Source organism: Klebsiella sp. GG_Kp146, from assembly GCF_040061975.1.
Taxonomy (GTDB): Bacteria; Pseudomonadota; Gammaproteobacteria; order Enterobacterales; family Enterobacteriaceae; genus Klebsiella; species Klebsiella quasipneumoniae.
In genome coordinates this window covers 57544-112600 of record NZ_JBEAHA010000009.1, presented here as the reverse complement: position 1 = coordinate 112600, position 55057 = coordinate 57544, and the positions used below count along the sequence as shown (strand labels likewise).

At 45.9% G+C, this 55057-nt stretch carries 69 protein-coding genes, 1 pseudogene and 1 CRISPR repeat array (2 of these 71 running past the window's edge); of the genes and pseudogenes, 57 read left to right on the top strand and 13 right to left on the bottom strand.

The features are described 5' to 3' along the window. From ABLU95_RS11115 to ABLU95_RS10920, 40 genes and pseudogenes are all read left to right on the top strand, one after another. Nucleotides 1-200: the 3' portion of a hypothetical protein gene (locus ABLU95_RS11115; protein WP_009654220.1), read on the top strand. It extends 4 nt beyond the left edge of the window; the window shows 200 of its 204 coding nt (coding positions 5-204); its start codon lies off the left edge, out of view; it ends in the stop codon at nucleotides 198-200. Nucleotides 201-282: 82 nt separating this feature from the next. Then, complete coding sequence (locus ABLU95_RS11110; RefSeq protein ID WP_348879538.1) at nucleotides 283-807, top strand: hypothetical protein; 525 nt, start codon at nucleotides 283-285, stop codon at nucleotides 805-807. A gap of 110 nt (nucleotides 808-917) precedes the next feature. Beyond that, on the top strand, nucleotides 918-1385 hold the full coding sequence (locus ABLU95_RS11105; protein WP_069476703.1) for a hypothetical protein: 468 nt from the start codon (nucleotides 918-920) through the stop codon (nucleotides 1383-1385). Between the two features lie 38 nt (nucleotides 1386-1423). Continuing rightward, nucleotides 1424-1795, top strand: coding sequence for a hypothetical protein (locus ABLU95_RS11100; protein WP_348879536.1), 372 nt, complete (start codon nucleotides 1424-1426; stop codon nucleotides 1793-1795). A 52-nt stretch (nucleotides 1796-1847) separates the two neighbouring features. Then, the gene (locus ABLU95_RS11095; protein ID WP_200795703.1) at nucleotides 1848-2429 is read left to right on the top strand and encodes a hypothetical protein; all 582 of its coding nucleotides are present in this window, start codon (nucleotides 1848-1850) and stop codon (nucleotides 2427-2429) included. 16 nt (nucleotides 2430-2445) lie between these two features. Next, entirely contained in the window at nucleotides 2446-2739 is a 294-nt protein-coding gene (locus ABLU95_RS11090; RefSeq protein ID WP_042928358.1) for a hypothetical protein, read from the top strand. A 37-nt stretch (nucleotides 2740-2776) separates the two neighbouring features. Continuing rightward, nucleotides 2777-3358, top strand: a complete 582-nt coding sequence (locus ABLU95_RS11085; RefSeq protein WP_348879534.1) for a DUF6012 family protein — start codon at nucleotides 2777-2779, stop codon at nucleotides 3356-3358. Nucleotides 3359-3754: 396 nt separating this feature from the next. After that, the gene (locus ABLU95_RS11080; RefSeq protein WP_348879532.1) at nucleotides 3755-4624 is read left to right on the top strand and encodes a DUF4942 domain-containing protein; all 870 of its coding nucleotides are present in this window, start codon (nucleotides 3755-3757) and stop codon (nucleotides 4622-4624) included. 53 nt (nucleotides 4625-4677) lie between these two features. Continuing rightward, nucleotides 4678-4998 carry a hypothetical protein gene (locus tag ABLU95_RS11075; protein ID WP_348879530.1) on the top strand — a complete coding sequence of 107 codons (321 nt, stop codon included), beginning with the start codon at nucleotides 4678-4680 and terminating at the stop codon, nucleotides 4996-4998. 80 nt (nucleotides 4999-5078) lie between these two features. After that, nucleotides 5079-5393 carry a hypothetical protein gene (locus tag ABLU95_RS11070; RefSeq protein ID WP_348879528.1) on the top strand — a complete coding sequence of 105 codons (315 nt, stop codon included), beginning with the start codon at nucleotides 5079-5081 and terminating at the stop codon, nucleotides 5391-5393. Nucleotides 5394-5585: 192 nt separating this feature from the next. Further along, a complete protein-coding gene (locus tag ABLU95_RS11065) occupies nucleotides 5586-5837 on the top strand; it encodes a hypothetical protein (RefSeq protein ID WP_042928361.1) in 252 nt (83 codons plus the stop codon). A gap of 165 nt (nucleotides 5838-6002) precedes the next feature. Then, on the top strand, nucleotides 6003-6218 hold the full coding sequence (locus tag ABLU95_RS11060; protein WP_348879525.1) for a hypothetical protein: 216 nt from the start codon (nucleotides 6003-6005) through the stop codon (nucleotides 6216-6218). Between the two features lie 244 nt (nucleotides 6219-6462). After that, the gene (locus ABLU95_RS11055; protein ID WP_042928365.1) at nucleotides 6463-6684 is read left to right on the top strand and encodes a hypothetical protein; all 222 of its coding nucleotides are present in this window, start codon (nucleotides 6463-6465) and stop codon (nucleotides 6682-6684) included. After that, nucleotides 6681-6998, top strand: a pseudogene (locus ABLU95_RS11050) (hypothetical protein); the annotation flags it as partial. The gene ABLU95_RS11055 and the pseudogene ABLU95_RS11050, both read left to right, overlap by 4 nt. A 357-nt stretch (nucleotides 6999-7355) precedes the next feature. Next, nucleotides 7356-8090, top strand: a complete 735-nt coding sequence (locus ABLU95_RS11045) for a hypothetical protein (protein WP_348879523.1) — start codon at nucleotides 7356-7358, stop codon at nucleotides 8088-8090. A 265-nt stretch (nucleotides 8091-8355) separates the two neighbouring features. Continuing rightward, nucleotides 8356-8580, top strand: coding sequence for a hypothetical protein (locus ABLU95_RS11040; RefSeq protein WP_348879521.1), 225 nt, complete (start codon nucleotides 8356-8358; stop codon nucleotides 8578-8580). Between the two features lie 3 nt (nucleotides 8581-8583). Then, nucleotides 8584-9657: a hypothetical protein gene (locus ABLU95_RS11035; RefSeq protein WP_348879520.1), complete on the top strand. Its 1074-nt coding sequence runs from the start codon at nucleotides 8584-8586 to the stop codon at nucleotides 9655-9657. Then, a complete protein-coding gene (locus ABLU95_RS11030; RefSeq protein ID WP_348879518.1) occupies nucleotides 9658-9870 on the top strand; it encodes a hypothetical protein in 213 nt (70 codons plus the stop codon). Between the two features lie 185 nt (nucleotides 9871-10055). After that, nucleotides 10056-10340: a hypothetical protein gene (locus ABLU95_RS11025; protein WP_154974944.1), complete on the top strand. Its 285-nt coding sequence runs from the start codon at nucleotides 10056-10058 to the stop codon at nucleotides 10338-10340. 368 nt (nucleotides 10341-10708) lie between these two features. Continuing rightward, entirely contained in the window at nucleotides 10709-11041 is a 333-nt protein-coding gene (locus ABLU95_RS11020; RefSeq protein WP_348879515.1) for a hypothetical protein, read from the top strand. A 255-nt stretch (nucleotides 11042-11296) separates the two neighbouring features. Continuing rightward, the gene (locus tag ABLU95_RS11015) at nucleotides 11297-11929 is read left to right on the top strand and encodes a hypothetical protein (RefSeq protein ID WP_348879513.1); all 633 of its coding nucleotides are present in this window, start codon (nucleotides 11297-11299) and stop codon (nucleotides 11927-11929) included. Between the two features lie 39 nt (nucleotides 11930-11968). After that, complete coding sequence (locus tag ABLU95_RS11010; RefSeq protein WP_348879512.1) at nucleotides 11969-12490, top strand: DUF262 domain-containing protein; 522 nt, start codon at nucleotides 11969-11971, stop codon at nucleotides 12488-12490. A 92-nt stretch (nucleotides 12491-12582) separates the two neighbouring features. Beyond that, nucleotides 12583-12870 (top strand): hypothetical protein, encoded by a 288-nt coding sequence (locus tag ABLU95_RS11005; protein WP_348879511.1) that lies wholly within the window; start codon nucleotides 12583-12585, stop codon nucleotides 12868-12870. Next, the gene (locus ABLU95_RS11000) at nucleotides 12870-14003 is read left to right on the top strand and encodes a DUF550 domain-containing protein (RefSeq protein ID WP_348879510.1); all 1134 of its coding nucleotides are present in this window, start codon (nucleotides 12870-12872) and stop codon (nucleotides 14001-14003) included. The genes ABLU95_RS11005 and ABLU95_RS11000 overlap by 1 nt, the downstream gene beginning before the upstream one ends. 87 nt (nucleotides 14004-14090) lie before the next feature. Then, on the top strand, nucleotides 14091-14534 hold the full coding sequence (locus ABLU95_RS10995) for a phage tail protein (protein ID WP_348879508.1): 444 nt from the start codon (nucleotides 14091-14093) through the stop codon (nucleotides 14532-14534). Between the two features lie 75 nt (nucleotides 14535-14609). Continuing rightward, nucleotides 14610-15242: a hypothetical protein gene (locus ABLU95_RS10990; RefSeq protein ID WP_348879507.1), complete on the top strand. Its 633-nt coding sequence runs from the start codon at nucleotides 14610-14612 to the stop codon at nucleotides 15240-15242. A gap of 281 nt (nucleotides 15243-15523) precedes the next feature. After that, nucleotides 15524-15868, top strand: coding sequence for a DUF957 domain-containing protein (locus tag ABLU95_RS10985; protein ID WP_025999285.1), 345 nt, complete (start codon nucleotides 15524-15526; stop codon nucleotides 15866-15868). Next, a complete protein-coding gene (locus ABLU95_RS10980) occupies nucleotides 15865-16110 on the top strand; it encodes a hypothetical protein (protein ID WP_069476686.1) in 246 nt (81 codons plus the stop codon). The genes ABLU95_RS10985 and ABLU95_RS10980 overlap by 4 nt, the downstream gene beginning before the upstream one ends. Nucleotides 16111-16144: 34 nt before the next feature. Beyond that, entirely contained in the window at nucleotides 16145-16573 is a 429-nt protein-coding gene (locus ABLU95_RS10975; protein ID WP_348879504.1) for a hypothetical protein, read from the top strand. A gap of 88 nt (nucleotides 16574-16661) precedes the next feature. Next, nucleotides 16662-16826 carry a hypothetical protein gene (locus ABLU95_RS10970; protein WP_348879503.1) on the top strand — a complete coding sequence of 55 codons (165 nt, stop codon included), beginning with the start codon at nucleotides 16662-16664 and terminating at the stop codon, nucleotides 16824-16826. Between the two features lie 636 nt (nucleotides 16827-17462). Continuing rightward, the gene (locus tag ABLU95_RS10965) at nucleotides 17463-18704 is read left to right on the top strand and encodes a hypothetical protein (protein ID WP_348879501.1); all 1242 of its coding nucleotides are present in this window, start codon (nucleotides 17463-17465) and stop codon (nucleotides 18702-18704) included. A gap of 104 nt (nucleotides 18705-18808) precedes the next feature. Next, nucleotides 18809-19231 carry a hypothetical protein gene (locus tag ABLU95_RS10960; protein WP_348879499.1) on the top strand — a complete coding sequence of 141 codons (423 nt, stop codon included), beginning with the start codon at nucleotides 18809-18811 and terminating at the stop codon, nucleotides 19229-19231. Next, nucleotides 19224-19406: a hypothetical protein gene (locus tag ABLU95_RS10955; RefSeq protein ID WP_348879497.1), complete on the top strand. Its 183-nt coding sequence runs from the start codon at nucleotides 19224-19226 to the stop codon at nucleotides 19404-19406. The genes ABLU95_RS10960 and ABLU95_RS10955 overlap by 8 nt, the downstream gene beginning before the upstream one ends. Continuing rightward, nucleotides 19399-19818, top strand: a complete 420-nt coding sequence (locus tag ABLU95_RS10950) for a hypothetical protein (protein WP_348879496.1) — start codon at nucleotides 19399-19401, stop codon at nucleotides 19816-19818. The genes ABLU95_RS10955 and ABLU95_RS10950 overlap by 8 nt, the downstream gene beginning before the upstream one ends. Before the next feature lie 25 nt (nucleotides 19819-19843). After that, nucleotides 19844-20281, top strand: coding sequence for a hypothetical protein (locus tag ABLU95_RS10945; protein WP_348879495.1), 438 nt, complete (start codon nucleotides 19844-19846; stop codon nucleotides 20279-20281). 312 nt (nucleotides 20282-20593) lie between these two features. After that, nucleotides 20594-21328 carry a hypothetical protein gene (locus ABLU95_RS10940; RefSeq protein ID WP_348879493.1) on the top strand — a complete coding sequence of 245 codons (735 nt, stop codon included), beginning with the start codon at nucleotides 20594-20596 and terminating at the stop codon, nucleotides 21326-21328. 2 nt (nucleotides 21329-21330) lie between these two features. Further along, the gene (locus tag ABLU95_RS10935; RefSeq protein WP_348879491.1) at nucleotides 21331-21903 is read left to right on the top strand and encodes a type I-E CRISPR-associated protein Cas6/Cse3/CasE; all 573 of its coding nucleotides are present in this window, start codon (nucleotides 21331-21333) and stop codon (nucleotides 21901-21903) included. Next, nucleotides 21900-23780: a helicase C-terminal domain-containing protein gene (locus tag ABLU95_RS10930; protein WP_348879490.1), complete on the top strand. Its 1881-nt coding sequence runs from the start codon at nucleotides 21900-21902 to the stop codon at nucleotides 23778-23780. The genes ABLU95_RS10935 and ABLU95_RS10930 overlap by 4 nt, the downstream gene beginning before the upstream one ends. Nucleotides 23781-23803: 23 nt before the next feature. Next, the gene (locus ABLU95_RS10925) at nucleotides 23804-24481 is read left to right on the top strand and encodes a hypothetical protein (RefSeq protein ID WP_222616028.1); all 678 of its coding nucleotides are present in this window, start codon (nucleotides 23804-23806) and stop codon (nucleotides 24479-24481) included. A 5-nt stretch (nucleotides 24482-24486) separates the two neighbouring features. Next, nucleotides 24487-25518: a CRISPR-associated protein Csf2 gene (locus ABLU95_RS10920; protein WP_348879489.1), complete on the top strand. Its 1032-nt coding sequence runs from the start codon at nucleotides 24487-24489 to the stop codon at nucleotides 25516-25518. 65 nt (nucleotides 25519-25583) lie between these two features. After that, a CRISPR array of direct repeats spans nucleotides 25584-25973; the repeat unit is 24 nt; unit sequence GTGTATCCCCCGGTTGCGGGGGTT. A gap of 877 nt (nucleotides 25974-26850) precedes the next feature. Here ABLU95_RS10920 and ABLU95_RS10915 read toward each other — a convergent pair. After that, nucleotides 26851-27264, bottom strand: a complete 414-nt coding sequence (locus ABLU95_RS10915; RefSeq protein WP_348879488.1) for a hypothetical protein — start codon at nucleotides 27262-27264, stop codon at nucleotides 26851-26853. Nucleotides 27265-27569: 305 nt separating this feature from the next. On the opposite strand from ABLU95_RS10915, the gene umuD reads away from it, so the two are divergent. From umuD to ABLU95_RS10895, 4 genes are all read left to right on the top strand, one after another. Next, nucleotides 27570-27992 carry a translesion error-prone DNA polymerase V autoproteolytic subunit gene (gene umuD / locus ABLU95_RS10910; protein WP_348854392.1) on the top strand — a complete coding sequence of 141 codons (423 nt, stop codon included), beginning with the start codon at nucleotides 27570-27572 and terminating at the stop codon, nucleotides 27990-27992. Further along, complete coding sequence (gene umuC / locus ABLU95_RS10905; protein ID WP_348879485.1) at nucleotides 27992-29263, top strand: translesion error-prone DNA polymerase V subunit UmuC; 1272 nt, start codon at nucleotides 27992-27994, stop codon at nucleotides 29261-29263. Before umuD ends, umuC begins: the two co-directional genes overlap by 1 nt. Nucleotides 29264-29356: 93 nt before the next feature. Further along, nucleotides 29357-29644, top strand: coding sequence for a DUF1778 domain-containing protein (locus ABLU95_RS10900; RefSeq protein WP_182940146.1), 288 nt, complete (start codon nucleotides 29357-29359; stop codon nucleotides 29642-29644). Then, nucleotides 29632-30117, top strand: a complete 486-nt coding sequence (locus ABLU95_RS10895) for a GNAT family N-acetyltransferase (RefSeq protein ID WP_348879483.1) — start codon at nucleotides 29632-29634, stop codon at nucleotides 30115-30117. The genes ABLU95_RS10900 and ABLU95_RS10895 overlap by 13 nt, the downstream gene beginning before the upstream one ends. 90 nt (nucleotides 30118-30207) lie before the next feature. Here the strand turns inward: ABLU95_RS10895 and ABLU95_RS10890 are convergent, their stop codons facing one another. Both ABLU95_RS10890 and ABLU95_RS10885 read right to left on the bottom strand, forming a co-directional pair. Then, nucleotides 30208-30468 (bottom strand): hypothetical protein, encoded by a 261-nt coding sequence (locus tag ABLU95_RS10890; RefSeq protein ID WP_348879481.1) that lies wholly within the window; start codon nucleotides 30466-30468, stop codon nucleotides 30208-30210. Nucleotides 30469-30478: 10 nt separating this feature from the next. Further along, a complete protein-coding gene (locus tag ABLU95_RS10885; RefSeq protein ID WP_348879480.1) occupies nucleotides 30479-30808 on the bottom strand; it encodes a hypothetical protein in 330 nt (109 codons plus the stop codon). 397 nt (nucleotides 30809-31205) lie between these two features. Between ABLU95_RS10885 and ABLU95_RS10880 the strand changes: the two genes are divergently transcribed. From ABLU95_RS10880 to ABLU95_RS10865, 4 genes are all read left to right on the top strand, one after another. Continuing rightward, entirely contained in the window at nucleotides 31206-31427 is a 222-nt protein-coding gene (locus tag ABLU95_RS10880) for a type II toxin-antitoxin system Phd/YefM family antitoxin (RefSeq protein WP_182940149.1), read from the top strand. Next, on the top strand, nucleotides 31424-31801 hold the full coding sequence (locus ABLU95_RS10875) for a type II toxin-antitoxin system death-on-curing family toxin (protein ID WP_182940150.1): 378 nt from the start codon (nucleotides 31424-31426) through the stop codon (nucleotides 31799-31801). The genes ABLU95_RS10880 and ABLU95_RS10875 overlap by 4 nt, the downstream gene beginning before the upstream one ends. Nucleotides 31802-32275: 474 nt before the next feature. After that, nucleotides 32276-32527 (top strand): hypothetical protein, encoded by a 252-nt coding sequence (locus ABLU95_RS10870; RefSeq protein WP_348879477.1) that lies wholly within the window; start codon nucleotides 32276-32278, stop codon nucleotides 32525-32527. Between the two features lie 86 nt (nucleotides 32528-32613). Next, nucleotides 32614-33585 carry a Hok/Gef family protein gene (locus ABLU95_RS10865; protein ID WP_348879476.1) on the top strand — a complete coding sequence of 324 codons (972 nt, stop codon included), beginning with the start codon at nucleotides 32614-32616 and terminating at the stop codon, nucleotides 33583-33585. A gap of 191 nt (nucleotides 33586-33776) precedes the next feature. On the opposite strand, the gene ABLU95_RS10860 is transcribed toward ABLU95_RS10865, so the two are convergent. After that, on the bottom strand, nucleotides 33777-34154 hold the full coding sequence (locus ABLU95_RS10860) for a phosphonate ABC transporter substrate-binding protein (protein ID WP_348879475.1): 378 nt from the start codon (nucleotides 34152-34154) through the stop codon (nucleotides 33777-33779). Nucleotides 34155-34608: 454 nt separating this feature from the next. After that, nucleotides 34609-34938: a hypothetical protein gene (locus ABLU95_RS10855; RefSeq protein ID WP_348879473.1), complete on the bottom strand. Its 330-nt coding sequence runs from the start codon at nucleotides 34936-34938 to the stop codon at nucleotides 34609-34611. 1349 nt (nucleotides 34939-36287) lie between these two features. Here ABLU95_RS10855 and ABLU95_RS10850 point away from each other — a divergent pair. The 3 genes from ABLU95_RS10850 (at nucleotide 36288) to ABLU95_RS10840 (ending at nucleotide 38117) form a co-directional block, all read left to right on the top strand. After that, the gene (locus ABLU95_RS10850) at nucleotides 36288-36575 is read left to right on the top strand and encodes a hypothetical protein (RefSeq protein ID WP_348879471.1); all 288 of its coding nucleotides are present in this window, start codon (nucleotides 36288-36290) and stop codon (nucleotides 36573-36575) included. A 208-nt stretch (nucleotides 36576-36783) separates the two neighbouring features. Beyond that, nucleotides 36784-37131 carry a hypothetical protein gene (locus tag ABLU95_RS10845; protein WP_348879469.1) on the top strand — a complete coding sequence of 116 codons (348 nt, stop codon included), beginning with the start codon at nucleotides 36784-36786 and terminating at the stop codon, nucleotides 37129-37131. Nucleotides 37132-37838: 707 nt separating this feature from the next. Next, a complete protein-coding gene (locus tag ABLU95_RS10840; RefSeq protein ID WP_256681984.1) occupies nucleotides 37839-38117 on the top strand; it encodes a hypothetical protein in 279 nt (92 codons plus the stop codon). Nucleotides 38118-38167: 50 nt separating this feature from the next. On the opposite strand, the gene ABLU95_RS10835 is transcribed toward ABLU95_RS10840, so the two are convergent. The 8 genes from ABLU95_RS10835 to mobI are packed head-to-tail and all read right to left on the bottom strand — an operon-like array spanning nucleotide 38168 to nucleotide 48211. Continuing rightward, nucleotides 38168-38941 carry a nuclease-related domain-containing protein gene (locus ABLU95_RS10835; protein WP_348879466.1) on the bottom strand — a complete coding sequence of 258 codons (774 nt, stop codon included), beginning with the start codon at nucleotides 38939-38941 and terminating at the stop codon, nucleotides 38168-38170. Between the two features lie 2 nt (nucleotides 38942-38943). After that, a complete protein-coding gene (locus tag ABLU95_RS10830) occupies nucleotides 38944-40080 on the bottom strand; it encodes a S49 family peptidase (protein ID WP_348879464.1) in 1137 nt (378 codons plus the stop codon). A gap of 8 nt (nucleotides 40081-40088) precedes the next feature. Then, the gene (locus ABLU95_RS10825) at nucleotides 40089-40763 is read right to left on the bottom strand and encodes a DUF4400 domain-containing protein (RefSeq protein WP_009653243.1); all 675 of its coding nucleotides are present in this window, start codon (nucleotides 40761-40763) and stop codon (nucleotides 40089-40091) included. A gap of 23 nt (nucleotides 40764-40786) precedes the next feature. Then, a complete protein-coding gene (locus tag ABLU95_RS10820; protein ID WP_009653239.1) occupies nucleotides 40787-41875 on the bottom strand; it encodes a hypothetical protein in 1089 nt (362 codons plus the stop codon). A gap of 2 nt (nucleotides 41876-41877) precedes the next feature. After that, nucleotides 41878-44004, bottom strand: a complete 2127-nt coding sequence (gene traD, locus ABLU95_RS10815) for a conjugative transfer system coupling protein TraD (RefSeq protein WP_009653241.1) — start codon at nucleotides 44002-44004, stop codon at nucleotides 41878-41880. Then, entirely contained in the window at nucleotides 44001-46889 is a 2889-nt protein-coding gene (mobH, locus tag ABLU95_RS10810) for a MobH family relaxase (protein ID WP_348879461.1), read from the bottom strand. The genes traD and mobH overlap by 4 nt, the downstream gene beginning before the upstream one ends. Nucleotides 46890-46904: 15 nt before the next feature. Then, the gene (locus ABLU95_RS10805) at nucleotides 46905-47747 is read right to left on the bottom strand and encodes a hypothetical protein (protein WP_348879459.1); all 843 of its coding nucleotides are present in this window, start codon (nucleotides 47745-47747) and stop codon (nucleotides 46905-46907) included. Then, nucleotides 47747-48211, bottom strand: coding sequence for a conjugative transfer protein MobI(A/C) (gene mobI / locus ABLU95_RS10800; protein WP_009653245.1), 465 nt, complete (start codon nucleotides 48209-48211; stop codon nucleotides 47747-47749). The genes ABLU95_RS10805 and mobI overlap by 1 nt, the downstream gene beginning before the upstream one ends. 620 nt (nucleotides 48212-48831) lie before the next feature. On the opposite strand from mobI, the gene ABLU95_RS10795 reads away from it, so the two are divergent. The 6 genes from ABLU95_RS10795 to ABLU95_RS10770 form a co-directional block, all read left to right on the top strand. After that, entirely contained in the window at nucleotides 48832-49587 is a 756-nt protein-coding gene (locus tag ABLU95_RS10795; protein ID WP_042927819.1) for a hypothetical protein, read from the top strand. A gap of 192 nt (nucleotides 49588-49779) precedes the next feature. Continuing rightward, nucleotides 49780-50310 carry a hypothetical protein gene (locus ABLU95_RS10790; protein WP_042927821.1) on the top strand — a complete coding sequence of 177 codons (531 nt, stop codon included), beginning with the start codon at nucleotides 49780-49782 and terminating at the stop codon, nucleotides 50308-50310. Nucleotides 50311-50320: 10 nt separating this feature from the next. Next, nucleotides 50321-50854 carry a hypothetical protein gene (locus ABLU95_RS10785; RefSeq protein ID WP_071532276.1) on the top strand — a complete coding sequence of 178 codons (534 nt, stop codon included), beginning with the start codon at nucleotides 50321-50323 and terminating at the stop codon, nucleotides 50852-50854. Nucleotides 50855-51269: 415 nt separating this feature from the next. Continuing rightward, on the top strand, nucleotides 51270-52313 hold the full coding sequence (gene traF, locus ABLU95_RS10780; RefSeq protein ID WP_069476643.1) for a conjugal transfer protein TraF: 1044 nt from the start codon (nucleotides 51270-51272) through the stop codon (nucleotides 52311-52313). Then, entirely contained in the window at nucleotides 52297-53706 is a 1410-nt protein-coding gene (locus ABLU95_RS10775; RefSeq protein WP_042927830.1) for a conjugal transfer protein TraH, read from the top strand. The genes traF and ABLU95_RS10775 overlap by 17 nt, the downstream gene beginning before the upstream one ends. A gap of 1 nt (nucleotide 53707) precedes the next feature. Continuing rightward, nucleotides 53708-55057 carry the start of a conjugal transfer protein TraG N-terminal domain-containing protein gene (locus ABLU95_RS10770; RefSeq protein ID WP_348879456.1) on the top strand. Its footprint extends 2577 nt past the window's final position, so only the first 1350 of its 3927 coding nucleotides appear in the window; its start codon is at nucleotides 53708-53710; its stop codon lies beyond the right edge, outside the window.

Here is a 55057-nt window from a genome sequence, read left to right as displayed (position 1 = left end):
AGAACATTAAACGCGAAGCATTACTGGTGCCCATCATCGGCCTGCTGATTTTGTCTTATCATATGGGCTATTTCCTCTCGGATTGGGCGTTCTGGCAGGTATACGGGATCCTGGCTGTGGCCTATTTTATATGCCACATTGGACTGAAGAAAAAAGAAGCAAAAGATGCTGACCAAACGGGTGACGCAACCGGACAGTAAACAATTCCAGTGATGGCCTGGACTTTCATAATTCTGGGCCACACCATTTTGCTGATACACGTTAACTCAGAAAAGGAATCATATGGAAAGCATGACACTTTCGTTTTATAGCAAAAAACTATACGCAAATGAATCTAGTGCTATCAAGGCCAAGGGGCTAATTACTGTAGAAGTAGGTTGTAACCCCAGTTTGAATGCACTCGTTAATTTTATCGATGCTATCGGGGTTTGTGCCGGAACTGACACAATCAACGGTGTAGGAATCATTTTTAATAAAATTGAAAGGGAATTACCTCCGGCATTTTCATACACAAATGTGTTGTTGCAAAAGGTCGTGCCTTCAGAATTTCTGTCTAAATCATTAAATGTTGACGGGTTAACAAAAGTTGATTTTGAATGTAACGCCAGTCTCAACGATATCATTGTACTAATTGAAGCAATCTGTAAATGTGCCGATCTCGAAGGTGTTGTAAATGTTGCAGGTCCGATTAGCTGGACTATTGATCCCCCGGATTATAGAGATTTTGACACCCTGCGTGTCAAAAATGAGGTCCTTGATAGTTCTTTCTCAGGTGTTGAACTGAACGTATTCAGTTCTTTTCATTAAAAATTTAATCACCGCGAGTATCACCAAAAGGTACTTTTATTGATCCGTTATGTAACCGGGGCACAGTAAGATTTTAGCCCTAGCGATTCTCAATTTTTCGGAATGACATTATGAGCAGCATGACAGTTTCATTTTATAGTCAGAAACACTACCAAAACTCAACTGAAGCTATCAAGTCAAGGGCGACGGTATCAATTGAGATCTGTTGTAATCCCAGTCTGAACAAACTTATGGCTATCTCAGAGGCTATCTGCACGTGCGCAGGCATTGAGCCATCGGTTGGTATCATTGTCGATGATGCTCTCACAGAGGACATTAGTGAGGGTGAGAGTATCTGTGTGGCCTTCTATAACCACAACAAGTACAAAACTGCTGATGCGGCTATTCAAGCAGATGCTATCAGGCGCGTGAATCTGGATTTTTCCTTAACTCTTAATGATTTGCACATGATTATTGGTGCTGTAAGTCGATGTGCCGCTATTGATAATGTAATCGGTATTGCATTCCCTACGGCGACGGTTATTGATATTGGGCATTCCGGGCAATCTATGGACCAGAAAAGCATGCTGCATTCTTAAAACCCACTCGCAAAAGTTACTTTTGCATGGAGGTGCTTATGCTTTTTCGGAAATTGGTGCTGTTGGGTGGGGGCTGTATCTTACTTCTGGCCTATCACGGAGGCTATTTATTACGTGACTGGCCTTGGTTGTTCTATTACGGGATGATCGCATGGTTGTTTTCATTTAGCTGGTATCTTTTCATTACCCGTAACGCAACTTTTGAACCGGGAACGATAAAGAACGAAGAGAAATCATTACCCATCGTGGGTCAACCCCAGACTCATCGGTATAAACAGAATGATAGTAGTGATTCTTCACTGATTATATATTCATCAACAAGCAACAATCATGCGGAAAGCATCATTAACAATGGTGCCGATTGCAGTAATTCGGACACTTCAGATTCAGGATGCGGTGGGGGTGATTAACAGTCAAGGATGAATAATTAATTTCCCACAAATCAGTAGGTAAGGAGGAGATATGGTATACACAGGAATAACCGATCACGCCAGACTCAGACTTATGCAGCGTTCCCGACTTCCCCTGCATGTACTCACTGATATGATCGACAAAAGGGAATATGTCGATTTGGGTTCAAAGCCAGGAATATTAAAAAAACATATACTGATTTATAGTCGCTTGGATGAAGGTTGGTACGTACTAATCAGGGATATAACATCTGGATGTATCGTTACGGTATTACCGGAGAATTATCATGATTCTTCATTTATTAAAATCAAAGAGTCAGATAAGAAATCTGCATATGATTTAGCATTTAAAGTAAGAGCTTTGCGCCCAGAATTAATTAGTATAAACCTTTGTTATAATGATTTCGATGGTTACCGGCACTCGAAAAATATTTATTCCATACCGATTTCACAGGTGGAAGTGTCGCAAGAGTCATTTTTAAAGTCAAAGTTTATAAAACTGCTTAAAAGAAAGATAAGGGAAAATAATGCACGTGGACTTTTCTTTGATGAACACACCATAGAGCCAGGGTATACGCCGCTGTTCCTGAACGTGAGGTTCAGTCCGGATAAATACAAAATATTATATTTCTGATTACAGGAGCACATCAATGAATGACAGAGCGGTTTTTTTAAATATCCATGGAGAAGATAAGACCCCATTTATTACCGAGGTAGAAATGCTTATTGGGGGAGTTCCACGGCTCATGTATCCAGATGGCACCGAGCAATTCGCGGACGATGAAACCGAGACAGTCCTGATTTATTCACCTCGATTGACCGAACCAGAACTTGAAGCCTTTTGTAAATCGAATATTGAGCATTACCAGGCTTTTCACGAGGCTAATTTAAAGAAACTACTTAGGGGAGACCGAGTAGCGATAACCCAGTTTTGGCTTGAATAAACTAAGCTGCTAGATCTGCAACGTTTTGGAGGGAATCATGTATCTGCATCTTGTTCCAACGCTATACCACATTATTTCAAATAAATGCCAACTTGAATCAGTGACGATCCCGGAATTGGAATTCGAGATTAAAGGTGATGCGCTTTCATGCGGAAGACCGTATCCAAATAAACGGCTTAATGTTGGCATGCTAAAAAACCGGAAAGCCATGGTTGGGTTGCTTCTTGAATATGACAAGCAAATCACTCAATTTACAACGGAATATAAATGGGCTATTGAAAACATTGGTGTTGTTCAGCACAATATTAAAACGATTGTTCTGGACAATGAATTTGACCTTATTTCGCAATGCATAGGGTTAAATATTGGCCTGGATGAATGGAAACCAAGACTCCATCCCTCTTATCACAAAGTCGCACCCGTTAAAATACAACCTATGATGGAATCATACCGAACCGGCGAAGCGGTTAATAAATTGCAGCATGATGTATGGGCGAATAATGCTCTACTGTTCAGGACAGAGACATTGCTTTTACATACTTTGGAATCAGAAAGACTCTCTAAGTATAGTTTTTTCATCGACAGGCTTCCTCAATTAGGTTCTAAGATTTGCATCTGAATTAATTCAAAAAGCTCCGATTTTATTGAGGGGCTTTCCACCCCAAAGATACACCAATTTTAATTATACCCAATAAATCCACAATTCTACCTCGAAATACAATCAGAAAAAAATTCAAGATTGCAAATTGTATCGCAGGGTCTGTTAATACAACTTTAAGTAACACCATAATCACTGAGTGATTTTAGGTTTATTCTGCTCTCCAGTTTTTATATTTATCGTAAACACTGCGGCATCATAATCTCATGATTTTAGAATCTGATCGCTCACACTCCAAAAAAGTAACTTTTCTATTAAAATTTTAAAAATAGGGGGTTGATGAGGTGATAAAAAAAGGTATCCTGGTTTCATCGAACAACACTTTGAATACTAGCCTTATCTACCCGGGAGTTTTATATGTCCGTAGAAAATACACTGACTGCTGAGCTAAACACATCAGAGAATACAGGGGAAATTATTCCTTCTGTTGCTATTGATTTAATTATTGCTCAACGCACAGCTGGGATTGCGGCGTTTATGGAAGGTTTAGAGAAACTCAGAGAAGCGGAACAGCTGTTTGCCGCTGCGGCTGAAAAGGACTGGTTCTCGGGGCTGGATGAGATCGTTGCGACCGGCAGGCGTTGTCATAAAGAAAATGATATAGAGATTGTCCGAGGTCGGGTGGCTCGTTGCGTTGATAGCAGTATCTGGACACGCTTGATGACCCAGACTGGGATGTTTACGTTGATGAGCAGTGAGCAACATGACAAATGGAATGACCAGCTATACAGCGAAGAATGCCCTGAGGTCACCTTGGACAATGTCATCAGTACGTTTCAGCATCTTCATGCCTCGAAAAATGAGACTTTTGTTACTGGTATTATTGATGTTTTCCGTAATCTGTCCTGGGACTACAAAACAAATAATCCCTGCCGTCTGAGCAAGAAAATTATCCTAGAAGGTGTATTGTCCATTAATGTATCACGAACCCGATATGCTTCGGTCAGGTCTAATGCTCAGAACTGGATTAACGATCTCGCTCGTGCTTTTTGCCTGCTCGACAAGAAAAACGTGCCAGATTCCCGGGTTGCTGAAGGAAGCCAGTACAGGGATTTTATTAGCCTAAACAGCTATACGTTAGAAGGTGTATTTAGCTGTGAGTGGTTCACTATTAAATCCTTCTGGAAAGGTTCAGCTCATGTGACTTTCACACGCCCTGACCTCGTTGAAAAAATTAATGAGATTATGGCTAGTCGATACCCTGACGCTCTACCATCCAGAGTCTGAAAAATACACCCACTTATTTAAACATACAAGACTAATTGTTAAGGTAACCTGACATGACTATTGAAATTAAAGAAAGCTACACCACCGCTGTTATCAGCACCGCGCACATTGCTAAAGAAGATACCGAGTTATTAACGGATGCCAGTTATAATCCACGTACAGATAGTGGACGTAGCTGGATTCACGTAAACGAATATGGTTTTATTATTCGGACCAGCGTTGAAAATCCGGGGTGGAAACAGCTTTTACGTGATGATGGTATCTCATGGCCTACAATTGAAAATATCGAAAAAGTACTTAAAGCAGGGTACGAATGTGTTCATTTTGACCGTGACGCAGAAATCGTAGATGGTCTGCTGGCGTGGGACTGGTAACAACTCCTTACTAAGGACTCTCAACCTATCGGGCCGAGGTCTAAATGTTATGGGTAGTATAGAAAAACAAGGAGTCGGAAATGGGCAAAGAACACGGGTGTAATTCAGTTCAGCCGGATTTACCAGCCACCGATAATGGCGGTCGACATGAAGTTATTGTCACCGGCTGTGTTACAAAAATCGGTAGAGGGATTCATTTCTGTAATAATGAGCTTCTCAGTGGTGCTAATCATAATCTCTGGTTCCCGTTGAACTCTGACGACGACTGGTTTTCCGGAATTGAACGTGTGCTGGTAATTAATGGGGTGGCAGAGAATGTCGTTAAACTCAGTCCTCTTAATGACGGGAAAGACTATCACGACTGGAAAGTGATTTATAACTGCCGTGTCGTCTGACTAACTGGAAAGTAACTTTTTATATGTTTTTACCGGTTGCGCCAGGGAGTCATTGAATCTATTAATCTAGCGAAATTTTTTTGCCCCACCTTGCATGTGAATCTTATGTGCAGGGCCGATACCTGTTTTAGTGCAGGATAAATTTTTTCCGGAATGCCATCGTTGCTATCACACATACCGAGGATATTTTTAATGTTTAATCAAACTGAAAAGTCTATTGCCCAGATCGTGGAGTACATTCCCAGGGCCTGCCGTGATATGCAGTTAAAAGAGGCCAAGGCACGGCTTGCTACAAAAATTGCACTTTATATTGTTGACGGCAGTGATGCAGGGGTGCTCAACAATACCTTCGCTCGGGCACTCAACAGTCACACAAAGGAGGCATTCTTTGCAAACGTTGCTGCTCAGGTTGTTTATAATGACCCCTTATTACCATCAGAGTAAAAATATTCACGCTGTTACTGTTCTGATTATCATATTCTCGCTGTAGTTCTCCAGTGATTATGGATGGTATGACGTATAAAATATTAATAGGGGTTGATTTAAGACTCGAAATTGCTATCCTGGTGGTAACAATAATAAAATTCACGTAGTGAAAGGGACAGGCAAATGAGCGCTCATATTCGTAACTTTAGTTGGAACCGCGTTAAACTGTCTACACTCACTTACTACGAGTTAGACCAACTCAAAAAGAAAGTCGAAGAAGAACATGCCTGTAATAATGGGATCTACCTATATGACAAATCTGGGTTGAAAAAACTGGACGCTTTGAGTTGGGCTGTTTATCACAAAATGAAAGCAGAGAAAAAGGCAAAGCAGGGATAGTTAAGTTTACTGTCATAAATATAAATTCTCTTTTTGCTGCGCATAACCTGAAAATGCTCCCAACAGGCCGTTTTAAAAATGTTCTTCGTTTATACTATGACAAAAAGCTTCTTGGTTCTAACGCACAGATTGGTTACGTCAGGAAGCTCTGATTATAAATCGTGCACACAAAGAATTTACCTGCTTTTTGGGTCCAGTATCTTCAGGGTGCATTCTATATAACCAGGCAATAAGGATCCGCTTTATGTTAATAAAATGCATCAAAGACACTGAGGGTTGGTGGACCGAGGGCGAATATTACGAAGCCAGAGTTGTAAGTGGCGGTTTTGCGCTAGTTGGCGATGATGATGAACCAGACGGAGAAGGTTGGAGCGCAACGCCTATAGATAACAAGGACGACGGCTCGATAATTTACGCCTTAGGCGGTATCGATGGCGAAGTTCTATTTGAGGAAAGCGCAGTATGAAATTTGCGAAGTTCTGTGAACTGGTGACAACCATATGGGCAAACAAAATCAACCAGCGCCGCGATCCTGAAGTCACGATCCTAATCCACTCTCCGGGTAGTATCGGAGCAACACCATCAGTAGAAGTCGAGTCCATTCAGGCTGGATTCGACTGGGATGCCGGTCAGGTGTTGATTTACCCGGCACAGCCTTTGACCACGCTGACGCCAGAACAGGTAGCGGACATTACCACAAGCGTGCGCAAAGGCCAGTCCTGGCACGCCTATGAGGCTTACAAGAAGCATAAAGCCGCAATGGAAGCCGCCGCGATTGAGTATGCGAAGGTAGCAGGGCAACGTGATGAATTACTGACAGCCCTGGAAGGACTTTCCGCTGCTTGCGACACCGGCGAGCGCGACCTGGATGGAAAACAGCGTGGACTCGCCATTCCTGACAAACACTCTGTATGGGCAGCGCATGAGGCCATCGCCCGCGCAAAAGGTAGTCCAGCATGAAAACTGATATCACCGTACTGCCGCCTAAAATTAACAATGGCGTACTCCGACGTTGGAATGCTCAGCGTGGGCAAAGAAATGGCAGGGGGGGGAGATATAAACGCTTCCCTTCAGTTCACAACTTGAACAAGTGGATCGTTGATCGTTTGATCTCAGAAATTATCGGTGAGGACAGAGATGCCTGATATCACTGAACTGACACAAGATGAAATCAATGCTGCGTTGGCACAGCTGAAGCAGATCAGTGAATTCCCCACACCTTCTACTCAATACGCACGGGTCTTACGAAAATATATTGCAACGCTGGTGGAGGCACAGAAGAAGGCGCATTCAGTGATGAGTGGAGTCGTAACCGCAGCCTGTATCCGGGGAGTCAGACCATTTGATGGAATTGAGTGCGATCCCCCAACTCTGGAAGAAAATGCGGAAGCGTGTGGCGATGCCATGTCTGCTCGAATCAGAGAACTGGAATCTAACCCACCAAAACCTAAGGAATTAGCCGAAGCGCTTTTTCTGATTGCAACTTTACGTGAGCAAAGCGACGGTTGGGAGCGTAAAGCCATCAACAGTTTCGCTGAGCGTTCGCAGATGTTCCAGCGCATTGCCGAGTTGGAAAAGAGAAACCAAGAACTGAAGTCAGGGCTGTTAATTCCAGCCGAAGTTGAGCGACTGGACCGAGCATCTGGCATGAACGCTGAGGCAAGTTGTGTCGACAGGAACAAGCCTGGAATGATTGTGGCGGTGCACATTGATGCCGGTGACTTTGTTAATGTTAATGGTCTGATATTAAGGGTAATTGAAACCGATTTTGACGACCACGACGTAACTTTATATTTGGCTGGTGGTCAAGAGTTTAAATGTGCTGCTGGTTACCAGATAGAAGTGGTCCCTGTACCAGAGGATGAGGAGTAATGGCTAAGCACGATTTTATCCCTGCTGGCGCGACCTGCTGGCAGGGCGGTTGTTGTACTCACAAGGGGATTACCCGTCGCCATCGTTATGTTACCGGGGGCGATGGGAGGAAATTCGAATCGTGCTCCTATACTGACGACTGGTACGCACTTGGCGACACGATTGACTCTTATGGGAGACCATACCGGTATCGAATCACGGGTGAGAAGGCCACGGTTCTTACTCAGTTCTGCATACAGAATTTAAAGCCAGAGTAAAACAGACAATGAAAAAATATACCGAGTTTGACAGAAAAATCATGGAAAAAATCGGTGTTACCCCGATCACTTTTCACCTCTTGTTTTCCCATGACGACATCCCGGTCGAATGCAAAAAAATTGCCATGAAAGAAGGAAAAAGCGAGCCATTTCGCATCCTCGACCGTCGGCTTCAGGCACTACGTAAAGCCGGAGAAATCCGTAGCACCTCTAAAGGTTGGGTGAGGGCTTAACAAATGACCACTAAATTACCATTAACAGACGAACGCCTCTCCACCATCAGTGATTACTTTGTTGCGATGGAAGAACATTACAGTGACCCGGCAGACCGAGAGAATTTTGAAATCTTCAGTGATGCTAAAGCCTTTCTTTCAGAGCTACAGCAACGTCGCAAGGCAGCAACAGGTCGCGAACCGGTGGGCATTAAGCTTCCCCCTAAGATGTCGAATGATCGCATAAATGCGCATGAATTAAGCACAGGCGTTGACGTCTGGAACCGATGTATTGATGAAGTGGCAAAACTGAACGGCAAATGTATCCCGTCAGTTCCATCCGGGCTTCACCCGGATACGCAAAAGCTGGTGACCAACTTCTGCACAGCACTGGCTGAGAAACTGTATAAGGCGCAACTCAAGTACGGCCACTCAGATAACTGGTCATACGCAAATTGGGAAATTGAGTGCCAAACAGCTTTCCACGAGCATATCGCTAAAGGTGACCCGCGCGACGTTGCCGCGTACTGCGCATTTATGTGGTATCACGGCTGGAGAACCGAGGTCGAGCGGCGAGAACAGGTCGTGCCAGATGAGGTCGAGCATGTAGCCGCCGTACTAGAGCTTATCGGTGGTTTTGAGGCTGCTGATATCGATAGCGACACAGTAGATTTACGGTTTGAGATCGACGATGTGGACACTGGCTCTGACGTATCCATTACTGAATATGCCTCACGCGGTTCCGCTATTATCCGTATGCTGGCTGGCAATGCTCCGGTAAATCCAGACAGTTGCATTCTAGAGGCGCTGGAGAACATACAAACCGAGAATGAAGTGGCACGAGACCAGTTAGTCATTCTCCAGCTAAAGCTATTAAAGCAGCAGAGAAAGATTGCAGAGCTGGAGTCCCGCACCGTGAACCTGCCGAAACCTAAAGATTCTGGCCCGGGTTGGAAAATTGATCCGGAATTTATCAGCAAAGTTCAGAACGCGATAGGCTACGACGACAAATGCGAATGTTGGGAGGGCACTCCTTCCATGGAGGTAGTAGAGGCCGTTTTGCTAGCTGCTGCTGGCATCAAGGTGGAGACTGAGTAGATGGGCATAACTGAGGGATTTTGCGCAGATTTATATTGCGACTGTGAAGGTTGTCAGTCTGGGGACATTTATCCGCAAGGGCAGGCTGATTTTATTGGCCGGAATATGACCGATATTTCTCAGCAGGCGCGCGAAGCTGGCTGGCGGATCAGCAAAGACCGGCAACGCTGTTATGCTCCGGGCCATAAAATTTCACGAGGAACCAATCAGTGACCAATAACCAGTTAACAGATCGACGGATTTCAGAATTGTTGGAAAGTGCCGGATGCATTGATTAAAGCTGTAGATTTTTATGAACAGGTTAAACGTGAAAATCCGTCAGTAGAAACGGGAGCCTGGAAAGATGCCGTGGAGTGGGTACTGAAGGAAGCCTGCCTGGCTGCTAAAAAGGATGAGTCATGACACAGAAAATCAGATTAACAGACGCGCAAGTCTATACGCTGCGCCGAATGAAAAGCGGCACCAGATACTTTCTACAGGGCGATGGAAGGCGTGGAGATGAGGACAACGGTATGCGCAGAGTCAACTGCCCGTCGCTTCCCGTCCTCTTTAGAAATGGTCTCGTTGATTTTTGCAGTGATTGTGTAAAGCAGAATTACACCTGGTATAGCGTGAAGTTGACGCCTGAAGGAGCAAAAGCCGCAAATGGTTCTCAGACAAGGGAAGAGCGCGGTTTGCCCTGATGAGGGTTGCTAACAGTGCCATGATGCAATTGATCCCGGATACGTGTCAGCATAACAGTCAGAAAAAGTTACTTTCTTTTCTCCCCAGCAGTGATCATCCCCGGCACTATCGGGTGTTTTTAGATATTCTCCATGTTTACTTTTCATGCTTCTGGGAGAATATTTTAATTCATCGTTCATTATTTCTCAGTGTTTATGAAATCATCATGGTTTATTTTTTGTGGAGCGACCATTGGATGCCGTCAGAAAAAGTTACTTTCCTGGTGATATGCAATTAGGGGCTTGCGAAAACGATTCGAAATAGTATCCTGGTTTGAGGTCGAATAATTTTATCCAAGACTGGACACCACATTCCGGGAGCGATGAACATGAGCAAGGTACCTGAACAAAAAAAGCATGTAATTAATTTTGAATGCGATCATTGCGGACGCAGCTATGACGATACTGATGTTTGTACTTCTGACGATTGCCCTGATAATGAAATTGCTATGCCATACCTGCTGAATTACTGGACTGTTGATGAAGTGGCCGAATGTCTCGACGGCGTGGGTGATGATCTTTACAGAAAGCTATGGTCGTACATTACACCAGAGACTGATGGTAACCCGCCACTGGCTAAAGTTGCCTGGGAAGCTTTGACGCATGAAGAGAAGGCTGAACTGGTCCTGGCAGTGGAACAAGAGTTCCCTGACGGTGATTAAGTTCAGTAATGTGTGACAAATAAAGTGTCGTGCCGGTAATGGGTAAAGAACGGAAATAATACACAGCACACCCTATAAATATCTTCCACCAGCAACAATGGAAATTTACGCTTGTATCCATTCTGGAAGAGCAGGCCTCAGGCCTGCTTTAAAAAAGGGCCACTAAACAGCTGGTGGATTGGGATAATTTAATCAACATTAGTGCTATCTGAGGGGTAGCGCATATTGTCACTTCAATATTTCATGGTGAATTAAATGAAAGTATTAAACGAACTACAGTTACGCCAGATATCCGCATGCCCTGGGAACATTGAGTTACAGGATTGGTTGAAAATACTTGTTGCTGATAATGCAGCGCTAGTTCGATCTTTAACGGTCATCGCTAATTCAGATGAGCATCATGGTAAGACGATGGTCTGTGATTTTGATTCGCTGATTTCTGTAGCTACAGCTGGTCTGAAAGAGCATGAGCAACTCCTTAAAGGGAACACTTCACCTGATTGTGAACAAAAAGAAACAAACATCCCTATGTTCTACGTGGATGGAGATGCGGCAATACGACTTCTCAAGGGGCATACTCGTTTTGCAGCCATGACGACTGAACCAAAGTCTGGTAAGACGTTGCCGCTTTACATAAACGCTCAATCTGCGTCAGTCGTTCCGGCAGAAACAGAGCGAAAAGGTAAAAGGCTCCGCGTTGCAGAAGGGCGGTATGCTGCTTACTTCCCTCAAGAGCGACCGCTCGATGGGGCGCAGATCATCGCATGGGATGAGAACGGTAATTTGTTAGGCATTGGTTTTGGACGAGACACACGCGATACGGGAGTTGCTATCATCGTCAACGGAAAAAAATACGACTCAAACCATGTGATTCACTGGTGTAGTTAGCCATTCGAATGTGGCCGGTATGAAAGGAAGATGAGAATTATGACCAGTATCAACAGAGTTCGGGACGCTGAAATCTTTCGGGCCAGAACGGGGGAGTATCCGGTTGACATGTACATCAAGTGGCTGAAGGATGGCGCACTGGATTTCGATGCCGACTATCAACGTGACTATGTCTGGGGGCATGAGGAACAACAGGCTTTTTTACAGGGGCTGATATCCGGCTTTCCTCTGGGGTATGTGGCGCTAGCAAGAGCCCCCGATTGGGCATCCCGGGACGGTGCATATATTGAGGTTGTTGACGGCAAACAACGACTGACAACGTTATGGCTGTTTATCAACAACAAAATTCCGCTGGAACTGGCAGGTGTGCCGGTTTTCTGGCAGGACCTAACTCGTGGTGAGCAATTCGCCTTTGGAGCTCCCACGTTAACTGCCGTAGTGCTTGATGACGCCACGCCACAGGACCGTCTGGACTATTTTATAGCAGTTAACTTCACAGGTATGCCACAAAGTGATGAGCATAAACACCGGGTTCTCGCACTCAAAGGAACGACTCAGTAACGTTCAGTCAACCAGCCAGTTAACGAGAGCATGATGAGCCAATTGCTGGTATGTACCAGCCCCTTCAGGATGTGTATCGGGAGGTCTGTTCAATGGATCAAAATCAGGTTTTAGACGCAATTAACAATAGCGATGTTACCGCACATGAATTGTTGAGCGAAGCAATGCCAAACGCCGCCTCCCGTTTTTACCGGACGGCAAAAAATCTCTCCAGACTCCTAGATGAGATCCACGAGCATTTCCCGGATGCAACGTATTATGCCGCGTCCGGCACATTATGCTTATTGCTGGGGGAAAGCCACAGCAAGGCTGACGTGGCGCAGCAGGAGCTATTAGCCCATGCTGCGTCTGGTTTGAGGGTGGAAGGGGGGGACTGGTAGTGACGAATACCTTCGGTAAAGAGTGGCTGGAAAACGTCATTCAGGGCATGGAAGAGTGCCGTGATGAAATCCCGTTTGGACTGGATGAGGACGGGAACAACACGCTACAGGCTTTAAAAATTGCACTGAACTGTCTGAACGGACCGCACATGGTTGCCTCCGCTGGTGGATCTCTGTTATTTCCTCTGGAGGTACTTGCACTGAAACAGCTGGTTTCTGGGGCATCACAGGGACCCTGGCATCAGGAGTTTGAGCACGACTGCCCATGGAACATCGTTGATGAAAATGGTGTTCAGATCGCTATAACACAACAGCGTACTCCGGTTCGTGACAACCCTAAACAGACCGACCGCACTGCTAACGCTGCATTCATGGCTGCTGCCAGTCCAGCTACCGTCACCGCACTGTTTGAGCTTACTGAAGCGTTGCATCAGGAGAGAGAAAGCTGGCGCGTCAGTTATGAAAACGAGCGTACTCGTGCTGATAAACTTGCAGCACAGATTAGCCGGACTGATGGACTTCAGAAGCAGCCGCTTGATGAGTCTTTATCAAATATGCTCTGGTATGCGGAAGAGTCTGTATGCCACCCTGATCCAAATTACCGCTGCGAATTTGAGCGACTGGCGACTCCTGGCGTTGTCGCAGGATTAATTCGCGAAGTGCAGCAGTACCGAAAGGCTGCAATGGACAATAAGCCGGTGGCGTATACATCCAACACAGAATTAACATTTAAAGACGGATTTGGTGAAATTTGGTGCAGTCCTCTTCTATATGGTGCTGATATCGCGCTTTACCTATATGCTTCCCCATCACCGGGACGTGACAAGATACGCCAGGAGCATGCCGAATGGTCACAGGTAACGTTTGGTAATGTCGGCCCTATTGGCCCGCTGAAGCACCTGAGAAGAGAAGTGAAGGAAGTCATCGCTAAGCCGCATGATCTGTCCGAGTGGGCGGATATGCAGTTCTTAATGTGGGATGCTCAGCGCCGTGCCGGTTTCTCTGACGAGCAAATTACCCGGGCGATGGTTGAAAAGCTGGCCGTTAACAAGTCACGTGAGTGGCCGGAGCCAAAAGACGGTGAAGCACGCCTTCATATTCAGTCACCGCCACCAGCTAAAACGAGTTCTTAAAGGGCTATTTGCGAAGTGGATATATATTCCGCCCGAAATATCTCTGGCCTGAGTCTGTGAGTTTATCCTGATCGTAAAGGAGTAAATATGGTAACGGAAACGGAGTTGATTGATTTTGACCTGCTCCTGAAATTTGGGGAACGATGGAAATACCGCTATTCAGCTGGCGCTAAGTATATCTTTGCCAGCAGCAAGGCGCGGGCGATTGAAGGGGCGACAGAAGCATTCAGGAAAGCCCAGCCGGGTGAGCTTTTAACACGCGATGAGCGCTATGAGAAAGCAAACCGGGAGGATATCGAACAGTCGGATAATTTGTGGAAACACCTGAACCTTGAAGACCTGCAAGCCCTTTTCTCACGTATGGGAGGCGATATTAAATCGCTGCAAGGAGCCTCCCTGCGAGAGTTCACCGGCAACGGCGGTCGGCGCACGGCAGGTGCTGTTGCGGCTCAGGGGGCACGAGATACCGCAGTAATGTGTATGCGACTTGAGCGATACATACAATGGCGGCAGGAAAACAGGATTTCCTGACCCCGTATCTCAGCATCAGTTTAAATACTGTGATAATTTTACTTCATCGCAGTTTCGTTAACTCAGGCAGACCTTATGAACGCTATTTTTTCTGATCTCCCCGTCAAAGACGGTAAGTCCGGCTCGTGGACACTGGATACGTTCACTGTCACCGAAAATGGCGCAGAACGTCTCGCTATTCGTGCCGACTTTTCAGGCAATCAGGATGAATTTATTCCTCCTGGAGAGTATCGCCGTCTCTCATGCAACAGCGATGTAGTGATGTCCAACACGCCGATGGAAATACGGACCTGCATGGATTTCATCGAGCGGGCTACAGGGCACGTGCTTATCAATGGACTGGGGCTTGGCATGGTGCTCCATGCAGTGTTGATGAAAGCAGACGTTACGCACGTTACTGTTATTGAGAAAGAGCAGGATGTGATCAACCTTGTCGCGTCGAGCTTTGCGCACGATAAACGCGTAGAAATTATCTGTGCAGATGCGATGACGTTCGTTCCACCAACAGACGTCACCTATGATGTATGCTGGCACGATATATGGCCTCAGTTCTCAATGGGGAATCTTGATGAAATGGAAATGCTGGAAAGAAAGTACCTTTATCGTTGCCAGTGGCAGGGTTCCTGGGGTAAGGAACAATGCGAGAAAGAGTTAATTAATTTTATCCAGATTGAGGGTGAAATTGAAAAATGGCTGCAAAGGGTTTAATGAAAATAAATCGTCGTATATAACACCGGCATGACCCTGTTTTTACTCAGAAGTTATGGTGTGGTATATTTAGGTGTTATTGTTGTTTTTTCTGGCTTAATTCGAATTAATGGATTTTCTGGTAACCCCCATATAAATCAACCTCCGCCTTTGTTGTTTAAATGGGGTTGCATACGCAATTAAATAATGTACCCTGGAGTTCGGGTTATCTGTGGTTTTCGTACGTAAATTGCGCACCACTACAAGGTAATATATCTGCTCACTTTATTATGGGGTTTATTATGAGCGCACAAGATTCTTTGGAAATACTTCTCGCCTGGCTTGAGGATAATGTTGAAATGGAAACAGATATCATCTTTGCTGATGATATTGACTCCGCAGCCATGATACCCGCAGTCCAGGCTGCTATCGCTGGTTTAAAATTTGATATATTTAACGATGAAGTGAGAAACCTGTTAAAGGTTAAACATAAGCAGGTTGTTAAAGACGCTCTGGACGCAAGCTCAGACTTTCTGGATACGGATTGCGTCATGGACCGACTGGGTATTTCATACAGTGATGCAGAACTCCGGACTTCCGGTGCTCTGGAGCTGCATAACGCTCTTCTCGGATGGGCATCAGAATGACCGAAATAGCCCAATGCCCGGCAGTTAAGCAAATTAACTTTTATATACTGGAGGCCTCACCGGAGTTGCTGGTGGATCGCCGGGTTTATCTTGAAGTTGTGCTGCTGAAAATCTGGCGAAGCCGACTTGAGACAATCCGGTCCTGGAATTGTGTTTCTGATGAAGATCGCATTCTGGCTGACGCATATCAACGTGGCATAGATTTTCTGACGAAGACATTCAGGCTCGTCACCCTGGATTGATTCTTTAACTCAACTGTGATGCAGAGGACGGAACATGTCTGAGAGCAAAGCCTTCAGGCCCGATGGCGGTGGAATGAGCTTAGGGCGCATTCAGGAAATTGCCGATAACCCGTATTGTGATGAAGAAAAACGGTGGCTGGCTCAAACGTTTCTGGCAAGAGCCAGTCAAAAACCAGCTGCATATGTGGATGCTGTTAATCTGCGCCAACTCCAGAGGGGGGAAGTGGAATCAGTGGTAATTTTTACCAATATGGAATGTACCGCCCTTTATCTCAATCCACCTGCCATTCTTAACGGCGTCGATACAGCGCAGGTGACGAGATGTGCAGACCTGCTCGATTTAGAGCTACGCATTGCAGAAGCAAAAAAAATGGGTCTCGACACGACCTCGGTTGAACAGAAGTACCACGAGTTAATTGAAGAGATTCGATCGAACAGGCATCATTCCGGGAACGAACGTTGACCTGCTTAGTATGGTTATGGTTTGCAGTCAGACAAAGTAACTTTTAAATATAAAACACCATAAATAAAACGGTTAAAAAGGTGGTCGAATGAAAACCAACGAACAATTACTCAGTGCGCTGATTGCGGCACTGGAATGGATTGATGCAGTTCCTTCGGATACGGTTCTGCCTGCAATGCCAGGATTTGACCGCGATGAAGTGAACGAGTTGATCGCAAACGCCCGTAAAGAGCTGCAATCAAAGGTGAACTAAACAGATGAGCTGCACTGTGCATAGCAGGAGACTTGTACCTGCTATGTTTCCGGCGGCGTGGAACTGAACCTGAAAAGTAACTTTTCCATCGACGTCCGGGGGCCTTTTTTTGATCAGGAATCAACATGACTGGTCAAGCATCTACGATTTTCACAATCAGATAAAAATGGGTTCTTCCTTCCCCACAAGCTTTCCCATCGCCGCTTTTGTCAAAAAGTTACTTTTGAAAACACGGACTCAGCACCTGAAAAAGTTACTTTTCTGTCCTGGTAAACGTGTTCGATCGTCTTTTCCACCCTCAAAAAAAAGTAACTTTTGACGATTCATGCCGTAAAACCAATGAAATACGCATCTTCTCTATGCCCCTTCATTTCACATATCTCATTAAAAATGCTCCAGAAATTATGAAATGCGGGAAACCACTGCAAAAATTTTCTTACTCTAAACACCAAAATTCGCCTCCTGGTTCCCTTGTCACAAAGAAATCATGTGTAGAATTTTTGCCGTGAACAAAAAAAGTAACTTTTTTCACGCCAAAGTGAAAATAGGGGCTTGATGGAGCGTTTTGAAAATGTATCCTGGGTCTAACAACGGCAATCACCGTTTAACCACATACAACAGGAAGAGGAAAACTCAATGACTACTGCAACTCCGGCAACACCAGCTAAAACCAAAAATGAAAATGTTTCTCTGCGTACCTTCTTAGAAAAAAACGGTATCGGTGGTCGTCTGGGCAATGGTCTTGTTATGGACCCGACGCACCTGAATATCATCCCTGGTTTTAACACTCGCACGGCTGGCCTGGGTGAGGCTTATTGGGAGCTTCCTGATGTTAAGGACCACCTTGCTCGTCTGGCGCAGCAATATGCCGATAACCCGCTGGAAATGACCGCTATGGTTGTCCAGGTTCGCGATGGGAAGGTTGTCATTCGCCAGGGACACTGCCGTGCGCGGGCTATCCCACTGGCTAATAAAATTCGTGAAGAACGTGGTGAAGGGCCGGTTGATAAAATCCGTGTTGACGAATTTCGTGGGTCTGACAGTAAAGCGGAGCTCTTTAACCTTAAAGGTAACGATCAACTGCCGGTTTCTATCGTTGCGCAGGCAGAATCACTGTACCGCCTGCACAACGACAGCGAAGAGCCTATGAGCATTGAGGAACTTGCCGAAGCCCGGAAAGTCTCCGTTACCCATGTTCGTAAATTGCTCAAAGTTCACACCGCCCCGGAAGCGTTAAAAGGTCTGGTCGTAAAAGGTGTTGTCGCATATTACGCTGCTCTCGACGTGATGGAAAAACATCCTGATAACTGTGTTGCTATTATTCAGGAAGCGTATGATAAGTTTGGCAAAGCCACTGACAAAACCATTGGGCAGGTCCTTCTTGCTCAGCGTGCAGGTGAAAACGGCACCAGCGGTGAATCTGATGGCAACGTGACAACCATTACAGCGACTGATGCAGGTAACGCATCTAATAGCACTGCTGGCGCTGCTGCTGGTGCAGTTGATGGCTCTGCAGGGAATGAGGCTGGTGTTGCTGGTGGTGGCTCGGAAGAAGGGGCAGGGAGTGACAATACCGAACCGACGCCGACTCCGGCCCCGAAACGCGAGCCTAAACAAAATTTCAAAACTCAGCTGTCGGTATTCGACGTGCTGCCGAAAAAAATCTCAAAAGAGATCGTCGATAACTCGCTGGAAGTTATCAACCGTATCGTTGTTGATGCGAAAGAAATTCCGTTTATGGAAGACGGTGCGGAAGTTCTCACTAAAGCTCAATATCAACTGACTCTAACCTATGAAGAGTTCGTGCAACTGACAGCAGCCAAAGACAGCTACGATAAACATCTGGAAAAAATCCAGAAAAAAAACACAGAGCAGTAAGGTAATAACCGTAACCGGGGAGATATCCCCGGCTAACATCCTGTTTATTTCATTTCGAATACATTACCGGCTTGTTTTCAGATAAGCCAGGGGACATACATAAAATGAATTTTATAAAGATTATGCTTTTATTTGCCGTTGTTACTTTGCTGGTTTATGGATTTAGCGGTTTAACAGGGAAAGAATCAGTCGTATTTACGTTTCTGGGATTTGGTTTTTCAGCTGTCATAGGCGCATTTATCTTGATAATGATTGTGTTGCTGATCGCTCTCTATCTGTTTGCTTCAAGCTCAGTCAGTATTTATCCAAAAATTCTATTCCTGGAAGGTACGCTTTTTGGCTGGTGGTATTTTGTATTCAATTTTATTATGCCGGACGGAAAGTCGCTAACCTTGCTGGGTGTAAATATCTATAACCTCGGGAGCTATATTTTATACGGTATGACCGTGCTTATCGGTATCGGTATTGTAATGATGATGTTCCAGGGGTCAACAAATCATGTTGATAAGGTGAAAAAGAATGGCTGATTTCGCTTCAACAAAACAAAATTCATCATTTGAGCTTTGGTTTGAACAACTCCAAATTTTGGCTGAATTGAATGGTGATGTCGTTGGAGAAAAGGTTGACTGGGTGCAGGCCTATGAAGCGGGAATGGCTGTTGATTCTGCGTACTATGAAGCCTTTGGTGACAGTGATGACTGACTCGAACAATCAGGAAGGAAACGGTTCAAAATTTCTGTTTGGTGTGACTTCTACCGACCGTATTATTCAGACAGAGCAGGGCGATGGATTTATTAATACATGTATCGCAGCTCACGGTATTATCACCAAAATTGTTTTGACGTGCTATCGCGCTGCTGGCGCTCTTACGGAGATGGTTCTCTTCAATGAGCATGGTGCTACGTTAGTTATTACCATTGACTCAGGGGTGTTTACACCTTCGGAATTAGTGCTAACTGACGAAGATATCCAGATAGCACACAAACAGATCACATTGTCCGACACTACAGACATATTAATCCTGGCAACCAGGATGGCTAGACGTGCTGGGCTTAAGCCTGTTTTTCCTGAACATTCGGAGTTTAGTTCTATTTTAGAATTTACAGTCGATTGACACGCATTTATTAAGGAAAATAAAAATGAGACCTGATGGTGTTGAATTGTCTTCGATTTCTGAAGGTGTTGAATTGTCTTCGATTTGGGAGGCGGGTTCCTGGTTTCCCGCGCGCGAGTTTGGTATTCTGTTATTAGTCATGCTTTTCCTGATGATGGTTCTGGGTATTTGGAAGAAAGATTTCTCCCATTTCAAACCATTGCTCACATTGTTTGTGTTGTTGATTGCTCTGGGAGCGACGATATTCTTTACGAGTTTATTTTTTTCCGTCAAAAACAATAATGAAGCTGAATGGCGAGACTGGGCTAAAGACCACTGTAAAATTGTTGCGAAAAAAGATGGGTCAACAACTACTGGTGTCGGTATATCCCTGAAAGGACAGGCTGGCCTGTTTATTGGTGGAGAACCAGGGCAGACCGGTTACAGCTGCGATGATGGCGTGACTTACTGGAAAAATGAGTAAGACGAACCATTGCGATATCCTTTTTACGTTCTATTTATAATTTGTTTGCGATAAATATCTATTTGCTATCTCAGCTACCTGTAAGGAGATTTTAGATGATGCAACATAATTCTTTCCCTGAACTGGTTCGAATTTTTCAGTCTAACTTAAACCCAGGCTTGCCATCTCAGTTATCTATCTGACAGAGGACATTGCTCTAAGCACAATTATAAATATTGCTGCTATTACAATGGCAGAACATTTTGGGGAATAATTTTGAATCATCCTGTCGATTTAGTTTTTCAGTCGCTTACACATATCGTGGAACCTTTCATGGGGGAACCAGTATCTATCCCTCAAAAATGTTCATGTTGTCAGCGTGACCCGGACGAGTTTGGTCATGCCGGTTTCCTGATGGTCAATGGTTATGGTGAAAACGTGGCTCATTGCCGTTCCTGTCAGACGTTTTTTGTCTCAGCGCCAGAGCTTATGGGCGTCGAGAATCCCAAAAAGCCCACCACCGGGCAGAAATTTGGAATGTGGTCAGGGGTTGGGGCAGTCATTAACCTGGAAGATAGCAGCGCTGTTCTACTGGCTCCTCAAGGTGTGGTCAATAAACTACCCGCGCATTTTTTCGAAGCCGTGAACGTTGTGACTGCAACAAGCGGCCAGCATCTGGAATACCTTTTTAACACTGACCTGAAATTCCCGATCATTTATATCCAAAATTTCGGCGTTAAAACCTACGAACTTATCCGGTCATTACGGGTAAGTCTGAGCGGCGATGCTATTTTTACCTGTGCGGATCAGCTAATGACCACTCAGAACGAAGTCCTTTTCACGCTCGATTTAAATAAAGCTAAAGCACTTCATCTTGAAATGCAGAACTATTCCAAAAAAGAAATAGATGCCTTTATTCGAACGGTGACCCAACTGGCCTTTTCACGGATAACCCCTGAGACAGCATCTAATCAGTTTAAAAAAGACAACCTCATTCCTTTGTTGCAGTTGTTGCCGACTGATCCGCATCAGCGCCTTAGCATTCTGCGTCTTTTGAAAAAGGTATAACTATGATTTTCTACGATAATGCATTTCGTTTACGGATACCGCACACGAGTATTTATCGAATCCACCAGCACCTGGATTTCTTCGTTCAGGAGCGGAAGGGGGAGAAGCTGCCATATTCTTTTAAAATTCTTCCTGGTACCGCTAATGATGCACAGTTGCTTGTTCGCACAGCATCACCTCTTGGCCTACCCGGTGAAAAACCGCGTGAGCTTACGCTATCCGAGGGGGATGGGATTTCGTTCATCACATCCATGGCCATATTCCATAAAGGCAATCAGACAGACGGAACTGGCCGACGTCAGTACGCACCTTCTGACGATAAAAAACATGATCTGGCCGTAAAAAAAATAATCAATGCCGGTTTCGAGCCCGACCATATTGTCGTAGGTGGGGCTGAAATTGTTCACGTTGGGAAGGGCAATTCCGGTCGTGGCTTTACGCTACCGGTGTTCACGATCCAGGGTACTGTCGTTGTCAGCAACAAACAGGAAGCAGAGAAAGCTATTGTCTTTGGCATTGGTCCCAAACGAGTCTTTGGTTGCGGCTTCATGCACCTGGCAGGGCAGGGACTATGAACATGGATACAGCTGCTTGTTTCACGAGCGCCGGGCTTTCTTTACGTAAAGTCCAGCAGGACTTTATTGAGGCCGCTGGCCTGGGCCTTAATGTCCAAAACAAGCTGGCGTTACTCAGCGCCGAAACAGGTGTGGGTAAAACGTTAGGGTACCTGGTTCCGGCCATGCAGATTCTGGTGAAAAACCCTGGGGCAAAATTTGTTATCGCAACTAACTCCCATGCCCTGATGCATCAGATTTTCAGAAGCGACCGTCTAAGTCTGGAACATATGGCAGAAGAGTCCGGAATAAAAGTTACTTTTTCCCGTCTGATGGGGAAAGCCAGCTATATTTCGCCGGATAAAGTGCGGGAGCTCCTTCGGGTGAGTGATACCTATGATTCGGAGACCGTTCAGCTTCTTGAAAAACTACGGGGCTGGTCAAAACCTCTGGTTGAATTTGAAGAGGAGTATGGTGAACTACCGACGCTGATAAAGCCGGATATGGTCACGTTTTCTTTCTGGGATGATATCCAGAATGTTAACGATATTCGACGTGAAGCACTGAACGCAGACTTCATCGTCACAACTCACGCTATGGTGATGATTGATTGCCTTTGCAATCACGGCATCCTGGGAGACAAAGAGAATCTGTACCTGATCGTCGATGAGGCGGACATGTTTGTCGATATGTTAGAGGTCTGGAAACAACGCCGCTTCAATCTCCGCGAGCTGCTTAGTTCGTTCAGCGCATATATCCCTCGAACTGGCGTTGAGATCATCAAACAGCTGGAAAGCGATATTACCAAGATCGCTGGTGGTCTGCATTTTTGTAGTACGCCCGAAGCCGTTGAACTCTTTGACCGCAGCTTTAAAGCGCTGGCGATGGTCGGGCGAAAAATCAAAGATGAAGAGCCCCGTAAATCTTTCTTTGATTGCATCTACAGGTGGGAAATGCTCGGGATGTCCGGAGGGCAGAAAGGGATCGGTGTCTCCAAAGTTCGCTATGAACCCGCTTTAATCGCTGTTAATCCGTTTATTGGTATGAACCTTGGCAGGTACTGCACCCAGTGGCGCAGCGCATTACTAACGTCCGCTACGCTTGCGATTACCAACACACCAGAGGGCGGCATGGAGTGGTTGTGCAAAACGCTGGCGCTCAATGACGATATGGTTTCAATCAAAAGAATTTTCGCTCCAGAAAGCTATGGCACTATGACTCTTACTATAGCCGGTGCCGCTTTCCCTAAAGTTTTTAGCGACCCCAAAGAACAGGCGTTTTCCAGTAAATGGCTGGCTGCAGTCACTGACCAGCTATCACGCATGCCTGGCCCCGTCTTGGTGTTAACTGCCAGTCATTCAGAAACCCGTGCTATCGCCGGGCAACTGGGTGAGGTTTCGCAGCCGGTATATATCCAGCTGGCGGGCCAACCGCTATCTGAAATAATCAAACTCTACCAGCAGAAACCTGGCATTCTGATTTCAGCTGGCGCATCTGTTGGCCTTAGTCCGAGAGGAGAACATGGCGAGCAGATTTTCCACGATCTACTCATCACCAGAATCCCGTTCTCGCCGCCGGACAGAATGAAGGTAGAAAGCCTTTACGGTTACCTGAAAGATCGTGGTTATGGCCGCACTCTTGAATCCGTTCAACGGTCTATCTACCTCGAAAATTTGCGGAAAGTTATCCGTAAAGGGAAACAGTCTGTAGGGCGGGGGATCCGTAGTGAAAACGATAGCGTCAGAATAATGATTCTTGACCCGCGCTTCCCGGAACCTGCAGACCTGTCGTCAAAGCACCGCTCCCTGGAGCATATCATTCCCGTTCGATTCCGCCGTGAATACCGTTCATGCGAAATACTCTCTCCGGCACATTGTGAAGAGGACATCCAGTGTTAAATCTAAAACCGTATAGGGTAATTATGTCATCCCTGACGCCGGTAGTAATCAGCGGGATTGCCCCGTCATTAGACGGCATCCTCTATGAAGCACTATCTCAGGTTATCCCCAGTAACGAGCCTGATACTGTTCTGGCACGACTGAAAGAAATTCTTCTTTTTAACGACGAACTAGGTGTTTTCCACGCTTCATCTCTGCGTTTTGGTATTACACCTGAGCAGGGGATAGGTGCGACCAGCAGCGTGCGGTGTGATTACCTCGGAGATGAGAAATTAAGCTCCGCTATGTTTTCACCTCGCTCCCGTGCCGGCAAGTTCACCCGGGTAATCACGACCGGTGGCCCAACTAAAAAAAGGATGACAACCCGACCTGCGTATTCCGCACCTTATTTAACTTTTGATTTTGTCGGCGACGACGAATCTGTAGAAATTCTCCTTAACCACGCCCATGTTGGCGTCGGGTACGACTATTTCTCAGCGGCTAACGGGGAATTCAATAACGTGATGATTATTCCCCTGGATTGCGACACGAGCATTTCCTTCGAAGGGATGGCGACAAGACCCGTACCTGTTAATAAGGGACTAGATGGGATTAGAGGTGTATCTCCTCTCGTTCCCCCCTATTTCATCGGTGATAAAACCAGCGTGGTTTATCCAGCACCAGTCCGAACTCAACTGATTTCTGCTTTATTGCGAGGCTAACTAATATGAGAACTTTAAATTTCAACGGTAAAATTTCGACTTTAGAACCAATGACCGTTTCCTTAAAAAATGCAGTCACAACTACAGGGCATCGTTTGCCTCGCAACGGTGGCTTCAATTCCGCACCGTATTTCCCCGGCACCAGCATTCGAGGTACCCTCCGCCATGCTGCTCACCTGGTCGTTGTCGATCGTGTGGGTCTCAATACCGAAGGTAAAGCTCCGTTCGACCTTGCCGAGCACTTCATGCTCGCCCAGGGCGTAGATATTAATGGTGAGGCGGAAACTTTTGCTGCAGGCGAAATTAATGCCGGTTCTGAACTGCGTAGCAAAAATCCCTTGCTCAGTCTTTTTGGCCGCTGGGGTCTGAGCGGGAAAGCTGGCATTGGAAATGCTATTCCGACAGGTGATAACCAATGGGCTATGTTTGGCGGCGGGGCTCGCGCCATTATGTTTGAAAGAAACGAAAACTTGATGGATTATCTTGAGACGGACCAGGTCGACCGCCTTGAACGGCTGTTGGAAGAACAGGCAGAAGCCAGTGTTGATATCTCCCAGATTAAATCTGAACAAGACGCAATCAAAAAAGAGATGAAGTCTGCAGATAAAGACGCGAAGGCTGAGCTCCAGATCAAATTGAAAGTTCTGGACGAAAAGATTCAGGCAAGGAAGGACCAGAAACAGGAATCCCGTGAATCTATTCGACGTCCTATCGACCCGTACGAAGCATTCATTACCGGCGCAGAACTCAGCCACCGCATGAGCATTAAAAATGCGACTGACGAAGAAGCCGGACTGTTCATCTCAGCGCTAATTCGTTTTGCTGCTGAACCTCGTTTTGGTGGTCATGCAAATCATAACTGTGGGCTGGTGGAGGCAAACTGGACAGTGACTACCTGGAAACCGGGCGAGTTGGTCCCCGTTACTCTGGGGGAAATCAGCATCACACCTAATGGCGTAGATATTAAAGGGGATGAGCTGACCACGATGTTGAAGGCATTCAATGATAATCAATCGTTTGATTTCACGGCCTGCTAACGCCATGAGTTGGTAGATTTGAGTGGCTCATTTAAATAGTTTGCAATCAATGGGTTATATTTGGAGTGTATCCCCCGGTTGCGGGGGTTGTCGGTGATGCCCTGCCGCTGCGGGCAGAAAAATTGTGTGTATCCCCCGGTTGCGGGGGTTGTCGGTAACTTTTACTCGTGCCCTGGACTATTTCAGCGTGTATCCCCCGGTTGCGGGGGTTGTCGGTCACTTTTCCAGAAAAATTTTTTGTAAAAACCGTGTATCCCCCGGTTGCGGGGGTTGTCGGCAGTGACTGGTCCGGATCGGTGGAGAGCTGTAGTGTATCCCCCGGTTGCGGGGGTTATCGGGCTCTGAGGATGATATGCACCGGCACAGGCGCGTGTATCCCTCGGTTGTGGGGGTTATCGGATGGAGATGAGCGGCGTTTCCGGCTTATCTGGGTGTATCCCCCGGTTGCGGGGGTTATCGGTTGTATGACCGGGTTCCACCTGGTGTCTGGAAGTATGTTCCCCGCTAGCGGGTTTATCGGAATGTTGACCAGCAGCTCACCAACCTGGAGGAGTATGTCCCCCGCTAGCGGGGGTTATCGGAACTGGTTGTGGACGTGTTTCTTTCTGGGGTTGTATTTCCCCTCGCATGGGGGGTTATCGGTGCCTGAAACGGCTTACGCCACAGGGGGGGGCCGTATGTCCCCCGGGTGCGGGGGTTTTCGGGCCTGGTTGCTCTGGAACTACAGCGACAACATGTATTTCCCCCGCTGCTGGGGGTTAACGGCAGCTTAACGACCCGGTTTCTCAGTTTGGCTGGTATGTCCCCCGGATGCGGGGGTTAATGGGTTCCCTGCACCAAAACGCTGGTGGTAGCTAAGTATGTCCCCCGCTAGCGGGGGTTATCGGCCACGGTCCGGCAGCTATATCGCAAGATAGTAGTGTACCCCCGGGTGCGGGGGTTATCGGATGCTGAGCCAGCTTAAACTGTGTGTCTGTCCCCCGTTGGCGGGGGTTATAGAGCAGTTGGCCTTTTCGGAATTGATGGTTTGCGGTGCGTGCCCCGTAAACGGGGGGATGGACGATAGAGAAAGCTCTCTTTGATTCCTCTCTTGTGTGCCCACAATCTCGTGGGGAGTGATGCGAATGAATTTTGGCGAGTAGGGGCGCATCCCTGATTTCGTCTAATGGATTAACTCAAATAGTAGCGCGTCCCTGGCAATTTCTTCTCCTGCCTTCATGAGGAAGCAACTCAATATTGGAGTATTTTCTCAAGGAAAGTTACTTTTCTGTCGTATAGACGTTTGCACAAATTTCAACTCAATAACCTAATATCCTAGATAGCTCCACTGTATTATGCCTGGTTCCAAGGGGTTACATACGAGTTATCAGGTCGTTTTAATCTAAAGTTGTTGTACGGAAATTCTCCATGGCGCTCTACTATCCATATTTCCTTGAGCACTTCATCGCGTTCTGAGTTCGGATTAACGATGAATGCTTGTACGGTATCATCTTCCTGATCGATGACAATACATCCCGACTGAAGGTCATCGTCAGATGAGGTAGGACAAACTTTATTCCCATATACTATTGCAACACTTCCGTGATCGTTAATTTTCCAACCAGGAGAAATAGCTATTGATGGTAGCTTAAACGTTCCCTCTAAGAAAACCTGCTTTACATAATGGTCAACCGAGTCTTTAACTTGATCGCAACCAGTAAGCAATAAGCCTGACATTATTGTTAGAGTGATAAGTTTCATTTTCATTTTCGATGCCCTCCTTTTTTTAAAATTTATCACCTGTCGAAGATTTAATCATTATTTTATGAGTCACAAATGTGAATTAAAGGGCTTATGCAATCAAAATGGAGTGTTCGGTCAGATTCATCAGTTGATATCAGATGGTAGACGCCCTTTATGCTTGTGTTTGGGTTTGCCCAGATGAAAAACAGCCAGTAATTATGGATTTACGAATGACGTCGCTAACCTGTTACCTGATGGGCTGGGCACCGCCTGAAACATAATTTATACTGTTTATTTATACAGTTATATTTTGTGGCGAGGTTAGCTATATGTTATTGGTTCCTAAAGAAAATCTGGTGCAACTTAACATTCCACTGTTTCTTGAGTTATGCCCCGCCGGTTTTCCAAGCCCAGCCCAAGACTATACCTCCAGTGAGTTAGATCTGAACGATTATTGCATAAGGCATCCCTCTGCAACCTACTTTGTCAGGGCGCAGGGAAACAGCATGCAGGATGTAGGAATGCGGGATGGAGATTTGCTGGTGGTGGACCGTTCACTACGTCCTCAGAACCGAGACATTGTGATTGCCGAAGTGGACGGAGGCTTCACAGTTAAACAGCTCCAGACTACCCCCAGACTGGCCCTTCTGCCCATGAATAATGCCTATTCGCCTATTTACCCTAATCCTGATGAACTTACTATTTTCGGCGTGGTGACACATTGGGTTCACCGTGCCAGGGGGAATCTCTGATGTATGCACTGGCTGATGTAAACAGCTTTTATGCAAGCTGCGAAAAGGTGTTTCGCCCTGACCTCCGAGATAAGCCTTTGGTAGTTCTCAGTAACAACGATTCCTGCGTAATAGCGCGGTCAAAAGAAGCCAAAAAATTAGGCATTCCTATGGGGGTGCCCTGGTTTAAATTACGGGAACAGAAGTTCCCGGAGCCGGTGATGGCCTTCTCCAGTAACTTCGAACTTTACTCTAGCATGAGCGGCAGAGTGCATTTCTGTCTGGAAGAATTATCTTCTAAGGTGGAAGAATACAGCATCGATGAATCCTTTATTTTGGCTGATGGTATTGATAACTGCATGACGTTTGAGGAATACGGACATCAGCTGCGCGATCATGTTTTCCGCTGTACTGGACTGACTATTGGTGTGGGGTTGGCTCCGACCAAAACCCTTGCGAAAGCCTGCCAGTATTCCAGCAAGACCTGGCCCCAGTTCGGAGGGGTACTCGCGCTGACTGCAGGCCAGCGTAATCGGATCGACAAGATGCTTTCTCTGATGCCGGTAGAGGAGGTGTGGGGGGTTGGTGGACGAACCACGAGTAAGCTTCATGCAATGGGCATAACCACTGCGCTGGAGCTGGCTAGGGCAAACCCTGCATTCATACGAAGAAACTTCACTGTAGTCCTTGAGCGTACCGTAAGAGAACTCAGGGGGGAAAGTTGTATTAATCTGGAAGATGCCCCTCCGCCAAAACAACAGATCGTATGCAGCAGGAGCTTTGGACAGCGCATTACAACGTATGAATCCATGCGGCAGGCAATTTGCCAGTATGCTGAACGTGCTGCGGAAAAGCTGCGGCAGGAACGTCAGTACTGCGGCCACCTGTCTGTTTTCATTAAAACCTCTCCTTTTTCCAAAAATGAACCGTATTACAGCAAAATTGCAAGCGAGCGACTCAGCATCCCATCACGTGATACACGAGACCTTATTGCAGCTGCTGGGCGTGCTCTGGATAAGATCTGGAAAGAGGGACATAACTACGCCAAGGCAGGCGTCATGCTGAACGATTTCAAACCTGCTGGCGTGACTCAGCTCTCGCTGTTTGATGAAGGGAAGCCTTATGCGAACAGCGATGCACTCATGAACGTACTGGATACGATCAATAATTCAGGCAAAGGCAAAGTATGGTTTGCAGGTCGAGGCATCGCACCGGCGTGGACAATGAAGAGAGACATGCTCTCTCCGGCTTACACGACCCGGTGGAATGATATTCCGACTGCAACGCTTTGACAGGCAACAATCAGGAAAGGGCAGTTTCATATCCTAAGCTGGTGTCGTATAGCAGTTGCTATACGCAATGCCTGTGTTATTATTGTAAAGCAAATGCTATACAAGGGGTTCCCGATGAAATCAGATGTTCAACTTAACCTAAGAGCCAAAGAATCGCAGCGAGCGCTCATTGATACCGCTGCGAACATCCTCCACAAATCGCGTACAGACTTCATTCTGGAAATGGCCTGTCAGGCAGCAGAGAATGTGATACTCGATCGCCGTGTCTTTAATTTTAACGATGAGCAATATGCAGAGTTCATCGACATGCTTGATGCTCCGGTTGTGGATGACCCTGTGGTTAACAAGCTGCTGGCAAGGAAACCACAGTGGGAAGAGTAACCACACCAGAGCCTTTATCCAGTCACCATCAACTGGCGGAGTTCGTTAGCGGTGAAGCGGTACTCGATGACTGGTTAAAAATGAGAGGTCTTAAAAATCAGGCTATAGGTGCTTCGCGAACATTCGTAGTTTGCAGGAAGGAAACGAAACAGGTCGTCGGCTTTTATTCTCTTGCTACGGGTAGCGTTAACCATACAGAAGCTACAGGCAGTCTCCGGCGTAACATGCCTGACCCCATTCCCGTCATCATACTTGCCCGTCTGGCTGTCGATCTCTCATTCCGAGGGAAAGGGCTTGGTGCTGATTTACTGCATGACGCGGTACTGCGTTGCTATCGGGTAGCAGAAAACATCGGTGTCCGTGCAATCATGGTCCAGGCGCTGACAGAGGAAGCCAAAAGTTTCTATGTGCACCATAGTTTCAGGCCCTCACAAACCCAGCCTATGACATTGTTCCTTAAACTCCCTCAGTAGCGTTCAGGGTTAGTTATGTCTGTGGCATAGGCAAAAAAAAGCCCACCAAAGTGGGCAAATACAACAACTACACACAGCAACATGGATGATTCAGGGCGTTTCTTCATAAACGTTATAGTCACACATCGCACCGCTATAATTTTGTAAACTTCGGGCTCTGTTCATGGCACAACTGAATGCATTAGAACGGTCGCCAGCAGTACCGTTATGACCGAAGCGGGCGATTTCTCTTGGACGCTCATAGCTGCATTCTTCGAGTACGACAAAGGTACCTGCTATACTGTTCAGCAACTTAACACCAAGGCCATCTTTTTTGGTATTTTTTAGTTGATAATACGCTGTAAAAGTCATTAGAACCTACTTAGTCAGAGCTTCTCATGGACATCTGCACAATTTTAGATATTGGTTCCACAAGGAAAGAGGCGAATCCCCGGACAGTGTTGAAAACTACTTCAAGCGCAGTGCGCTCAGTTAAAAACCAGAGGGATGTTAGGAAAATCATCAGCATCACAATAGCTATTGTGTAGTCGAACCATGTGGTCAGCTTTAGACCTACTCTTTTTTCCAGCCAAGGTGATACTTTTGCATAATAAATTCCAAGCAGTACGATGATTGAAAAACCAAACAAAAAATGTGCATATGGAGTTACATATGTTTCAAATATTTTATGCCAGAAAATCTCATTAGACATTTAAAGCAATCACCCAGAAGATTAATGGAAATTGATTCGGTTGATAATAAACTATAATGTTAATGTGTCAATCCATGAAAAATGATGAAAGAAGCAATCAGAAAAAATATCCGGACATATCGCTCAGTGAAGACGGGGCATCTTATCTGGATGGAGGATGAATGTCTGAGCAGATAAACACTGACAGTTTATTAGTTTCGATAACGGTTCGGAGAGATAACTCATTTCATAAACAGTGAAAAATTATGGGGAGCGCGAAGCAGGAAGTAACTTTTTATGCTGAACTCATCATGCCGAAATAATTACTGACAACCATATTTACATTAGTGCACTTTCGTTAATGGGCGGCATAAGGTACACTTTAAGTGTACATTTCAACTGCACATAAGAGGGGCAAATGAAATCATATACTGCAACCGAAGCCCGGCAATCGATCTCCGAAGTGATGGACATCGCCTCCTCCGGGGAACCTGTTGAGATCACCCGTCGTGATGGAACGTCAAATGTCCTGATTAGCCGGGAAGAGTTCGACGCCTGGCAAAATCAGAAGCTGGATGCCGAATTTGCGGACATCATGCAGCATTATGGCAAACCAATTGAAGCGTTGACCAACCGATGAAGTGGGTTAGCGCTAAAGAGGTTATCGGCATCCACGACCGCCTGTTAGCGTTGCTGGCGGGGGTGCCGGGAATGCCAGATCCGGACCGTGCTGAGGCCATTATATACCGGGTTCAAAATCGACATTTCTATGAATCAGTTGATGATCTCTTTGAGCTGGCTGCAACTTATCTGGTGGCTATCGCTCGTGGGCATATCTTCAACGACGGGAATAAACGTACAGCTCTCGCGGTCTCGATGTTGTTTCTTCGACGCAATGGGATCGTTCTGGCTGTTACCGGGTCAGTACTGGACGATTTGACGGTTGACGCGGCCACAGGCGATTTGCTGGTGGACCAGGTGGCCCAAGTGCTACGTAAGCAATGCTACAACTGATCTTCAAAGCGAGAAAACGATGCTAAAAGCTAAAATTGTCTGCAAGAGTGTAGAAGTATCATGTTGCTACTGCGGTGAAACGCTCCCTGAACCATCTACCGGTTCTTTTTTCTGGATACTGACAGAAGTTGAAAAACATAGCACGGTAAAATGTGAAAACTGCGGAAAATTGAACAAAGTGAGCATCCCTGTTCGAGTATCCACTTAGATTTAATTGGCTAATATCTGACTGTTGTTGAATATTTCTCGGAATTAAATTATTTCATAAACAGTGATAGATTATGAAATTCCCAGACAATTTAATAGCGACTTCAACGCGCTCGCTTCACAATATAAAAGACATTAATCGAGTCCCATCGAACGGCATAACCCGTTAATTAAATTGGGGCTTGATGGATTTGTTTTTATTGCTATCCTGGTTCTCAGAAAGGGTAAATAAAGACCCGAAATATCTAATCCAATAATGAGGGTTCTATGAGAACTTCAATTACATATCCCGAAGTCAAAAGTATCTATGCCCGGTACGGCGCTCGCATATCTGAAAACGACTTGCTGGTAATAATGGCTCAATGTAATGAGCAAGCAGACGTGGTTTATACCGATATTGCCGGAAAACCCATGGAGCCGCGAACAGCTGATCAGTGGGCACACTTTTTCGCTAAGCAGTATGCCGATGAACAGGACTCTGATGACATTGCAATGGCCCGCTTTCAGGCTGACGCATAGAGAGAGTAATTCACCGACAGGGTTTTCACGGAACTTCCTGAGCATTCTTAAGGGAGCGCTGCAACGTTAAAGACAGGAACAATAAAATGACCACAACACAAACCATCACTGCTGCAGAGAATGAAGATGTGTTTACCCGTGTTATGACCACGCTGTTGGAGTTGGCAAAACACGAGGGCGATTACATGTTGCATGATGCCATCCGTCGGGCGGATATCGATATCGACGAAGATACATTTTTCGGCATGGTTGGGGGGCACAAGCAATCCGCTGCACAATGCGTCCGCTTACTCAGGCGCTGCGGGGCTATCACAAGTGAAGCAGTGTACGACCTTGCGTCGAGCGTCGAGCGTCTGGCTCTACGCCTTGCCCGCGATGAATGGCTGAGGGATATGCCGTTGCCGTTAAAATCCCTGGCATTTTATCAGGATGAGGCAACAGCAAAACGCGAAAGCTACCTGGTCAATCAGAAAGAGAAACAGTATCGGTTCAGTGTCTATGTCACAGGGCGTGTGGAATACCCTGAAGATGACCCTATGCAAGGCACCTACATCACAGACGGGACATTCCTGCTGGGTAAAGCCCAGACCGTGGCTGACGCGCTGGAACGGGCAAAGGAAGCCGCTATGCGCGGTGAATGGAACGAACGTGGGGAGGAAGAGGATAGTTATGACCCGTGGATGTGCAGAGACTGCGGACCGGTCAGCTTTTCTGAAAAAACGATCGAAATCCGGGATGAAAAAAACCGGCAGGTGCTGGCCGGGAATGCCTGTAACCTGGAATGGTACGGCCACGTTGCCAGCCTGGACGAAATCCACAGAATCAGAGAAGAACAGCAAGCTCTCTATGAGGAAGCCCGTAAGGAAAGCGGCTGGGATAATTATGAAACCGCCCGCCAGCTGCGTCAAAAGGCAGATCTCTTAACTGCGGGTATCGTGGATGAATGCTGGCGCAACCATCCGGACGTTATTAAAGCCGTGAGGGAGTTTCATTATCCGGCGTTCATGGATGAAGAGGCGATCGCCTTTAACGCGGACGAGGACATGGGGATAGCATGACGGCCAGCTGGTGGCGGGTGGGTCAGGCATGTACAAGTCAAACCCGCTCAAGTATCAGGCGGGCCAGCTGGCGCACGCCGATCACCCCAGAAACCCGGAACCTTTCTTCTGATTGCGATTTTTGGAAGCGACTGAAATTACCGGCGAAACAGGGAGGAAGTTGAACGAAGGCGGGCAATCCTATACCGCTGTCAGGGCTCAGTAAAATATTCCGTGGCGTATTCAACCGCATCCAGCGATGCGCAGCCTGTCATACCGAAGTAACGCCGGTCAGTTACGCCGTCAATCCTGAACGGTACCAGCGTACCTGTTTGTCCTACCTGCACCTCTCGTTCCTCAATGATCACATCCTTTTGAGTTAAATGGGGCTTCGAAAACAGCCGTTCGCCATTTAACAGGACATTCTTCAAAACGGCGGCTGTGGCCTGCTCTGTCGTCACTGAAGGACAGGCGCGTATATCCGCCCGGAGAGACGCACGGGCGTCCAGCCAGTACCACGCAATAAGCACTGCTATAAACACGGCCAGCGCTAAAACAGATATCCCTGCTACTTTAAAAAACTTCATCATGGGCAGCACCACTTACCGATAATTTAACACCGGGCAGAAATATGACACAGAAACATAATGTCAACCATCCCAGATAATGTCAGTGGTCGGAAAGGATGACTGGGGTAAACAAAACACAATCAGAGGAAAAGCTATTTATGACCGGCAGCATTGATCCGGTATGAGTTTGTATAATGCCTGGATAAATACGGGTGAGGTAAGAGGCATCATTCTTAAGTGGTTACAGAGAGTTCATCATGCCTGGTAAATTACGGGTTGTCGGGTATGCCGCAATAATGAATCTTCAGGCGTAGAAAGTAACTTTTGTCGCTGGTGGGTGGAAAGCAGGCAACAAGACGACCAGGACGTCAATAACGTCGTAACTTCGGGGGACGCTATCTCCACCCCAGAGGTCCAGTCTTTGGCATCAGATATAAAGCCTTCAGGAAGCGCACAGCGCGACAGCTGGCGCTCTTTAGCTGCATTGCCTGTAGTTGCGGTTAAGTTCGACCCGGTATGCCTCTGAGTCCATGTATGAATGATCTGCCGCGTTCCTTCTCAGCGTGTCGGACACAAACACATCATTAGCCAGTGTGTCCTGCATGCGTTTTATGGTCATTGTGTCATTGCAATTATGTTTACGCACACTGGCAATATCAGAAATAATCAATCCCATTACCGGAGACAGTTCATATAACGCGATTATATATTTTTTCTCTGGTGGTCTGGCATCCGTGTCAGTTTCTGCAGCAATACTGAGCGCAAATGGAGCACAAAGAAGAAGGAGTAGTATTACTTTAGTCATGGTTTCTTCTTCCTTGAGCCACGGTAGGCATAATATGATAGGTAGGATACAAAAGAGAAAAACACAAAAAGGATGTAAAACCAGACCCTCAGGGCTTTAATTTCTTCATCTGAGACCAGAAAGGTCAAAGCAGATATTATGGCGAAACAGATGAGTGTCAATGTGAGTGTAAGCATAAATACAAACTTATCATCTGAAGTAGTAGGAATGAGGCATGATTCTTTCCGATCGCTTTTGTGTTCCATGTAGGCTCTCTATTAATGTTGGATGAACATGCGATAATATTATCACAACAGGCCATGAGATTCGGATGGAGTAAATCTGAAATACCTTGATGGCGGCGATAAATTTAGTTAATCCGAAAACACAATAATCGGGTATAGGAATGCTCTTCAGTAACTCAGGAGCAGTGCGAATAGTTAGTTAATACTGACAGTGGCGGTTCATTCGCACCCATAGAATGCCGTTGTGCTGGCCCCGAAAGGGAGAACGTAAGGCAACTGGTGGATAGCGATGTAAGCTGCAGGTCAGGGACGGAAAAGAACCAGAGTCAGTTATTACTGCCCCCGGTCTAACGATATATGACATCAACGATGAAGAACGGCAGGGAGAGGGGCAGGACGACTGCTGGCACTTTCTACTTACAATGCTTATAGGTATCGTTCAGGGCCGCCCGGTATGTATCAGACCCTAGATAAGAAGGATCTTCTGCATTCTTTCTCAGCGTGTCGGGCACGAAGCTATCAAAAGCCAATATGTACTTCATACGTTTTATGGTGATTGTTTCATTACAATTATGCTTACGTACGTTCGAAATGTCAGAAATAATCGTTCCAATTTCAGGAGACAGCTCATGTAATGCAACTATATACTCATCATCATCATCTTGCGATATGGCATTGAAATCGATTTCTGCAGCAATGCTGGACACAAACGGGACACACAGAAGAAGGGACAGTATTACTTTATTCATTAGTCTCTCGGCTTTGTTAATGAGTAGGCAGAAATGATGTCTGCATGACTGATGATTATCAGTCCGTTTAAAACGGTAACATCAAAATATTCTGCTGGCAAATAAAAGCGTATAAATAAAATGAGCAAACAAAAAATCATTATCTCTCGTTGATATTGGTTTTGCTGGCGGAAGTTGGCAATCTTACAAAATAGACAATCAGATGAAAGTTACTTTAATACATCACCAGACGCTAATCGGATGTGCCTGGATGATTGCGAGTGGGTAATTAAACCGCGAAAAAAATCCTTAAATGGGCTGAATTCTCTAACCAGTGTCTACGAGAGCCACAATGACTCTGTATAATGGCAACATCTTCCTACAAAACGGCATCCACATGAATATCAAAATTCAGGACCCACTTTCCAAGTCTCAAATCATTGTCAGGGATACGAGATTCGTAATCCGTGGGCTTGCAGCAATGACTGCCTATTTCTTCAGGACATTTCCTTTCGCGTTCTTCTACGTGTTGCTGGGACTCTCTCTGGCGTTAGATGCGAATAATGTACCGTTGAATGGGCTTATGCAGGAGGGTATGCTCATTAAGCTATGCGCCTATGCATTACAAGCAAACTTGCTTTGGCTTGGACTAAAGGTGTCGATGAGTTCAGATAAATTTTTCTAGGGGCATAAGCTTCATAGCACCTGACCCATAAGGGAAAAGTAACTTTCTGAGTCATGGATTTAAACCTTTAATCTTGTTGCTGGTGGCTGATCAGTGTGCCATTCATTTGGAATGAGAATTTATATAATGAAAAAACACACCATATTCTCCAGGATAAGTAACTTTTTGGTCACCATCGGTGAGACTATAACCTAAACAGGAGTCGCTAATGTATAGCCGTTTCATGAACGATCCGCTCGACGAGGAATACCTGCTTTCGCCAGGTATTGCGGGTTCCTACACTGATGGTGAAATCCCGGAAGAAGAGATAGAGGTAATGGCTGCGCTAATAAGATTCAAATACAAAGGAGACCAGGTATTGTCCTTAAACCTATGTTACAGGCTGTTTCGTTATCAATATTACAGGAAAGCCAGGATTTCATTCGACAAAAGCAGGTTAACGCTGGTGGACGTGGTTAATCGTTCCCCATTCCACAAAGCGGCGATGCTGCGTATATACAGTGATTTGCCAGAACAAAGTATTGCACGTAGGGTACTGGTTGATTTTATCAGGTAGGCTGTTAGCTCTTTCTAAAGCCAAAACGTAAATTGTGGGCTGGTACATTAGACAGCCCAAATAAAACTAAATGGCAATCAGAAGTAACAATGTATCTCACCGGTCAGCTCGTGTACACCGACCCTAGGAAGCTCACGCACAAGCGCTCTGCGGCGCTCCTGGCATCTGCCTGTACCGCTAGGCCACCGCTTACTGCCATGGCTCATTCTCACCGGAATGATGCCGTAGTGCAGGCTTCCAAAGGGAGATGACTCGCAGCTGCGGGCTCAACCGTAAGTAATCTGATACAAACTGACATTCAGTCGCCATTCAAACAGGACGTGGCAGAGACCTGTTAACCCACCATTCCTCCCGGGCGTCAATCAGCACAAAAGTCACTTTTAACCACCGGGATTCGCCGGGGTCATCACATCACAGTACCCCATAATTTATGGTTGTTTAGGATTACCCGATCACCTTATTCAAAAACACCGGTTGAATATCGACTCCATTATTTCTCACTGTTTATCAGAAGCATTCCTGCAACTGTCATTGCATCCGTTTTTTATAGCGTGGATGAAAATAGGGGCTTTGAGGAAGCCTTTGAATCTTTATAATAAGAGACTGGTAAAGCTGCTGGTGGACCTGACATGACATTTCTTAAATCTCTGGACTCACCGCCATTCATCGCAACGTATCGTTGGGCGGGCTCATTCGATGGACGGTATATGCCTCAGGCGTATTCACTTCTGCAGGACCTGAATCTCCGTCACTACCTGCCGGTGGTCAATGCCGAGTTTGATATCTGTGTCATTCACTGCGGCAAGGAGTGGTGGCGCTTCAGGCTGGTGGATGTGAAATCTGATGAACATCAGAAAAGGATGGTGGCCCGGACGGCATACCGGCTAAACCAGTCAATGGGGATCGCCGAGCAAATGGTCAACATGATCCACGCCTGGCAGTCGGTGCCTCACCTTAACCCACCGGCATCTGACTATATAAACTAAACAGGGCCCGCTGGTGGCCCTGTTTATATCTGATGATGAAACGGGTAGCGCTATTCGCGGTACTGTTTATGGATGACTTCAGACCGCTTACGTGAAAATAACTTTTTCAGCGCACGGAAGAACAGGGTGGTTGTCAGTAACGTAAAATAGGTCACTCTGTGCGGTACGGATATGGGTTGCCGGTGTTTCAGTTTCAGTGAATAGACGTGCCCGAGGTCGGTCAGCAGCGTCTGGGGAAGCATAGCTTTACGCAGGTCATTTTCGATCCAGCCAGTTTCCTCCACACTAAAAACAGGCTCTGCCTCGTACGAGGTGAACTTGTTCCCAAGGTCATCACAATTAGAGCACAACCACTCCGGTACGGGGTCCGCCATGAACTTACTGCGCCCGGTCAGTAACACGACGTTGATGATGTGCTTATCATCCCTCTTTATAGCCCGACATACGCCTGATATGTGCGTTTTATTCTGGAGGAACGGATTCAACATCCTGTGTTTCGCTTTACCGTAGCCGTACACCACCGTCCATGATTTATCGTCGAGGGCACCGTAAATGTCACCGGCATAATGCTTCTCTTCGATAATGAAGATCCCTTTCGTGCTGATAAATATATGGTCAATCTGTGTCGTCTGCGATGAATTCAGCGGAAGAGTAACATCTGATATGAGTCTTCCCTCCAGATCGGCCAATAGTCCTTTCAGGGCATTACGCGTACGCTGTTCACTGAACATGTTACTGATAAGCGGCCAGACGCACAGAATAATGCATGACAGAATAAGCATGACGAACACCAGAAAGATGGTCGATAACGTGGTCAGGTCCATCGTCACCTCACCGGGCTGGTGGGATTCAACGCACCGGACAGCGTCTCTTTCAGATTAACGTCCAGGGACAGCCCCAGCATGCTGCTTAACGTGGCTTTTGGCGCGTTATAGTCTCGAAAACGTGTGGTGCCATAGACGATGCTCAGCCGTTCACGCACCTCAGTGCTGGTGGCTGTATCATCGATAAGGCCAAACTGCTTCGCCCGGTCACCCAGCCAGAAACGCCCTGTGTAGAGCAGTTCTTTATCCGCCTGTTCACGGGAAAGTAACTTTCCTTTGCGGCCAAATTCGACATCATGAATAAACTGTTCATGCATTTTGTCGAGCAACTCACTATGCAGAAATGCTTTGGTTTCGTCATCAATGGGACGCCATGGGTCAAGGGATGCTTTATAGGCACCGGCCGTTAACGGTTCGTTAGCCACGCCAAGGCGATCCATAATCCTGGACACATCCCAGTGGTCCATACGTACGCCGATGCTGCCGATAATAGCGTTAGGATCTGCATAAATGGCATCTGCCGATGAGGCGGCGTAATAACAGGCAGAGGCGCACATATTTTTAATGCTGACGATTATCGGTCTGACGTCACGGGCTGCTGCTGGTAATTTTCCGTTTCCGGTCCCCAGTGCTTTAAGGAGTGCCTGTTTAACTTCGTCGGCTGGCGCTGGTGGTGTGTCATTTTTATTCGATGACTCAATCTGGCCTGAATTATCTATAGTGATGCCCGGAGCCCCATGAAGGGATGCCCTCAGCGCATTTATTTCCCTGTAAATATTGATGGCGTCAGACGGGCCGCCACCACCAGATTCGGCATCGATGAGAATCGCTTTGGCGTGGGGATTATTCCACGCTTCGCGTAAAGCACGGGCAATAATAACCCCATCACCTGTAGGGGTGCCTGTTCCCATTTCACCATGAATACGGATGACCGCAATATGGTCCGCGCCTTTCCCGTTCTTCTGTTTATCCTGATACATGGACCAGCCACTATAACCAGCAAAACCAATACCAATTATTGTCAGGACCATTTTTGATAACACATGCGATTTATACAAACGGAAAAATTTCTTACTTTCACGTGATACCACATCCTGAACAGAACCTGTTTCAGGTTGAGGTGGCCTTTTTTTGAACATATATTTCCTCACATGAGTTTTTGGTAATGCGCAAGAAGCCGGTTAATGGCAATAGCAAGCAACGCCAGAGCAAGCGGCGGGAAATACTGTGTCAGCCCGTAGAATAAATTCAGGTTAGGGACGACCAGATACGCAAATAACAACACGCCGATTATCGTCAGCGAGCGGAACCAGAGGCGGTAGAGCTGAATTGTAACATCACCAAAAACAAATCTCTTCATTTTCCACTGGTAATAACCATCCAGCGCTAAGGCTATCATCAGGGGCAGGAATGTGAAAAACCAGCCTACCAGCAGATACCACCGGTAAATGGCCTGGTACATCATTAGAGGGATGTTTCGGGCTGCGGTATAGCTCGGGCTCATGAATTTGTTTACCGCAAGGTTCATCCCCTTCGCCGGTTTTGTTTTATCATCCTCGGGTAAAAGAACTTTATTTATGTAACTCGTGAGATTTAATTCTACAAAGAGATAATTAAACGTCTTTTCCGTATTCTGGGTCACTTTCTGCCATCTGTTGACATCCATAAGCGATTTGCTGGCGTTCACCTCCGCTCTGATATCTTTATAAAGGGTTTTCGTGTCCTCCAGATAAACGTTGAACAGAAAATAAATCAACAGACCCAGCCCTAACCCAAAGCGCAGCATCGTCATGCGCTGCGCCGCCATATCTTTTTCAGCCATTAGATTCACCTGCAGGTTTGTTATTAATCGGAAAACAGTCCGGTCCAGATGGTAGCCAGACGGATGTTCGTTGCTCTGTCGAGGTAGTGATTCTTCCAGCCATGAAGAATGCCCGAACAGGCAAGGTCATCCGATGCGATCAACCTGGATATCAGAGAAAAAGTTACTTTTCGGCGCACGTCTGCATTTTTCCAGCGCACCTGGCCCGGGGAGGGCATATAAACCGTATCTTCATCTACTGGACGTAAACGAGAGAACTGGCTAAACGGCTCAGACCAGGGGGTCCACACTGCGCATAATGCATTTCCATTAAACCGGACGGGGAGGGACAACACCGACGCGGAGAACTCATCGAGAACCGACTGAATAATACAGCTCTTGCGGTACATCGATGGCTGGTGGCGGTTGCCCAGGATTGAAAGGTCAATGACCCGGTTGAAAAGAGATGTGTATTCATCAGATGGATCGCACAGGTTCCCGCTCCATAAAAGTAACTTTTCTTTCAGGCCGGAGATAAGGGCATCCTCTTCGAAAATGCCAAGGTCATGCTGGTGGATGTCGGGCACCTTTCCGTTTCGTTTACGGCGCATCACCTGATATTCAACCTTTTCAGGCATGTCAAGGAAAAGGGAAAGTAATCCTGAGATATCGACAAACGCGGGTAACAGGTACCATCCCAGCCGCTCTGAGTTAACTTGGATGAATGCCATGCGTTCCTGATTGGTATCTATCTGGACGTCAACCCTGTGGCTCTTAGCCATGCTGGCGGCCAGCAGCTGACTGAGCCAGTCGGTGAAAGGACCCTGCGATACTGACCAGTTGTAAGACACTTCCTTATCGTCGTGCGTCACGATGGTGACGGCATACCGTATGATAAAAAATTCGGACAGCGTCCGGGCCAGCACATCCAGACTCTCAATGGTGTCATGGGCATACACCTTATAAAGATCACCGGTAAGTTTCTGTGCATACCGTGACAGTATTTCCGGAAGGGCCTCATCGTCAACATCAATGCCGTACTGTTTCAGCGCCTTATTGGCGCGTGATATATATTTGGGTTGAGTTGAATTCATACTGAGCAACGATGCCCGGGAAACCTGTTTTCGCTCCATAATCAGACCACCTTTTGTGATTTACTCAGGATTTCATCAACATTGAGATTGCGTCTCATTTTCAGTTTGTAGGGCGATTTCATCACCATTTCGACTAACCCGGTCGACCTGCGCATTGCCTTTCCCGGTATGGTTATCGGCATCTGTCCCACGATTTTTCGGCCGTCCTGAAGGCAGGCTATAAAATGAAGAGTTGGTATCATTGAAAGCAACTCCTGCGGAATAGCACTCACCATTGTGGTGGACTTTCGTTCGGAAATTGAACCATTGAAATCGGTATGTGACTGTTTGGTGCCTGCGCTGGTGGTATAGGTGACCTGGTTCATTGATACGTTGGCCTGGCCCACTTTCGTCAGGACAAGCTCCTGTGTTTTAGCATCTGTCACACGTGTACAAATGTAGTTGTTGCAAAGGCCTGTCAGACGGTCAGCTGTATCGGCGCTGGTGGCTGAAACGAAGTCTGATATGGTCTGTGTTGAGATGAACAATGCCAGTTTGGCTGCTCGGCCCTGGGCAAGCAGGTTAATCATCTGCATGTTGATAGCCTGATGCGCCTCGTCAATAAAAATGGATACCCGGGGCGCGGTCGATAAATCAGAGGCTGTGTTATAGCGGCTACCCGCTTCTGCGGCGATATCAGAGGTAATCAGCTGTGAGAGGTCGCGAGCCGTTGCCGGATCAGACAGACCATCCAGCGAAATATAGAGCACACCGCCGCTGTTGAAGAGCCCGTGGCTGTTAACGATATTACGGTCCGGGTTTTCAACGTCATTAGCCGAAAGCAGGATATCCATTGGGCTTTGCGACAGGCGTTTGAGCATAGGCATAAGGCTGGCTGTGATTTTGTAATAGTGGGTTTCATCACCGGCGATATACTTGAAACATTCGAGAACGGTATCCATGCCATACATGACTTTTGGCGAGTTATCCTGAAAGTAATTAGTATAAAAATATCCCTGCAGATTCTGTATTTCGTTAGCCAGGTCCAGATTGGGCGATACCTGCAGAGTTAAGTTCCATTCCGGACCGAGGTGGTACTCATAGAAACCCCGGAGCGCATTACGCGTGGTGACGATCAGGTCCTGTTTGGAACGAATCGAATAATAGATATTCTGAATGGTTGGCTTTTTCCCGCCGAGTTTCAACGCGCCAATAGCTGTGGTTACCAGACCTTCAGCAATGCGGAGGAAGGGATCCTCGCCACCTTCAGTACCGGCAATAATACTCATAATACGGGCTGACAGGTCCGTATCCTTGACGTAGTTGGCGCTGATATCATAGGAGACAGATTTAGAGGGGTTACCTGCATGGAAGTGCATGTAGGGTTTACCCAGGCTCTCGCACTCCTCTTTTAACCCATCCTGCCACTGATAATCATTCTTTGGGTCAACAACAAGAACGATATGCCCGAGATGAAGCATCGAGCTGGACAAAAGACGCTGAAGCACGGTTTTACCGGTACCAACGTTACCTGTGATAAGGGTATGCCCAAAGAAATTCTCTTCATTGACGAAAATCGGAACCTTTTTATCAACGCCGAAAATTGAATAGTTCCCGCCGAGGTCAGTCGCGAGTTTTCGATAATGACGGGTTACAGGATTCAGCACAAAAGGTAACTGAACTTCATGTAAATCACTGGAGAGGTTATGAACCTGGTAGGTCCGTTCTGAGTGTTCCGGTCCCCATTTGAAACCGTTGCATAAAAAGGTTGTACGCTGGGGTAGCTCCACCTTTTCTTTCCTGCGTAAAAGCCGGTTCACCGGATTCTTCGCGGGAGCGCCCCCGGTCTCCTGAAGGGTCACCAGCTTCTGGTATTTCCGGTCATCGGCAAAGTAATGTGCGTTGTTAATCATTCGAAAATCTTCAAGAGACAGGAAGTCCATTGAACGATGAAATAAACGCCAGTGTGCCCGGAAAACAGGTACACCATGCCATATCCGCCAGCTGGCAAAGGCAATCAACCCTAGGGCGCAATAGAAGGGGATCTCGCTGATGCCATATGTCTGACTCCATGAATCAATAAGCACATAGATGGAAAAAAAGACCAATATCACGGCAGAGCGAAACTCCAGCGCAGGACGGTAGAGCATCTCCTGAGTGTGTAAATTATTGCGACTCCGGCGTTTCATAACCCTTCCTCCTGGTGATTAAAGAAAGCAATAAATTCGTCATAAAAGATATTGTTGCGCTGTGCGCCCTGTTGAATGTCTTTCAGGCGGATCATGTAGTGTCGGATAGGTCTACCAAACCCCACCTTTACCTTAGCAATAGGGAATTGAGAAAAAGCAGAGCGGAGTTTTGCTAACTCATCCTGATCAAACCCCCATGAAGCGATATCTTCAGTGATTCGAAGCCGGAGGCAAAAGTTGATATCGGTCACCACGACAGTAAGCAGCAATTGTCTGACCGTAATTGAGGTGTTATTCAGTCTGATTTTATTTAGGAGTGTGATGATCGTATCAATATCAGATTGAAGGGTATCGCTGTCAGTTGCACCAGCAACCTCATCTGTTGGCAATGGAAGTAATTCAGCTTCCTCAATATTTTCTGTAATGACAATCGCCGGGTCCGTAATAATATGATCCTGTCGTGCAAACAACTCTTCAAAACCACGATTGATTTCACTGAAGCCTTCCTGTTCCTGCTCATCGGCCGCATCAACAACCGTGGAATCCGTAGAATTACCCGTTACAGATTCAAGGAGTTGCCGGTTTTTCGTAAGTTCACCCGCTCCATGGATGTCAGTTGACACATCAGGCAGTTCCCCCCTCATCTGAATAGCGCTGTCATCCTGTGAGTACATATCGTAATCCCCCCATGACTGGTCCGCGTCATCTGTCTGAATGTCAGGGTATTCAGATGGTGGTATATCAGACGGCTCAAATTGACTATCTGTAGCCACGGGCAGCTCTTTTTCATAACGTTCAGGAGGAAGTGGCTCAGGATAAACATCGGTTTTTAATACCGATAAATTAAATGCTGATGCAGTCTCATCCGGTGTCACACCACCAAATAAATCTGAGGAAAGCAGAGGCAGCATCTCAACAGATTTTACATCGGGTTGATGACGTAGCTGAATAAGCGAAACCTCATTACTGAGCTGGGTATATCGTTTTCCGTCATTGGCCGGGACACTAAATTCTTCATTAATACTCCCGATTCTGAGCGAGAGTGTAAAGAGCTCAGACTCCATTAACTGAGTATCATCAAGGGGGGCAATAGACCGAATGTAACTGTCGGAGACGTGCAGCAGACCATCAATTAGTGCCATTTCAGACGGCGTAATCGCATTGTTATTAAACTGATGCTGTAGACGGGTTATGTATTCTTCCTTTGTAATTGCTTCCTTCTTCTTCTGTTTCTTGCTGGTGTTTTTTTGTTTGTTTTCTTTCTGCTGAGTTTCCACTTCCTCACTTGAAACCTGAGGGTTAGTGCTGTTCTCTTCGTCTGAGACGGAATTATCTTGATCAATGCTGACTGCCATTTCCTGCGCATTCTCAGATTGTTCAGCTGGTTTTGAATCAGGTTGTGGTGCATCATCCGGTGTAACAGGCTCATCAGTAAGATTACCATTACCAAGCCGAATTGATTTGATACCAATTGAGATCGGGCGAGTGTAAATCGTGTCATTACCTTTACGGTCGACATACACATAATCGTTCGTGTCATTGATACTAAATATCCCCGGAAGATTCTCTGGGATGACATCGTATTTAAACAGGAAACCTACCCATTTTATTTTTAAAAGCGAGTACCAGCTCAGGCCTTTGATGCCGTCACTAAACATTCGTTGAATGTCCATCTCAGTAAATTCACCGCGATGGAAAAAGTGAGCAATGCGTTGATCTCCGTATGGTTCTATATAGCCGCCATTCACTAATAAATCCGTCAGTGATTTTCGACCAATCTCGCCGTCCGGGAAATTAACACCCAGTTTTTTGAACTGATTCAGTATGTAATCAAGGGCTGTGTGTTCATTGATGTAAACAGCCCCTCCGATAATCATAATATGAACGGGAGAGGGACCATTCTGCCCGGCGAGTGTAGGTGATGAATCGAAGCCGTTGATGTTAAGCGCACTAATATTATCTTTTATAATTGAAATGGCACGAGCTGCGGTATCGGATGCACGAATGCCGGATTGCTTATCATAACGATAACTTGTGTCGGTACCGGTAGAATGCCAGTCGGCGGTCCTCATGCAACGGGATATAAAATCATCGCTGGTAGTGTAATTACCTAGGGAGGCAAGCATTTTATCGTACATTCGTTCTTTGACGACGTCACTCAGGTAATTCAGGCAGGTATCGTTCAGGCAACGTTCTAAAAAAACGGGAGCCCGTACAGAGTGGTCATTCGCAGTTCTTTTGCGCCATATGACTTCATAAGACATAATACGATTCGTATTAGCCCAGTCCATCAGGCTGGCTGAAAGTGGACGCCACGTACTGTTAACCCCAGGAGTTGAAGAAATAACGTCAACGTCAAATATTTTTCCTGCGTCATGTAACAGACCACAAATAAACGCAGCATAAAGGTACCGCCGTTTACGTACCTGCTCTTCATCCTGTAAACCAATAGGGCTAAGTTCAGTACTGTACGCGAATTTTAAAGCCAGAAAAGCCGTCTCCAGACTGTGTGTTAATAACCCCCCCGTACCTGCATGGTGATGATTCTCTGAGGCGGGTAGAAGGTGGATCCAGCGCGTAAATTCCATCAGTGGTTTGATAATCAGGTTCGTGAATGTATATGCTTCATCGCTCAGGTCAGAATTAGGGAGACCGATATACATATTGATTTCCTGCAACCGATTAGCATGGACAGACAGAATCTCACGCTCTGAATAGAGTGTTATACCCGTTGGCTTACTTGGATAGTCGAGGTAGTTTTGCACGTCCTTATTAGGCGTGTGCGGTATGTCATACTCATCATCCGTATCATAGACAATTTCATAGTCAGGCCCTCCGAAGAGGGCGACCCTAATTTTCATGAATAAACTGGATATAATACTCATATCAACCTGTTTGCTTTATTGTGCCGGGACAGGAGCAACGGAAGGTCCTGTTTTACCAGCCGCCTTTTCCGGGTTGACTGACGCGGTTTCAGTCTGTTCCGTTTTTACCGCAGCTTTGCTTGCATCAACACCAGAATTCATCTGGTCATCAGGCAGTTCTGGTTCAGGACCCTTCGTGATGGCTTCGGATGATGGATTATCCGGAACTTTGGTTTCGAGGCTGCCGATATACAGCTCAACAGATTTAAAACGTTTGATGTTTTTGATGAATGGAAGTGCATCGTATTTACCGGAAGCACGGTTCTCCGCGTCAAGTATTTTGGTAATTGAATCCATGGCGGCCTGCAGGGAGCTTAAAAGCTGCAGGATAATACGGTCATGCACCTGCTGGGTGATTTCACCGAATAACCACAACTGGTGTGCCTGGCGCGTCATGACATTAATGGTTGAGATAATATCCAGTAACTTGTAGGTCAGTGGATGATTCCAGCGAATTTCAAATTCCTCGTAGTTGTACCCGTCAAACGACGAATCCTGCACCGGAATTTTCGAAAGGCTTTTATCAATCTGCACTTTATAGGTGTTTACATTACCTGACAATTCAGTATAGATGCCTGTCAACCACTTATTAACTTTTGTGCCAGTCGTCGGGTCTGACTCGACCAGGCGAAAGATATTATAAATTGCATTAGAGATCGCGTTGAACTGGCGAAGGCGGGCGCGGTTCTTTTCATGGAAATGCAAATAAAACACGCTGGATAGCGGTTTGAGTTTTGTGATGACCATGCCCAAAGCGCGATTATTGCCCACGTTTCGCTGAGTTCGTGGAGTGTTTCTCTGTGATGTATTTTCAGCCATTATAATAACCTCTTCAGTTTTTCAAGACGCTTGATGTCCGCAAGTCTGCGCTCATGGTACTCATGCAGTAATTCGCGGATGGGTATAATTTTCTTTTCTGTTTCCTGAATCATCTCCAGCTCCCAGTCCAGAGCTTTAGGAAAACAGCTAACACTGTAACCGCCGAGTTTAGGTTTAACGAGAACCCCGTAGTGTTCAATTCGATTTTTAAACCTGGGGGAGAAATCTTTCCAGGAAATAGTAACTTTTTGGGATGAGCCCACTTTTCTTATCACTGGTGCAAATCTGCCTGGATTGAATTTTCCTCCATTCGCGTAGGTTGTATCTGATATCAACTTGTTCCTGGCTTTCCATACATTCCAGTACTGATCCAGGACAAGGGTGGCTTCCTGTTTCAGCAATTCGATATAGAGCACAGCGTTACCAATGACGGTTTCCTGGTGAGCAATAATTTCTGAATTCATGCGTAGTTCCCTCCTGCCCAAAAAGATACAGGAATCAGGAACGGATTTTCTGAACTAACAAGCCGGTTATTAGTTTTTTTAAAATTTTTTCTATACAGACTGAGCCGAGAAAAAAGTAACTTTTGGCCCCTCAGGGAAGGATGCCGTCAAAATGAAGGCACTCAGAGCGTTTCCGTTGTGACGAGATGTCCTGAATCAGAAGGTTTTCAGAGCACGCAGAGGAAAAAAGTAACTTTTAACTGAGTGTTGATAGTATCCCTTATACATAAGTAACTATTTTGACAAAAAGTACTCATGAGCCATAAACCATTTTCAGAGCTTCATTAGTACTTTTTCCATAAAAAAGTACTAATGACATAGTTTTTTCATTAGTACCTTTTCCACCAAAAAGTACTAATGAAAAGTCGGTTTTTTAAGGCATTTCTAAAAAAAAGTGCCCAATGTTATAAGTGCCAATTCGTTCTATCTTGCCTTGAGGCTTTATCATGGATAGTATCTAATAATATTAGTACCAGTTTTGTTGTTCTCTAGCCTGGATAGCTATGATATAATCATAATGTTTACGGAAAACACATACCGCTATAGCAGATATAGATGCTTGGAAAGAGCCCGGAGAGCGTATGGTCATACAACCCAACGTACAGACTGACACGGTCGTAAAAGCTTTTCTCCGTTCGGAGTTACAGTTAATACGGAGTCAGCAAAAACTGATGTCCGTGTTACCACGTGAACTGGCATCAGACTATCGCTATATTCCAGAGATCCTTCTCGGGCGTTTTTTTCATCCGACTACGGATTCCCGACTTAATCGGATTGCGCAATCAGAGGAGCGGCCTGGCAGCCTGTTAATACCACGAGTAAACGGACAGCAAGTTTCCTGGAATAACCTGATAAAACAAATTCGCGACGACTCTCAGTACCTGAAGTTTGAAACATACGGCAGGCCTTTTGACAGTTCAGAGCTTAAACCAAATGCGTCATGCGAATTATTTAGCGGAAAGCAGTATGTCTATAAACCTGCGGATCTGGAGTTGTTTAGAAAAAACATCGTCTCAATACAGATGAATTTCCTTGTCAATCTGTGGAACCTCGTTAGGTTCAATCCGGCATTTGTTCGCGCCTATCTATCGTTATCGAATGACGCTTTTCAGATGCTGGCCGATACAGAGATGAACGCCTTTGTTGAGGTGACAAACGTTGTTTTGTTTCCACGTTTCATTCAATACGATTCTGGCCGTCGTGATGTTAAAGTCTTTGCCTGGGCCTACGAGATAATGTCTGATGTTCTAGATGGTTTTATACCTCGTGAAAATATTGAGAATCTGCGCATTGAATTTAGCTTAAAAGAATCAATTGAGAAGCTAAAAACATTTTAAAGATTATACGAATCAGGTCGACTTTACAGGTTGTGCGCCAGGATATGTCAAAGCACGGTCAGTTCATTCGCAAAAAAATTGATAAGCGTTAAACAGAATATCGTTAAAAAGTAACTTTTCAGAACCGCCAGGGTATGGAACTTCACCGTGCCATTGTGCCAACTCAGGAGCAATGTTAGGAGATTGCGGATAATGGCTATAAAGAAAAATGAAGTCAGTTACCTGAACCAGATCGCAAGCGCGTATAAATTAGTAGAATTCGATGCCAATAAGTACACAATAGCGCATCTCTATGGTCGTAAAATTGCGGACAGGCTGGAGTATTCCAGAACGGCCAGTTCAAGACGGGGGGTTGGATCATGGCTTGGAGATAAGTATGCCATGCTACTTTCTAATGTCGTCGTCAATCACGCTATTCATATTTTCGGTTATGATCCACAAAGACCCGATGAATCAACGAAAGAAATGGATTTCAACGCATTAATTGATTTGTTAATTGATACGGGTTATTCACCTGATATCTACCCACTAAAAATCAACAAAATCGTCGATGTTCTTAATGGGATGTCTGAAGCAGACTATAAAGATTTCTGTCTTGTCTGCAACAAGCCCTACATCCATTCACCATCCGGTTTTGACTCCTGTCCGACATGTAGTGCTAAAAAATGCAAAGTCGCTATCATGCGTTATTCACAGTCTGTTGTTCCCTTTGATGAAAAGTGATGATGAGGTCATGGAAAATCAACTTTTACACACTGCAAGCACAATCTGTCATATATCTTTCTCGGCAACTGGAATTACAACACCTTCAGATGCTCGGGGCTTTTATCATATGTCTGATTGCATCCATAATCGGTTACGAACACTATCACCAGATTTGAATGTCCGTTGTGCTTCCTATTTATATCTGCCAGTAGTCCATACGGCATTAAGAGCAGAAGATCTAAAAAGATATTTTCCTGATAGTACCATCCAACTCGTTCACGAGCTCACACCATTAAAAAGAGCAACCTGTCCATCGGGGAAAATCAGGTTCGATAAAGAGCTTGATGCCTTGTTTTCTTCCAGTTCCGCAGCTGTCAGTATTCGTTTAGCAGAATACCTTTCAAGCCCTTCCCGCTTTTTACGCATGATAAAAAATCCTGACCGCAAGACCCGTATAGAGGAAATCCTCACGACAAGAAATTGCAATTTATCTCACCAGTTAACTCTTCTTATACAGGCAGAGGAAACGGTGTCACGGATTGCGTTGGCTAAAAAAACCTGACGCCATTAATCGTGCTAACGATATACTTATCATTGATAAATCATATGTGTGTTTTATCATTTAAGATTTTTCTTTATTCTTCGACTTCAGGATGCACTACCCATGCCTGATACAGAGAATGAATATCCCCCACTAAAATCAAAATTTCTCAGTTTAATTTTTCGCGACAAATCAGAAGTGATAAAAGTCTTTTTGAACTGATGTGAGAGGGGGATTAAGTGGTTACTATGAGATGTTGCAAAAAGTCAGTTTCCTCCCGCCTCCTGTGGAGCGCCATAAAGTTCCGGCAACATCCTAATGTGTGAGCAGGGAACAACATGAAAGAAAAATCATTCCTTTTTAAAAAGACCCCTGTTATCCAGGAAAACTGATTTTTTTTTATGGGATGATAATGCTATCCATCAAGGGGTAGCATATGCAGATCACAAAAAAATTTATCCTGAAAACCATCATTAGCTCATTGCTGGTGCTTTCTACAACGTCGGTGGCCGAAACTCAGTATGCCGGAACAACACCATTTGTTTCAGGCCAGTCACTGAAAAAAGGCTTTTTCTGGTATAACGACAAAGAACCTGTTGAGGAAGAAGAACAACAGGACCAACAACCATTATCAGGTTCTCCCTCCCAAAACCAAAATGAAGAACTAAAACTTGATTCACGCTGGCTCAAAGAAAACCTGCTGAATCTTCGTTTTGCGGCGATGGACAATCCAACCGATGAGAATCTGTCCCGCTATTATACTGCTAACCGACTCATGATGGATATTGCCACCCGCTTCTCTGACCGAACCAGAGACTATTTCATTAATAATCCCATGATGTCAGAAAAAAGGCGTCAACCAACCGAGACCGTTGCATTAAATGCGCATCGCGCTGGACTTGAGGAAAATCAGCAAAAAGCGCTGTCTTCCATATTCCAGAAAAGTGGTCTTTTCTTCTTCTTCCAAAGCACCTGTCAGTACTGTCATGAACAAAGTCAGATTCTCAATTTCATGCAGAACTATTATCACATCGATATTATGCCAGTTAGTATTGATGGACGTCCTTTACATAACGGCATATTTCCTCGTTATGGTCGTGCCACTATGGAGATGATCAAACAGTATGCCATTACGGAAGTTCCTACCGTTTATCTGATGTCAAATGACGGATCCCAGGCAACAAGAGTAAGTACCGGTCTGGTCTCAGCAGAAGAGTTAAAGAACACGATTATCCTGGCCGCAAGAGGAATGAACCTGTTGGACGAAGCATCATTCCAGAATACCCTCGATATTAAAAAACAGTATGTCCTCGGTGACAGGGATGTACTGACGGTTAATAAGATGAGTTATGAGCAGGATCCTTATCTTCTTCAGAACATAATGGATAAAAAACTCAGCGAATATGACATGCCGACGACCGATAAGGTTGATGCAGGTATCACTGCAAATGAAGGGGGCTACAGTGGCTACTTACATTAAAAAAGTAACTTTCCTCAAAAAGTTACTTTTATCGGCCATGTTCTTTGGCGTGTTCTCCATGCAAGAGGTCCACTCTGCCAACGTCATGGAGGGCATATTCAAAGGTATGGTTGCCTCCACAGATCCGGCAACTGTCCGAACCGCATCGAGAGTAGGGGCTGTTGGAGGGAGTTTTTCTTACAGGCAGCCTCAAGTCAACACTAACCTCGTAAATGTGAGTTTCCCTAAAGCTAGTGTCGGCTGTAACGGCATCGATATCTTTCTGGGCAGCTTCAGTATGATCAACGGTGACCAACTCGTGCAGATTGGGCGTGGCATAGCGCAGGGCTCAGCCGTCTACGCCTTTAACACTGCGGTCTCCGCAATTTGCGCCGACTGCGCAGCTATTATTGCCAACATTCAGGACAAACTCGCCGCGCTGAACAAATTCGCCAAAGACAGTTGCAACGCGACGTACGAATTTCTACAGAACGGGCTGGGTACTCCGCAGGAGTTTACTCAGAATATTGGGCTCGGCGGCGGCGCTGTTGACTCTATGGTGTCCGGTCTTTTCCCGGATTTCGGTAGCACCATGAGTCAGTCTGCCAGTGACGTAAACAAAAAGAACTATGCAAAAGATCCAGAGGCCTTTAAAGAAAAATATGCGGGAAACATTGTCTACCAGGGCTTCATGAGTATTGATAACGGCAATATGAATGTAGGTGGTGTGACTGAATTAACGGGTTATAAATTAGCTGAACAAATCATGTCACTGACGGGTACGCTTATTGTCAGTTGGGACAGTAACGGTGAAAACTCTGCGATAACACCGATCCCACCAACGATGAAAGCTTCAGACTTCATAAAAGGCACTGGTTCAAGCAATGTTAAAATAAATGTCTGCAACCCGGCACCTGATTTAAGCAGCAACAAGAAAGCCCAGTGTCTTGAAATGCGTCAGGATTCTACACAATTCAAAGGTCTTTCTGAAACCATTATAGAGACATTACTTGAAGTTCAGCGGGCTGTGAGAAATGACACTGAATTGTCACAAGATCAACGTCGATTAATCGGTATGTTGGGAATAAATAATATCATACCAACCCTACAGACGTTGTCTGCTGCTGAGGGCGTTCAGTACATCAATGATATCAGTACGATAGCGGCGAAAAATTTCACGATCGAGCTGCTTAGTAATGTCCAAAATAAAATGACAAATATGACGCTTCCTTCTGAGGCGATGACATCATTTAAAGACCAACTTGAAAAAATAAACCAGACATTCAGAAACCAAATCCGCAGTGCCTCTGAAGTGCAGTCCATTCAGAACACAGAGGAAAAAACAGTTCTGGCCTACTGGGATATGGCATTCGTTAAAAAACGCACTTATGGTGATAGCGGGAACGGGGGCTGATATGAGTAATTTCACGATATACACCATTGGTGAAATTGATTTCGTCTATACGGCTTTTAATGGGATCGCACTGATTTTTTCCAGCCACGGCTCAAATGAATGGATCAAATTTGCGGCTTATGCTGCTGCTATTGGACTCTTCTATAAATCAATGAAGTGGGTACTCGCCCCGAGTAAAACTGATGTCCCAATATTCTCATGGATTATGGGGCTGTTGTTCTATTCAATTGCCGTCATTAAAGCCGATGTCACGCTGGAGTCGGTGAAAACAGGCGAAGTCAGAAATATCGATGATGTCCCGCTTTTTATTGCTGCCTCGGGAGAGCTCACTACCGGTTTATTACATGGTCTTATTACAGACTGGCGGGCAGCGTTTGACCCGCTCACCCCGGTAGGACAGGTCACTGATACGCTGGATGACAGCTTGACACTGGGTCCAATGACCAAAATGGTCAAATATATGGAGTGGGGCGGGGAGTCGAGCGGGTTCTGTCAGGCATTTCCGAATACGATGAGCGGAAGCGAAAAACCGGTGACATTCGATGTGTGCAGAATAATTCAGTCTATTGCCCGAGACTGTATAAAAACGACCCAGGATTCAGAGGTTCAGACAGCACTCAGAGGCGTGGCGTTGAATGAAATCTATGCAACAGACCTTGGGTCCGTAATAAATGTTATGGACTCAATGACGGCCAACAGCCTGAAGACGGCCAGCGTCCCCATGGTGACATCTACCGGACTGCAGTATGCGTCGTGTACGGATGCATGGGCGGCGGTAAAAGCTGCATTCGCCTCGCCTCAAGGCGCTTCAATTATGAGAAATCTTGGGCAGATGAATCAGTTTGTTGCGCCGCAACAAGAGGATAATGGTCAACAAACTGACTTTATCGGCGGTGCGGCCACCACGCTTTTTGGAAGCGCAGGTCAGGCTCACAATATCACAACAGCTGCATTCGTTCTTAATCAGGTCGACAAAGGCGTTCTCCAGTACAGGAAGGCGCTAGGTATAGCGGCAGACTATCAGCTCTTCGAAGCGAGCATGAAAAGAACGAATGCAATGGTTAGTCAAGGGCAGCTCTGGCTCAACATTTCAGGCGCTGCAATATCTTTCCTGGAAATGTTCAGCTACATGGTCGCCCCTTTTGCTCTGATTGCGATCCTGTTTTTAGGGGGGGAAGGTATCGCTTCAGCCGCTAAGTATCTGCAGCTAATTGTATTCGTTAACATGTGGCCGATAACGGCAGTCATGGTAAACGCATACGTGAAGATGGTACTGAATCAACAGTTTGACACATGGACATCGCTGGGGGTTCAGACCACGATGAACTGGGCAAATATGGGGAGCATTCAG

Excerpts from the sequence above, each read along its gene's own strand:
- ABLU95_RS11110 (WP_348879538.1), top strand. The coding sequence starts at position 283 with ATGGAAAGCATGACACTTTCGTTTTATAGCAAAAAACTATACGCAAAT.
- ABLU95_RS11105 (WP_069476703.1), top strand. The coding sequence starts at position 918 with ATGAGCAGCATGACAGTTTCATTTTATAGTCAGAAACACTACCAAAAC.
- ABLU95_RS11100 (WP_348879536.1), top strand. The coding sequence starts at position 1,424 with ATGCTTTTTCGGAAATTGGTGCTGTTGGGTGGGGGCTGTATCTTACTT.
- ABLU95_RS11095 (WP_200795703.1), top strand. The coding sequence starts at position 1,848 with ATGGTATACACAGGAATAACCGATCACGCCAGACTCAGACTTATGCAG.
- ABLU95_RS11090 (WP_042928358.1), top strand. The coding sequence starts at position 2,446 with ATGAATGACAGAGCGGTTTTTTTAAATATCCATGGAGAAGATAAGACC.
- ABLU95_RS11085 (WP_348879534.1), top strand. The coding sequence starts at position 2,777 with ATGTATCTGCATCTTGTTCCAACGCTATACCACATTATTTCAAATAAA.
- ABLU95_RS11080 (WP_348879532.1), top strand. The coding sequence starts at position 3,755 with ATGTCCGTAGAAAATACACTGACTGCTGAGCTAAACACATCAGAGAAT.
- ABLU95_RS11075 (WP_348879530.1), top strand. The coding sequence starts at position 4,678 with ATGACTATTGAAATTAAAGAAAGCTACACCACCGCTGTTATCAGCACC.
- ABLU95_RS11070 (WP_348879528.1), top strand. The coding sequence starts at position 5,079 with ATGGGCAAAGAACACGGGTGTAATTCAGTTCAGCCGGATTTACCAGCC.
- ABLU95_RS11065 (WP_042928361.1), top strand. The coding sequence starts at position 5,586 with ATGTTTAATCAAACTGAAAAGTCTATTGCCCAGATCGTGGAGTACATT.
- ABLU95_RS11060 (WP_348879525.1), top strand. The coding sequence starts at position 6,003 with ATGAGCGCTCATATTCGTAACTTTAGTTGGAACCGCGTTAAACTGTCT.
- ABLU95_RS11055 (WP_042928365.1), top strand. The coding sequence starts at position 6,463 with ATGTTAATAAAATGCATCAAAGACACTGAGGGTTGGTGGACCGAGGGC.
- ABLU95_RS11045 (WP_348879523.1), top strand. The coding sequence starts at position 7,356 with ATGCCTGATATCACTGAACTGACACAAGATGAAATCAATGCTGCGTTG.
- ABLU95_RS11040 (WP_348879521.1), top strand. The coding sequence starts at position 8,356 with ATGAAAAAATATACCGAGTTTGACAGAAAAATCATGGAAAAAATCGGT.
- ABLU95_RS11035 (WP_348879520.1), top strand. The coding sequence starts at position 8,584 with ATGACCACTAAATTACCATTAACAGACGAACGCCTCTCCACCATCAGT.
- ABLU95_RS11030 (WP_348879518.1), top strand. The coding sequence starts at position 9,658 with ATGGGCATAACTGAGGGATTTTGCGCAGATTTATATTGCGACTGTGAA.
- ABLU95_RS11025 (WP_154974944.1), top strand. The coding sequence starts at position 10,056 with ATGACACAGAAAATCAGATTAACAGACGCGCAAGTCTATACGCTGCGC.
- ABLU95_RS11020 (WP_348879515.1), top strand. The coding sequence starts at position 10,709 with ATGAGCAAGGTACCTGAACAAAAAAAGCATGTAATTAATTTTGAATGC.
- ABLU95_RS11015 (WP_348879513.1), top strand. The coding sequence starts at position 11,297 with ATGAAAGTATTAAACGAACTACAGTTACGCCAGATATCCGCATGCCCT.
- ABLU95_RS11010 (WP_348879512.1), top strand. The coding sequence starts at position 11,969 with ATGACCAGTATCAACAGAGTTCGGGACGCTGAAATCTTTCGGGCCAGA.
- ABLU95_RS11005 (WP_348879511.1), top strand. The coding sequence starts at position 12,583 with ATGGATCAAAATCAGGTTTTAGACGCAATTAACAATAGCGATGTTACC.
- ABLU95_RS10995 (WP_348879508.1), top strand. The coding sequence starts at position 14,091 with ATGGTAACGGAAACGGAGTTGATTGATTTTGACCTGCTCCTGAAATTT.
- ABLU95_RS10990 (WP_348879507.1), top strand. The coding sequence starts at position 14,610 with ATGAACGCTATTTTTTCTGATCTCCCCGTCAAAGACGGTAAGTCCGGC.
- ABLU95_RS10985 (WP_025999285.1), top strand. The coding sequence starts at position 15,524 with ATGAGCGCACAAGATTCTTTGGAAATACTTCTCGCCTGGCTTGAGGAT.
- ABLU95_RS10980 (WP_069476686.1), top strand. The coding sequence starts at position 15,865 with ATGACCGAAATAGCCCAATGCCCGGCAGTTAAGCAAATTAACTTTTAT.
- ABLU95_RS10975 (WP_348879504.1), top strand. The coding sequence starts at position 16,145 with ATGTCTGAGAGCAAAGCCTTCAGGCCCGATGGCGGTGGAATGAGCTTA.
- ABLU95_RS10970 (WP_348879503.1), top strand. The coding sequence starts at position 16,662 with ATGAAAACCAACGAACAATTACTCAGTGCGCTGATTGCGGCACTGGAA.
- ABLU95_RS10965 (WP_348879501.1), top strand. The coding sequence starts at position 17,463 with ATGACTACTGCAACTCCGGCAACACCAGCTAAAACCAAAAATGAAAAT.
- ABLU95_RS10960 (WP_348879499.1), top strand. The coding sequence starts at position 18,809 with ATGAATTTTATAAAGATTATGCTTTTATTTGCCGTTGTTACTTTGCTG.
- ABLU95_RS10955 (WP_348879497.1), top strand. The coding sequence starts at position 19,224 with ATGGCTGATTTCGCTTCAACAAAACAAAATTCATCATTTGAGCTTTGG.
- ABLU95_RS10950 (WP_348879496.1), top strand. The coding sequence starts at position 19,399 with ATGACTGACTCGAACAATCAGGAAGGAAACGGTTCAAAATTTCTGTTT.
- ABLU95_RS10945 (WP_348879495.1), top strand. The coding sequence starts at position 19,844 with ATGAGACCTGATGGTGTTGAATTGTCTTCGATTTCTGAAGGTGTTGAA.
- ABLU95_RS10940 (WP_348879493.1), top strand. The coding sequence starts at position 20,594 with ATGGGGGAACCAGTATCTATCCCTCAAAAATGTTCATGTTGTCAGCGT.
- ABLU95_RS10935 (WP_348879491.1), top strand. The coding sequence starts at position 21,331 with ATGATTTTCTACGATAATGCATTTCGTTTACGGATACCGCACACGAGT.
- ABLU95_RS10930 (WP_348879490.1), top strand. The coding sequence starts at position 21,900 with ATGAACATGGATACAGCTGCTTGTTTCACGAGCGCCGGGCTTTCTTTA.
- ABLU95_RS10925 (WP_222616028.1), top strand. The coding sequence starts at position 23,804 with ATGTCATCCCTGACGCCGGTAGTAATCAGCGGGATTGCCCCGTCATTA.
- ABLU95_RS10920 (WP_348879489.1), top strand. The coding sequence starts at position 24,487 with ATGAGAACTTTAAATTTCAACGGTAAAATTTCGACTTTAGAACCAATG.
- ABLU95_RS10915 (WP_348879488.1), bottom strand. The coding sequence starts at position 27,264 with ATGAAAATGAAACTTATCACTCTAACAATAATGTCAGGCTTATTGCTT.
- umuD (WP_348854392.1), top strand. The coding sequence starts at position 27,570 with ATGTTATTGGTTCCTAAAGAAAATCTGGTGCAACTTAACATTCCACTG.
- umuC (WP_348879485.1), top strand. The coding sequence starts at position 27,992 with ATGTATGCACTGGCTGATGTAAACAGCTTTTATGCAAGCTGCGAAAAG.
- ABLU95_RS10900 (WP_182940146.1), top strand. The coding sequence starts at position 29,357 with ATGCTATACAAGGGGTTCCCGATGAAATCAGATGTTCAACTTAACCTA.
- ABLU95_RS10890 (WP_348879481.1), bottom strand. The coding sequence starts at position 30,468 with ATGACTTTTACAGCGTATTATCAACTAAAAAATACCAAAAAAGATGGC.
- ABLU95_RS10885 (WP_348879480.1), bottom strand. The coding sequence starts at position 30,808 with ATGTCTAATGAGATTTTCTGGCATAAAATATTTGAAACATATGTAACT.
- ABLU95_RS10880 (WP_182940149.1), top strand. The coding sequence starts at position 31,206 with ATGAAATCATATACTGCAACCGAAGCCCGGCAATCGATCTCCGAAGTG.
- ABLU95_RS10875 (WP_182940150.1), top strand. The coding sequence starts at position 31,424 with ATGAAGTGGGTTAGCGCTAAAGAGGTTATCGGCATCCACGACCGCCTG.
- ABLU95_RS10870 (WP_348879477.1), top strand. The coding sequence starts at position 32,276 with ATGAGAACTTCAATTACATATCCCGAAGTCAAAAGTATCTATGCCCGG.
- ABLU95_RS10865 (WP_348879476.1), top strand. The coding sequence starts at position 32,614 with ATGACCACAACACAAACCATCACTGCTGCAGAGAATGAAGATGTGTTT.
- ABLU95_RS10860 (WP_348879475.1), bottom strand. The coding sequence starts at position 34,154 with ATGATGAAGTTTTTTAAAGTAGCAGGGATATCTGTTTTAGCGCTGGCC.
- ABLU95_RS10855 (WP_348879473.1), bottom strand. The coding sequence starts at position 34,938 with ATGACTAAAGTAATACTACTCCTTCTTCTTTGTGCTCCATTTGCGCTC.
- ABLU95_RS10850 (WP_348879471.1), top strand. The coding sequence starts at position 36,288 with ATGAATATCAAAATTCAGGACCCACTTTCCAAGTCTCAAATCATTGTC.
- ABLU95_RS10845 (WP_348879469.1), top strand. The coding sequence starts at position 36,784 with ATGTATAGCCGTTTCATGAACGATCCGCTCGACGAGGAATACCTGCTT.
- ABLU95_RS10840 (WP_256681984.1), top strand. The coding sequence starts at position 37,839 with ATGCCTCAGGCGTATTCACTTCTGCAGGACCTGAATCTCCGTCACTAC.
- ABLU95_RS10835 (WP_348879466.1), bottom strand. The coding sequence starts at position 38,941 with ATGGACCTGACCACGTTATCGACCATCTTTCTGGTGTTCGTCATGCTT.
- ABLU95_RS10830 (WP_348879464.1), bottom strand. The coding sequence starts at position 40,080 with ATGTTCAAAAAAAGGCCACCTCAACCTGAAACAGGTTCTGTTCAGGAT.
- ABLU95_RS10825 (WP_009653243.1), bottom strand. The coding sequence starts at position 40,763 with ATGGCTGAAAAAGATATGGCGGCGCAGCGCATGACGATGCTGCGCTTT.
- ABLU95_RS10820 (WP_009653239.1), bottom strand. The coding sequence starts at position 41,875 with ATGGAGCGAAAACAGGTTTCCCGGGCATCGTTGCTCAGTATGAATTCA.
- traD (WP_009653241.1), bottom strand. The coding sequence starts at position 44,004 with ATGAAACGCCGGAGTCGCAATAATTTACACACTCAGGAGATGCTCTAC.
- mobH (WP_348879461.1), bottom strand. The coding sequence starts at position 46,889 with ATGAGTATTATATCCAGTTTATTCATGAAAATTAGGGTCGCCCTCTTC.
- ABLU95_RS10805 (WP_348879459.1), bottom strand. The coding sequence starts at position 47,747 with ATGGCTGAAAATACATCACAGAGAAACACTCCACGAACTCAGCGAAAC.
- mobI (WP_009653245.1), bottom strand. The coding sequence starts at position 48,211 with ATGAATTCAGAAATTATTGCTCACCAGGAAACCGTCATTGGTAACGCT.
- ABLU95_RS10795 (WP_042927819.1), top strand. The coding sequence starts at position 48,832 with ATGGTCATACAACCCAACGTACAGACTGACACGGTCGTAAAAGCTTTT.
- ABLU95_RS10790 (WP_042927821.1), top strand. The coding sequence starts at position 49,780 with ATGGCTATAAAGAAAAATGAAGTCAGTTACCTGAACCAGATCGCAAGC.
- ABLU95_RS10785 (WP_071532276.1), top strand. The coding sequence starts at position 50,321 with ATGGAAAATCAACTTTTACACACTGCAAGCACAATCTGTCATATATCT.
- traF (WP_069476643.1), top strand. The coding sequence starts at position 51,270 with ATGCAGATCACAAAAAAATTTATCCTGAAAACCATCATTAGCTCATTG.